General features: G+C 40.6%; 36 protein-coding genes. 18 read left to right on the forward strand and 18 right to left on the reverse strand.

From position 1 onward, the window contains the following. A partial coding sequence (locus PR808_RS04065) for a hypothetical protein (protein WP_272538760.1) occupies positions 1–208 on the forward strand: 208 nt, incomplete at its 5' end. Between the two features lie 20 nt (positions 209–228). Here PR808_RS04065 and ihfB read toward each other — a convergent pair. The 7 genes from ihfB to seqA form a co-directional block, all read right to left on the reverse strand. Continuing rightward, entirely contained in the window at positions 229–516 is a 288-nt protein-coding gene (ihfB, locus tag PR808_RS04070; protein WP_006813582.1) for an integration host factor subunit beta, read from the reverse strand. A gap of 56 nt (positions 517–572) precedes the next feature. After that, positions 573–2,246, reverse strand: coding sequence for a 30S ribosomal protein S1 (gene rpsA / locus PR808_RS04075; protein WP_004909559.1), 1,674 nt, complete (start codon positions 2,244–2,246; stop codon positions 573–575). 174 nt (positions 2,247–2,420) lie between these two features. Further along, positions 2,421–3,104, reverse strand: coding sequence for a (d)CMP kinase (gene cmk, locus PR808_RS04080; RefSeq protein WP_047756742.1), 684 nt, complete (start codon positions 3,102–3,104; stop codon positions 2,421–2,423). A 191-nt stretch (positions 3,105–3,295) separates the two neighbouring features. Continuing rightward, positions 3,296–4,570: a 3-phosphoshikimate 1-carboxyvinyltransferase gene (gene aroA / locus PR808_RS04085; RefSeq protein WP_206086640.1), complete on the reverse strand. Its 1,275-nt coding sequence runs from the start codon at positions 4,568–4,570 to the stop codon at positions 3,296–3,298. A gap of 120 nt (positions 4,571–4,690) precedes the next feature. Continuing rightward, a complete protein-coding gene (serC, locus tag PR808_RS04090; protein ID WP_206086639.1) occupies positions 4,691–5,782 on the reverse strand; it encodes a 3-phosphoserine/phosphohydroxythreonine transaminase in 1,092 nt (363 codons plus the stop codon). Between the two features lie 268 nt (positions 5,783–6,050). After that, positions 6,051–7,685 carry a phosphoglucomutase (alpha-D-glucose-1,6-bisphosphate-dependent) gene (gene pgm / locus PR808_RS04095; protein WP_206086638.1) on the reverse strand — a complete coding sequence of 545 codons (1,635 nt, stop codon included), beginning with the start codon at positions 7,683–7,685 and terminating at the stop codon, positions 6,051–6,053. 55 nt (positions 7,686–7,740) lie between these two features. Further along, positions 7,741–8,286, reverse strand: coding sequence for a replication initiation negative regulator SeqA (gene seqA, locus PR808_RS04100; protein ID WP_206086637.1), 546 nt, complete (start codon positions 8,284–8,286; stop codon positions 7,741–7,743). Between the two features lie 321 nt (positions 8,287–8,607). Between seqA and ybfF the strand changes: the two genes are divergently transcribed. The 8 genes from ybfF to PR808_RS04140 all read left to right on the forward strand — a co-directional run bounded on the left by ybfF (position 8,608) and on the right by PR808_RS04140 (position 18,202). Continuing rightward, positions 8,608–9,384 (forward strand): esterase, encoded by a 777-nt coding sequence (ybfF, locus tag PR808_RS04105; protein WP_272538761.1) that lies wholly within the window; start codon positions 8,608–8,610, stop codon positions 9,382–9,384. Positions 9,385–9,598: 214 nt separating this feature from the next. Next, positions 9,599–11,686: a peptidase domain-containing ABC transporter gene (locus tag PR808_RS04110; RefSeq protein ID WP_272538762.1), complete on the forward strand. Its 2,088-nt coding sequence runs from the start codon at positions 9,599–9,601 to the stop codon at positions 11,684–11,686. Between the two features lie 14 nt (positions 11,687–11,700). Next, on the forward strand, positions 11,701–13,029 hold the full coding sequence (locus tag PR808_RS04115; RefSeq protein WP_206086634.1) for an HlyD family type I secretion periplasmic adaptor subunit: 1,329 nt from the start codon (positions 11,701–11,703) through the stop codon (positions 13,027–13,029). A gap of 3 nt (positions 13,030–13,032) precedes the next feature. Continuing rightward, positions 13,033–15,132 carry a type I secretion system permease/ATPase gene (locus PR808_RS04120; protein WP_272538763.1) on the forward strand — a complete coding sequence of 700 codons (2,100 nt, stop codon included), beginning with the start codon at positions 13,033–13,035 and terminating at the stop codon, positions 15,130–15,132. Between the two features lie 169 nt (positions 15,133–15,301). Then, on the forward strand, positions 15,302–15,595 hold the full coding sequence (ybfE, locus tag PR808_RS04125; protein ID WP_206085467.1) for a LexA regulated protein: 294 nt from the start codon (positions 15,302–15,304) through the stop codon (positions 15,593–15,595). A 154-nt stretch (positions 15,596–15,749) separates the two neighbouring features. Next, entirely contained in the window at positions 15,750–16,277 is a 528-nt protein-coding gene (gene fldA / locus PR808_RS04130) for a flavodoxin FldA (protein WP_206085466.1), read from the forward strand. 266 nt (positions 16,278–16,543) lie between these two features. Further along, positions 16,544–16,993, forward strand: coding sequence for a ferric iron uptake transcriptional regulator (gene fur, locus PR808_RS04135; RefSeq protein WP_004256285.1), 450 nt, complete (start codon positions 16,544–16,546; stop codon positions 16,991–16,993). Positions 16,994–17,668: 675 nt separating this feature from the next. After that, positions 17,669–18,202: a bactofilin family protein gene (locus PR808_RS04140; protein WP_272538764.1), complete on the forward strand. Its 534-nt coding sequence runs from the start codon at positions 17,669–17,671 to the stop codon at positions 18,200–18,202. Between the two features lie 206 nt (positions 18,203–18,408). On the opposite strand, the gene chiP is transcribed toward PR808_RS04140, so the two are convergent. Beyond that, positions 18,409–19,806, reverse strand: a complete 1,398-nt coding sequence (chiP, locus tag PR808_RS04145; RefSeq protein ID WP_206085464.1) for a chitoporin ChiP — start codon at positions 19,804–19,806, stop codon at positions 18,409–18,411. Between the two features lie 587 nt (positions 19,807–20,393). On the opposite strand from chiP, the gene PR808_RS04150 reads away from it, so the two are divergent. Then, positions 20,394–21,188 carry an SDR family NAD(P)-dependent oxidoreductase gene (locus tag PR808_RS04150; RefSeq protein ID WP_206085463.1) on the forward strand — a complete coding sequence of 265 codons (795 nt, stop codon included), beginning with the start codon at positions 20,394–20,396 and terminating at the stop codon, positions 21,186–21,188. A 96-nt stretch (positions 21,189–21,284) separates the two neighbouring features. Here the strand turns inward: PR808_RS04150 and ansB are convergent, their stop codons facing one another. Next, positions 21,285–22,328: an L-asparaginase 2 gene (ansB, locus tag PR808_RS04155; protein WP_206088380.1), complete on the reverse strand. Its 1,044-nt coding sequence runs from the start codon at positions 22,326–22,328 to the stop codon at positions 21,285–21,287. Positions 22,329–22,646: 318 nt separating this feature from the next. On the opposite strand from ansB, the gene ycaO reads away from it, so the two are divergent. Beyond that, a complete protein-coding gene (gene ycaO, locus PR808_RS04160; protein WP_272538765.1) occupies positions 22,647–24,401 on the forward strand; it encodes a 30S ribosomal protein S12 methylthiotransferase accessory factor YcaO in 1,755 nt (584 codons plus the stop codon). Positions 24,402–24,466: 65 nt separating this feature from the next. Here ycaO and PR808_RS04165 read toward each other — a convergent pair whose 3' ends face one another. Genes PR808_RS04165 through PR808_RS04175 form a run of 3 tightly spaced genes read right to left on the reverse strand, consistent with a single transcriptional unit; the run spans position 24,467 to position 28,343 of the window. Then, on the reverse strand, positions 24,467–26,062 hold the full coding sequence (locus PR808_RS04165; RefSeq protein WP_272538766.1) for a UxaA family hydrolase: 1,596 nt from the start codon (positions 26,060–26,062) through the stop codon (positions 24,467–24,469). A 23-nt stretch (positions 26,063–26,085) separates the two neighbouring features. Continuing rightward, a complete protein-coding gene (locus PR808_RS04170) occupies positions 26,086–27,399 on the reverse strand; it encodes an MFS transporter (protein ID WP_206085459.1) in 1,314 nt (437 codons plus the stop codon). Between the two features lie 50 nt (positions 27,400–27,449). Then, positions 27,450–28,343, reverse strand: a complete 894-nt coding sequence (locus tag PR808_RS04175; RefSeq protein WP_206085481.1) for a dihydrodipicolinate synthase family protein — start codon at positions 28,341–28,343, stop codon at positions 27,450–27,452. Positions 28,344–28,686: 343 nt separating this feature from the next. On the opposite strand from PR808_RS04175, the gene PR808_RS04180 reads away from it, so the two are divergent. From PR808_RS04180 to pflA, 4 genes are all read left to right on the forward strand, one after another. Beyond that, positions 28,687–29,460 (forward strand): IclR family transcriptional regulator, encoded by a 774-nt coding sequence (locus PR808_RS04180; RefSeq protein WP_206085458.1) that lies wholly within the window; start codon positions 28,687–28,689, stop codon positions 29,458–29,460. A gap of 451 nt (positions 29,461–29,911) precedes the next feature. Continuing rightward, a complete protein-coding gene (focA, locus tag PR808_RS04185; RefSeq protein WP_206085457.1) occupies positions 29,912–30,769 on the forward strand; it encodes a formate transporter FocA in 858 nt (285 codons plus the stop codon). 70 nt (positions 30,770–30,839) lie between these two features. Further along, the gene (pflB, locus tag PR808_RS04190; protein WP_206085456.1) at positions 30,840–33,122 is read left to right on the forward strand and encodes a formate C-acetyltransferase; all 2,283 of its coding nucleotides are present in this window, start codon (positions 30,840–30,842) and stop codon (positions 33,120–33,122) included. Between the two features lie 139 nt (positions 33,123–33,261). Beyond that, positions 33,262–34,050 carry a pyruvate formate lyase 1-activating protein gene (gene pflA / locus PR808_RS04195; protein ID WP_206085455.1) on the forward strand — a complete coding sequence of 263 codons (789 nt, stop codon included), beginning with the start codon at positions 33,262–33,264 and terminating at the stop codon, positions 34,048–34,050. Positions 34,051–34,097: 47 nt separating this feature from the next. Here pflA and PR808_RS04200 read toward each other — a convergent pair whose 3' ends face one another. Then, positions 34,098–34,520, reverse strand: a complete 423-nt coding sequence (locus PR808_RS04200; protein ID WP_272538767.1) for a DUF2000 domain-containing protein — start codon at positions 34,518–34,520, stop codon at positions 34,098–34,100. A 150-nt stretch (positions 34,521–34,670) separates the two neighbouring features. Here PR808_RS04200 and PR808_RS04205 point away from each other — a divergent pair, with 150 nt between their 5' ends. The 3 genes from PR808_RS04205 (at position 34,671) to PR808_RS04215 (ending at position 37,331) form a co-directional block, all read left to right on the forward strand. Beyond that, on the forward strand, positions 34,671–35,141 hold the full coding sequence (locus PR808_RS04205) for an Lrp/AsnC family transcriptional regulator (RefSeq protein WP_206085453.1): 471 nt from the start codon (positions 34,671–34,673) through the stop codon (positions 35,139–35,141). A 358-nt stretch (positions 35,142–35,499) separates the two neighbouring features. After that, positions 35,500–36,306 (forward strand): BPSS1780 family membrane protein, encoded by an 807-nt coding sequence (locus tag PR808_RS04210; RefSeq protein ID WP_206085452.1) that lies wholly within the window; start codon positions 35,500–35,502, stop codon positions 36,304–36,306. Positions 36,307–36,443: 137 nt separating this feature from the next. Beyond that, positions 36,444–37,331, forward strand: coding sequence for a LysR substrate-binding domain-containing protein (locus PR808_RS04215; RefSeq protein WP_272538768.1), 888 nt, complete (start codon positions 36,444–36,446; stop codon positions 37,329–37,331). Here PR808_RS04215 and PR808_RS04220 read toward each other — a convergent pair. The 5 genes from PR808_RS04220 to PR808_RS04240 form a co-directional block, all read right to left on the reverse strand. Then, on the reverse strand, positions 37,315–38,052 hold the full coding sequence (locus tag PR808_RS04220; RefSeq protein WP_206085450.1) for a sulfite exporter TauE/SafE family protein: 738 nt from the start codon (positions 38,050–38,052) through the stop codon (positions 37,315–37,317). The two genes, PR808_RS04215 and PR808_RS04220, sit on opposite strands and share 17 nt — an antisense overlap. A 190-nt stretch (positions 38,053–38,242) precedes the next feature. Next, positions 38,243–39,535, reverse strand: a complete 1,293-nt coding sequence (serS, locus tag PR808_RS04225; protein WP_206085449.1) for a serine--tRNA ligase — start codon at positions 39,533–39,535, stop codon at positions 38,243–38,245. Positions 39,536–39,643: 108 nt separating this feature from the next. Further along, a complete protein-coding gene (locus PR808_RS04230) occupies positions 39,644–40,987 on the reverse strand; it encodes a replication-associated recombination protein A (protein WP_272538769.1) in 1,344 nt (447 codons plus the stop codon). A 94-nt stretch (positions 40,988–41,081) separates the two neighbouring features. After that, the gene (gene lolA / locus PR808_RS04235; RefSeq protein WP_206085447.1) at positions 41,082–41,702 is read right to left on the reverse strand and encodes an outer membrane lipoprotein chaperone LolA; all 621 of its coding nucleotides are present in this window, start codon (positions 41,700–41,702) and stop codon (positions 41,082–41,084) included. A 106-nt stretch (positions 41,703–41,808) separates the two neighbouring features. Continuing rightward, positions 41,809–43,347: DNA translocase FtsK (locus tag PR808_RS04240; protein WP_272538770.1), on the reverse strand; the 1,539-nt coding region annotated here is incomplete at its 5' end.

The raw sequence follows: 43,347 nt of genomic DNA on the forward strand, positions 1-43,347 counted from the left end.
TGTTGGTGTTGGTGTTGGTGTTGGTGTTGGTGTTGGTGTTGGTGTTGGTGTTGGTGTTGGTGTTGGTGTTGGTGTTGGTGTTGGTGTTGGTGTTGGTGTTGGTGTTGGTGTTGGTGTTGGTGTTGGTGTTGGTGTTGGTGTTGGTGTTGGTGTTGGTCAGGATATAAAAAAACAGCGCCATGTTAAACACAAGCGCTGTTTGATGTAATAATTAAGATTTACAGTCTATTATTGACCGTAAATATTTACACGATCACGCAACTCTTTACCTGGCTTGAAGTGGGGAACATATTTACCTTCCAGTTCCACTTTGTCACCTGTTTTTGGGTTACGGCCAACTCGTGGTGCACGGTAGTGAAGAGAAAAACTGCCGAAACCACGGACTTCAATACGCTCACCGCTAGCTAACGTATCAGCCATATGCTCAAGAATTTCCTTTACAGCTTCCTCAACGGTTTTTGCTGAAAGATGAGATTGCTGGCTAGCCAGTCTTTCAATTAACTCAGACTTGGTCATAGTACCTCCCTAAACTACCGCTACAAAGGGGCAACATTACCGTTGCCCCCACTTAATTATTCGCCTTTAGCTGCTTTGAAAGCTTCAGCCATAGCGTTGTTGCCGAATGCTGTATCTTCTTGCTTGTTCACAGCTGCAACAGCGTCTTTCTCATCAGCTTCGTCTTTAGCGCGAACAGACAGGTTGATTACACGGTTTTTACGATCAACACCAGTGTATTTAGCTTCAACATCATCACCAACGTTCAGAACCAGAGTTGCATCTTCAACACGGTCACGTGAAGCTTCTGATGCACGCAGGTAACCTTCAACGCCCAGAGTCAGCTCAACAGTTGCACCTTTAGCATCAACCGCGATAACTTTACCAGTTACGATTGCGCCTTTCTTAGTTGCTGCTAAGTAGTTATTGAATGGATCTTCAGCTAACTGTTTAACACCTAAAGAAATACGCTCACGCTCTGCGTCGACTTGCAGAACAACAGCTGCGATTTCGTCACCTTTTTTGTATTCACGAACTGCTTCTTCGCCTGCAACGTTCCAGGAGATGTCAGACAGGTGAACCAGGCCATCGATGCCGCCGTCCAGTCCGATGAAGATACCGAAGTCAGTAATAGACTTGATTTTACCTTCAACGCGGTCGCCTTTGTTGTGAGTTTCTGCAAATTGCTGCCATGGGTTAGATTTGCATTGTTTCAGGCCCAGTGAGATACGACGACGTTCTTCATCGATATCCAGAACCATAACTTCAACAACATCACCAACGTTAACAACTTTAGATGGGTGGATGTTTTTATTAGTCCAATCCATTTCTGAAACGTGAACCAGACCTTCAACGCCTTCTTCGATTTCAACGAAGCAACCGTAGTCAGTTAGGTTAGTAACGCGACCAGTCAGTTTAGTACCTTCTGGGTAACGTTTAGCGATTGCGACCCAAGGATCTTCGCCCAGTTGTTTCAGACCCAGAGAAACACGAGTGCGCTCACGGTCGAATTTCAGAACTTTAACATTGATTTCATCACCAACGTTGACGATTTCGCTTGGGTGTTTAACACGTTTCCAAGCCATGTCAGTGATATGCAGCAGGCCGTCAACACCACCCAGATCAACGAATGCACCATAGTCAGTAAGGTTCTTAACGATACCTTTAACTTCCATGCCTTCTTGCAGGTTTTCCAGCAGTTGATCGCGCTCAGCGCTGCTTTCAGATTCAATTACAGCACGACGAGAAACAACAACGTTGTTGCGTTTCTGATCCAGCTTGATTACTTTGAACTCAAGCTCTTTGCCTTCCAAGTGAGTAGTATCACGAACTGGGCGTACATCTACCAGTGAACCTGGTAAGAACGCACGAATGCCGTTCAGTTCAACAGTGAAACCACCTTTAACTTTACCGTTGATAACACCAGTTACAGTTTCAGCTTCTTCGTAAGCTTTTTCCAGCATCAGCCATGCTTCATGACGTTTCGCTTTCTCACGAGACAGGATAGTTTCACCGAAACCATCTTCTACTGCATCCAGAGCCACATCGATTTCGTCGCCAACTTGGATTTCTAGCTCACCCTGAGCATTTTTGAACTGTTCTACTGGGATAGCAGATTCTGATTTAAGACCTGCGTCAACCAGGACTACGTCTTTGTCGATGGCAACAACAGTACCACGGACGATAGAACCAGGACGAGTTTCAATATTCTGCAGGGATTCTTCAAAGAGTTGAGCAAAAGATTCAGTCATATTAATGATCTTCAAGAGTTTTTAATTAACGTCCACTTAGCTTCCCGCCAAATGGGGTTGTTTCACATACCCGACAACGTTCCATGTCGTAAGGTTAATGCTATGCTAATAAAATAACCAACATAGCGGTAAGTGCGTATATTATCTAATTATAAGCTAAAATAAAGCCTATTATCACGATAATTGTAGAATTTTTTTTGCGTAGGTGCGTGCTTTTTCAATAACTTCCTCAATAGACATACTTGTGGAATCCAGCACTAATGCGTCTTTCGCGGCAACAAGAGGCGCAACGGAACGGTTACGATCACGAAAATCACGCTCCTCTATTTCGCTTAAAAGACGTTCAAAATTAACATCAAAGCCCTTTTCTTGCAACTGCTTCATGCGCCGATGTGCGCGTTCTTCCGCTGAGGCGTCAAGGAAAATTTTCACTGGTGCGTCAGGAAACACAACAGTTCCCATGTCACGACCATCTGCAATTAAACCTGGCATCGTGCGAAATGCGCGCTGACGTCTTAATAATGCTTCTCTAACACGAGGAAATGTCGCGGTTTGTGAGGCTGTATTACCAACAGTTTCTGTTCTGATCTGATTGGAAACGTCTTCCCCTTCTAAGATCACTTTTAATACATTTTCTTCAGGAACAAAACGAACATCTAAATTTGCAGCCAAAGGCACTAATGCATCTTCTGATTGGATATCAACATGATGATGCAGTGCAGCCAATGCCAGTACACGGTAAATTGCACCTGAGTCTAAAAGTTGCCATCCAAAATCATTTGCCAATGCTTGGCAAAGGGTGCCTTTACCTGCTCCGCTAGGTCCATCAACCGTGATTACAGGGGCGATTGCCACCATAAAAAATCTCCTTTCCTGCAAATAGCCTTGGCTACCTACAATTGAATTCAGTGAAGGTATTATACCAATTCATCAATTTTGTGAAATAAGCAGGTTCTGATGATTGCAATAAAATAAGAGAAAGTTGATTTCTATGCGGAATGAAAAAGGTTGATATTTATACTTTGCTATCAACCCTTTTCATCGGGTGATTAACTTAATCGAGCTAACTGTTCAAAATAGTCGGGGAAAGTTTTTGCTGTACAACCTGGATCTAAGATAGTTACTGCTGTATCTGAGAGTGCAACTAAAGAAAAGCACATCGCAATACGATGGTCATTATACGTTTCAATTTCAGCATGCTGTAATTTTTTCGGCGGTATCACTCGAATATAATCGTGCCCTTCTTCTACTTCTGCACCCACTTTACGTAGCTCAGTTGCCATCGCATATAACCGGTCAGTTTCTTTTACACGCCAATTATAAATATTGCGAATAACCGTTTCACCTTCGGCAAATAATGCAACAGTACCAATTGTCATTGCGGCATCAGGGATAGCATTCATGTCCATGTCAATCCCTGTTAATGTTCCACGTTCACATTCAACAAAATCATCCCCCCAGCGAATGGTTGCACCCATTTTTTCAAGCACGTTTGCAAATTTAGTGTCACCTTGCAAACTGTTACGGCCAATACCTGTGACGCGTACAGTGCCGCCTTTAATCGCCGCTGCCGCTAAGAAATAAGAAGCAGAAGATGCATCACCTTCGACCAAATATTCACCTGGTGATTGATATTGCTGCTGGCCTTTAATGATAAAGTTCTGGTATTGATTATTTTCGACTTCAACACCAAAGGTTTTCATCAACGCTAATGTTATATCAATATACGGCTTAGAGACTAATTCTCCAATAATTGAAATGGTCGTGTCTTGCTCAGATCGAGGGGCTGCCATTAATAACGCAGTTAAAAACTGGCTTGATACTGAGCCATCAACCGAAATTTTCCCACCGACAAAACCACCTTTCAGGCGAATTGGGGGGTAATTTTCTTGCTCTAAATATTCAATGACAGCACCACCTTCTCTTAGCGAATCCACTAAGTGACCAATTGGGCGCTCTTTCATACGAGGTTCGCCTGTGAGCACAATGTCATTGTGGCTCAATGACAAAGCAGCGGTTAGTGGGCGCATTGCTGTTCCCGCATTTCCTAAAAATATTTCTAGCACATCAGGGTGAGATAAATTCCCCCCCAAACCTTCCACTCGACAACGTGTTTTATCTTCAGAAAGTTGATAATTCACACCTAGCAAGCTTAATGCATTCAGCATATGGCGAATATCATCACTGTCTAATAAGTTAGTGAGTGTGGTCGTTCCTTTGGCCATGGCAGCTAATAACAGTGCACGATTTGAGACACTTTTTGACCCTGGCAAGTTGATGGTGCCGTTAATTGAAGAGATAGGTTGTAATGTCAGGGATTGCATAAAAAGCAGTTTCTCCAGTGAAGTTGGCAAGTAAATAAAATTTGACCCTATTTTCTTTTTAATCGAATCGTGAGGGCACAAATAACCGACTGAACATCCTATTTCAGTCGGTAAATCTCATTATTGAGCGTGATGGCGTTCGAAATCAGCCATAAAATCAACCAATGCCTGCACACCATCTAATGGCATCGCATTATAGATAGACGCACGCATACCACCAGCCACTTTATGGCCTTTTAGTGAAAGTAGCCCTTGGTCTTTTGCCTCTTCGATAAATTTGGCATCTAACGCAGGGTTTTGCATTTGGAATGGTATGTTCATCCAAGAACGGTTTTCTACCGCAACGCGGTTGATATAAAACTGGCTATCATCAATCGCATTATAGAGTAACTGTGATTTTTCATAATTGCGTTTTGCCATTTCTTGCAAACCGCCTTGCGCTTTCAGCCATTTGAAAACCATACCCGCTAAATACCACGCAAATGTTGGTGGGGTATTAAACATCGAATCGTGCTTTGCTAATACTGTGTAATCAAATACTGACGGCGTTTGCGGTGATGCTTTACCTAATAAATCTTCACGAATAATGACAATAGTTAGCCCCGCAGGCCCAATATTTTTTTGAGCGCCTGCGTAAATCACGCCATATCGACTAACGTCGATAGGTTTAGAAAGGATGGAAGATGAGTAATCCGCAACGATAATTTTATCTTCGGGGAAATCAGGTTCTTCATGGATTGCTAAGCCACCAATCGTTTCATTAGGACAATAATGTACATAGGCCGCATCATCACTTAAAGGCCACTCGCTCATAGGTTTTAAGCTTGCAACGCCATCTTTTTCTTCTGTAATGTTGATGACGTTCGGCTTGCAGTATTTTTCAGCTTCTTTCGCTGCTGATTCTGACCAATAACCACTAACAATATAATCTGCAGTTGTTTTGCCCCCTAATAAATTCATTGGCAAAGTAGCAAAATGAGCGCGGGCTCCACCATGACAGAATAGTACTTTATAGTTATCTGGAATATTTAATAAGTCACGTAAGTTTTGTTCTGCTTCGGACGCCACTTCAATAAAGTCTTTTCCACGATGGCTGACTTCCATTACCGAAACACCTAAGCCTTTCCAATTACAAAATTCTTGTTCAGCACGACGCATCACTTCGACAGGTAGCATTGCTGGACCTGCACTGAAATTATAAACCTGACTCATTGACCTCACCCTATCTTCAATTATCGTTAGCAAAATTCACACAGATGCTTAAAGTTGTACCATTGTGAGCCTTTAGCTGCAACGGTTATTGTCGCGCGATAATGAAAAGTTATAGGGGAATTTGGGGCAGAATAAAGAAAAGAATTTTGTTAATCTCGTCACACTCTCAACAACCCTAATTTTATGAAGAGATTAACGATAAAAAACAGATAATATCCCGAACTGCTACCGAAAGTAACAATGCGGGATATTCAAACGAAGGGATTGATTAACTGATCACTTTACTCACAATTTCGATTGCTTCCTTTTCAATGAGGCGAAGGTGCTCTTCACCACGGAAACTTTCACAATAAATTTTGTAAGCTTCTTCTGTTCCTGAAGGCCTTGCGGCAAACCAGCCATAATCCGTCATAATTTTTAACCCACCAATGGATGCGCCATTACCTGGAGCCGTCGTTAAGCGCTGGGTAATTTTATCCCCTGCTAACATATCAGCTGCAACCATTTCTGGAGATAATTTACTCAGCTTAGCTTTTTCTTCGTGTGTGGCTTTGGCCTGAATGCGATTATAAATTGGGGCTCCGAATTTCTTGGCCAATTTATTATAACGCTGCTGCGGGTTTTCGCCTGTAACCGCTGTGATTTCAGCTGCTAACAAGCACAGGATAATACCGTCTTTATCTGTTGACCAAGGCGTACCATCGAATTTAAGGAATGATGCACCCGCGCTTTCTTCACCACCGAAACCCAGTTTCCCACTAAATAAGCCATCAACAAACCATTTAAACCCGACAGGCACTTCAACCAGTTCACGACCAATGTCGTTAACAACGCGGTCAATCATCGCACTGGAAACCAGTGTTTTGCCAACAGCGACCTCTTTCCCCCATTGCGGGCGATGTTGAAATAAATAGTCAATCGCAACGGCAAGATAATGATTAGGGTTCATTAGACCATCTGGTGTCACAATGCCGTGTCTGTCATAATCGGGATCATTAGCAAATGCTAAATCAAACTTCTCTTTCATCCCTAATAAGCCCGCCATTGCCCAACTAGATGAGCAATCCATACGGATAACACCATCATGGTCAAGAGGCATAAAACGAAAGGTTTGATCTAATTGGTCATTAACAATCTCGATATCTAGTTGATAATATTCTGCAATTTTTTTCCAATATTCAATGCCTGAGCCGCCTAATGGGTCAACACCTATTTTCAGCCCTGATTTCGCAATTGCCGCCATATCAACAACTTCACCAAGCGCAACCACATAAGGCATGATCAAATCTTGTGCTGTAACGTATTCACTTGCCATTGCAACATCAAAATTTAAACGTTTAACACCAACGAGGTTATCTACCAATAATTGATTGGCATGTTTTTCAATGACTGATGTTAAATCAGTATCAGCTGGGCCACCATTAGCTGGATTGTATTTGATCCCACCATCTTCTGGTGGATTGTGAGATGGCGTGATGACAATGCCATCCGCTATATCAGTATGAGACTGGTTATAACTTAAAATTGCATGAGAGACCGCAGGTGTTGGCGTAAAGCCGTTATTCTCCTGAACAATCACATGAACTTGATTCGCTGCTAATACCTCAACCACTGTAATGAACGCCGCTTCAGACAATGCATGTGTATCTTTACCAACATAACAAGGCCCCGTAACACCTTGTTGTTTACGTAAATCTGCAATAGCCTGCGCAATTGCTAATATGTGATTTTCATTGAAATTCTTGCGTAACGAACTACCGCGATGGCCAGAAGTACCAAATTTAACAGCGTGTGAAGCATTTCCTGGCTGAGGCTGCTGCGTATAATATTGAGCGGTTAATTGAGCGACATTGATCAAGTCACTTTGAAACGGAAGCTGCCCTGCACGTTCATGTATTGTCACTTGTTTTCTCCCAAAGCACTGATGCTTGGTTATCAACATCAGTGAAATTCAGTTATTAAATTGTATTACTCACTTTTTCAATCACATTGGCTGGAAATTGCATTTCCTGCATGATGGCATCAACCATACTGCGTTTGCGATTCGTGTTTGTATTCGTTATCACCCAGTAAGGCGTACCTGGGATATGACGAGGTTTAGATTGTTTACCTGCAGCAAGCAATGTTTGCTCATCACCCGCAAAATAAACACGAGTACGACCATGCATGAGCTCAGTTGCGCTGGCAAAACGTTTTGCATCTAAACTGTACAGTGTTGATAAAATCAACATAAAGCGGTCGATAGCTTTGCTTTTTTCAGCATAAGCATCAGACAATAATAATTCTCGAACGACTCTAACTGGATTTTGTGCCACCACAGGTGTACTCGCTGCGGGTTCGACCTTAACCACCGGTTGTGCCTGACTAATCTCTTTAACTGGTACTGGCTGCCCGGATTTGAAATTTAACATACGGCGCAAGATATCCGATGCACTTTCACCGATATGCTGTGTATGGCTCGCAATATAGCGGTAAAGCTCTTCATCAACTTCTATCGTTTTCATTTTTTCCCAGTACTTATTTAACTAAAATTTGCGGTGTGATTATAAGACAGTTTTAAAAAAAACAAAACAATTAAAATTTCAATAACTTAAAGTAAACATTCTGCTAAGTTTGATGATATTTCAGTGTGTTATCGTTCTATCGCTTTAGGTCTTTTTAATCCGTAGTCATATTCAATTTTCTGAATTTAACTTCTTACGCCTGCTATTCTATTGACCTAGCCAATGACCTTAATATTTAAGATGCTTATTCGAATATTTGGATTTTCTTTATAGCCATGACATGATAAGTGTCTCACTTCCCTAATTTTTGATAAGAAAAATATGACTCTGTTACTCAACCATACTATTCATAAACCCGAAAATCCACTGAGCAATAGCCCTGTCGTTCTTATTCATGGATTGTTTGGCGACCTCAATAATTTGGGTGTACTTGGTCGCGACCTTCAACACTATTTCGATACTGTTCAAATTGATGTTCGCAACCATGGCGATTCTTTTCGTGCTGAGCAGATGTCTTACCAACAAATGGCACAAGATGTTATTACTCTTATCAAATCATTAGGTTATGAAAGTGCGATTTTAATCGGTCACTCTATGGGTGGTAAAATTGCTATGGCAGCAACTGAAATTGCCCCTGATTTTATTGAAAAAATTGTCGCCATTGATATTGCTCCAGTTGCATACAAAGTGCGCCGTCACGATAAAATTTTTGCAGCACTAGATGCAGTGACCACTGAGCAAGCAAAAAATCGCCAAGATGCCGCTGCTATTATGCGAGACGAAATAAACGAGGAAGGTGTTATCCAGTTTTTACTTAAATCCTTTAAACAAGGGGAATGGAAGTTTAATATTCCTGCACTTAAAGCGAATTATGAAAAAATTATTGGGTGGGAAACCGTGCCAACATGGGATAAACCAGTCTTATTGATCCCCGGCGGTAATTCACCTTATGTACAGGCAGAGTATAAAGATGAGATTGCAAAGCAATTCCCAAACGCAAAGGCATGGGTTGTTGCAGATACAGGGCATTGGGTGCACGCAGAAAAACCCGACCATGTATTAAGAGCTATCCACCGTTTTTTATCTATTCCTCATTAATTCCTTTCTTTATAAAGATATTGAAAAGTAGCACTATATTTCAATATCTTTATCTTAGTCATTCACCATAATAATTTAACTTTGAATAAAAGAATAAGACAAACTTCAATACACAGGTAATATTAAAGCCTGTATTATCTTATTAAATTAAATACAAAATATGGCCATAGTTTAGCTTTGTTTTATATATTCAAAGGAATGATCAATTCAAATAATGAAAAGTATTCATGAACAATCAACTCTATACTTTATTAATATCATTGCCAAATTATCAGGGCAAACCAACACCAATAAACTTGAGGAATTAATACATAAAACCATCAGCTACAGTGAAAAAGTTAAACTAATCAAAAAAAATCATTATATTAACTGCAAAAAAAAACATCAAAAATCAAAAAATATTTCCAAGCTCACTTGCCCTGTTATTTTATATGATAAACAGGGTGAAGCATTTTTATTAGCTAATAAAAATAATGAACAAGTTCTTATTCAGAAGTTTGGTAACTCCCCACCTGAAATCTGTGATATCACACAACTACAACAACATTGGAGTGGAGACTGGCTGCATGTCAGTCTGAAACAAGGCCAATTTGATATAACATGGTTTCAAGTTGAGTTTATGAAATATAAAGCTATCATTCTTTGGGTTTTATTTTTCTCATTTATTCTCCAAATTTTAGCGTTAGTCTCACCTATTGTAATGCAAGTTATTATGGATAAAGTTTTAATTCATAATAGCTTAATGACTTTAGATGTTTTAATTTTTGGTTTAATCGTTGCGGCATTTATCGAGGTAATATTAAAGGGGCTGCGTGAATATATTTACCATCATACTGTAAATCGTATTGATATGACCCTTGGTCTTAAACTTGTCAATCATTTATTACGGCTCCCGATTCCCTTTTTCAAAAATCGACAAATCGGTGCTATTGTTACTCGAGTCAAAGAATTAGAAACAATACGAGAATTTTTAACCAGTAGTTTTTTCACATTGTGCGTAGATGTCTTATTTTTATTTGTCTTTATTTATGTGATGAACTTAATCTCTACAACACTCACATTAATATTTTTATGTTCTATCCCTCTTTATCTGGTATTAGCTTGGTGGTTAACCCCTAAAATTGAATCCGCTGCCCAGCAACAATTTACCAATATTGCCATTAATACCTCTTTCCTAACAGAAAGCATTAATGGTATTGAAACAGCAAAAAGCTTATCAGTTGAACCTAATTTTATCCGCCGTTGGGATCACCAAACCTCTGATATGAGCCAAACTAACTTTGTTTCTGGCCAAATTAGTTCTCGTTCTGAACATTTAGTCATGGTCATTGAGAAGGTCACGAGTGCCATTGTGTTATGGGTTGGCGCTTCTGAAGTATTAGCCTTGCAAATGACAATCGGTCAGTTTATCGCTTTTCATATGATGGTGAGTCACGCCAATCAGCCGCTGGTCAAACTGGTTAAATTATGGGGAGACTATATCCGTACCAATGTTGCCATAGAAAAGTTATCACAAATCATAAACTTACCTATCGAACAAAATAATAAAGAAAACACCCCATCCATCAAAGGAAATATTGTTCTTAAAGATATCTCATTTCGTTACCAACCCAACATGCCTTATATCCTTAAAAACTTTAATTTAAATATTAAAGCAGGGGAAACCATCGGGATTGTCGGTACATCAGGCTCAGGGAAAAGTACCCTTGCTCGCCTACTATTGCGGCTTTATACACCGGAAAGCGGCGCCGTATATGTTGATAATATGCCTTTATCCACTATCAATTTAAATTCACTCAGACAACAAATCGGCATTGTATTACAAGAAAATTATCTATTTAGCCAATCAGTTTTTCATAACATTGCTCAGACAGCCCCTAACGCGTCAATGGATGAGGTAATTTATGCCGCCAAAATGGCTGGCGCTCATGATTTTATTCTTAAATTACCAATGGGCTATGACACGGTGCTCGCAGAAGGTGGAACTTCGCTTTCTGGAGGGCAAAGACAGCGTATCGCAATTGCTCGCACCTTACTGGCAAACCCTAAAGTCATTATTTTTGATGAAGCAACTAGTGCTTTAGATGATGAGTCCCAAGCGGTTATTCAAGAAAATATGCATGTAATAGCCAAGGGGAGAACCGTGATTACCATCGCTCACCGTTTATCAACCATCCGCCACCACCAGCGGATCATTGTGATGCAAGATGGAAAAATTATTGAGCAAGGTAGCCACCAGCAGCTTATCGAGCAAGGTAATTTTTATAAGCACCTATGGACACTACAACAGTCTCTAAAATAAGGCATGGACGCAACATGAAACATCGATTAGAACGAAACCGTTATAACAGTTTTTTACCTTCGCACTTGGCTATTTTAAAAACACCACCTTCATATTTAGCCATGTATGTCGCGATAAGCATTAGCTTTGGTATTTTTATTGCCGTAGCTTGGTCATATTTTGGCAAGTTAGATATTCAAGCCACCGCACAGGGAAAATTGATTGTTTCTGGCCGTACACAATTAATTCAAGCATTTGAATTAAGTCGCCTACAGCATATTCATGTCGAGGATGGTCAGAGTGTCAAACAAGGCGATCCATTATTAACCGTTAATGTACTCGGTGTTGATCAAGATATTCTGAGCCTAAACTATCAACATAGTTTTCACGTGGCAGAGGCTTTAATTCATCAAGCTTTGTTGTCCCAACAACCCATTGCTAAATTACCGCCGTTTAATCAATTAACAGGCACCGAGCAAAAAAGTGCGTTGGCAAGTTATCAAACTCAACAAGCTGAATTTGAGTCACTCATTAATGAAATTAGCAATGAAATGCAGCTTAATGTTGTTAATCAACAAGCTAGAAGAAATGAGTTGAATTCAATTAATGCATTGATAAGTAATATTAAAAAACGCCTTGATGCACACCATTCATTGACTCAAAAACAGTTGATTAGCCAAAAAGAGTTTTTAGAACAAGAGCGGGAGCTCTTAATTGCAAAAAAAGAAAAAATCACTAAGCAATCTGAGCTGTCTACACTACTCGCTCAGCACCATGCATTAGTCGAAAGACAAGACAGAATCAAGGCGCAAAAAAAACAAGAATGGGATGATAAATACAAACAAGCGGTGTTTAAACAAGTTTCACTCCAACAAGAGTTATTGAAAAACCAAGAAAGGAACCAATTAGAAGTTATTCGAGCGCCTGTTGATGGTACCGTTCAACAACTTGCCACTTATACCCTTGGCGCCGTACTTCAACCCGCTCAACAACTCATGGTGATCGTGCCAAATAGCCATGTCCAACTCGCCGAAATAAAAATCTTAAATAAAGATATTGGCTTTATTCACGAAGGTTTGAAAGCCGATGTCAAAATTGACGCCTTCCCTTACACCCGTTATGGCACCATTGAAGGTGAAATTATCTCTGTTTCACGCGATAGCACCCAAGACGAAAACCTTGGGTTAGTTTTTCTCGGCCAAATAGGGCTTAACAAAAAAGAACTATTCGTTGATGGTGAAAACATCGAACTCACGCCTGGGCTTTCCATCGTAGCTGAAATAAAAACGAATAAACGCCGAATTATTGATTACCTACTTAGCCCTATTAATGAATATACCTCTAACGCGATGAGAGAAAAATAATCAATGGAACAAATCAATAACCATGGCTTAGATGCTTTAGTTTGGATGGCAAATTATTACCATAAAAATGTCTCTGCTGACCAACTTAGGCATGCGATTGGAATGCAAAACACCTCCCCAACAGATTGGGAAATGCGGGAATGTGCCCATATGTTAGGGTATGAAACAGAACTGGTTGCTTTGCCGTATTCAAAACTCGAACATATTCCCCTCCCCGCACTTGCTTATATAAAGGGAACTTGGCAAGTGTTACATCGAGAAAAAGAGCTTATCCTAATTGACCCTGTAGGTAATCAGCAGCACGCAATTTTAGACGCAGGGGTTGAGCAGCATACTGAACTCGACATTTTGTTATTCAAAGAGCAATTGGAACCTGAACAAAAAAAAGCATTCGGCTTTAGCTGGTTCATTCCCTCTATCATGCGGCAGACGGCGAAATTACGGAATATTTTTATTCTTTCTGCAGTAATTCAACTCTTTGCATTAGTGAGTCCTTTATTATTTCAAAACTTGATTGATAAGGTTTTAGTGGGGCGAAGCCTCTCTAATCTGCATATCATTGCGTTAGCTATCTTTGCGATTGCCATTGCTGAACCTCTGTACGGCTTTATTCGCAATAAAATTTTCAGCCATACCAGTAGCCAGATTAGCGCTGAACTATCTGGGAAAATTTATCGCCATTTAATGGCACTGCCGCTCAATTATTTTAAACTACGTCCAACGGGGAAAATTATTGCGCGGATCCGTGAACTCGCACATATCAGGCAGTTTTTAACTGGCTCTACGTTAATGCTGTTTATTGATTTTATCTTTGTGATCTTATTTATCGCCGTCTTATTTTCCTATAGCAGTGTGATGTCTTGGATTTTACTGGGTTCAATGGGGGTATTTTTTATTTTATGGATGGCTTTAGGCCCCATGATCCGCCAGCAAACTGAAAAATCCTACCAAGCAGATGAAAATGGGCTGACATTTCTCACCGAAAGTATTACGGGGATTGAAACTATTAAAACCACTGCGACAGAGAAATATTTTAATAACCGTTGGGAAAAAATATTCAGTAAGCAATTACAGCAAAACTTCAAAGTCTCTATGCGCAGTGAAATTGCAACACAATTGATGACCCTAGTGAGTAAAATCACCACCGCAATCCTATTGTGGGTCGGTGTTAAAGAAGTTTTAAACGGAGGAATAACCCCTGGTGAATTAGTGGCATTTAATATGCTAAGTGCACATGTGACTCAGCCTGTTCTTCGATTTGCACAAGTTTGGCAGGATTTTCAACATACTATAGTCTCCCTTCGTCGTGTCGGTGATATTCTTGATAAACCAGTAGAAAATGAACGAAAAGGTATTTCAAGTTCTTCCGCTATTCAGGGGCAAATCGAGTTTCAAAATATTCGATTTCGTTATCAGGCCGATACGCCTGAGGTTCTCAATAATCTCTCGTTGTCGGTTAAAGCAGGCGAGTTTATTGGTATTACTGGCCCTTCAGGCTCAGGGAAAAGTACGTTAACTAAGCTCTTACAGCGGCTTTATGTACCACAACATGGTCAAGTTATTGTAGATGGAATGGATTTAGCTGTCGCAGATACAGTATCACTGCGCCGAAAAATGAGTGTGGTTTTACAAGAAAGTACACTATTTGTTGGAAGTATTGCTGATAACATTCGCTTAAGTGCCCCCCAAGCATCAGATGAAAAAGTGATCCAAGCGGCAAAACTCGCGGGTGCCTATGATTTCATTATGTCTTTACCAGATAACTTCAATTCAGCCTTAGCAGAAAAAGGGTTGAACCTTTCTGGGGGGCAGCGCCAACGAATTGCCTTGGCCCGCGCTTTGCTGACTGAACCAGATATTTTAATTCTTGATGAAGCCACTTCGGCTCTCGATTATGAGTCAGAAGCTGCAATTATGGCAAATATGCATTTAATTGCCCAAGGCAGAACAGTTATTAGCATCGCACATCGGCTAAACACAATTATGCATGCTGATAAAATTTGTGTTATTCAACAAGGGAAAGTTATTGAAATGGATACGCATAAAAACCTCCTTGCATCGAATGGGCTTTATGCGCGTTTATGGCAACAGCAAACACAATAAAATGCCTAAAAAAGCATCACTTAGATAGCAAGTGGTGCTTTTTTCCTAAAAGCGTACTTTTTTTAACCTATCAGGCTCACTCGCTTACTTCCAAGCTATAGCACTGCGTGATGAGCTAGGGTATCATGGCGCGCTGAATTATTGGCACACCCTTTTAGCAATTATAGACATGGCAAAAGAACAAACTGATCGTACAACTCTGGATTTGTTCGCTGAGGAACGAAGGCCTGGGCGACCTAAGACAAGCCCGCTATCACGGGATGAACAACTAAGGATAAACAAACGCAACCAACTAAAACGCGATAAAGTGAAGGGGTTGCGTCGAGTTGAACTTAAACTAAATGAAGAAGCTGTTACTGTGCTCAATCAGTTAGCTGAAGAAAAAAATATAAGCCGCAGTGAATTAATAGAAGAAATCTTGATGTCACAACTTCAGCACGTTGATGAGACAATACTCAAGTAACGCTCTCTTAGTAAATCACACAAATTTGACAGACTTATAAAAGTTTTTTCGCCAGAATAAGGCATAAAATTCTATTTATTTTCGTTCTAAATGAGTTCTAGAAGTTGAGAAATTCCTTCTTTCTCTCTTAGAAAAACAAGAGGTTAATCAGTTTATGGCAGTCATCGGTATTTTCTTCGGAAGTGATACAGGTAACACAGAAAATATTGCCAAAATGATCCAAGAAAGATTAGGCAAAGATGTAGCAGAAGTTCATGATATTGCTAAGTGCAGCAAAGAAGACATTGAGGCTTTTGACATTCTACTTCTTGGTATTCCAACTTGGTATTACGGCGAAGCACAATGTGATTGGGATGACTTTTTCCCAACATTAGAAGAAATTGATTTTGACGGTAAGCTTGTCGCGCTCTTTGGTTGTGGAGATCAAGAAGACTACGCAGAATATTTTTGTGATGCGATGGGCACCATTCGCGATATCATCGAGCCACGAGGTGCGGTGATTGTTGGGCACTGGCCTACTGAAGGTTACCACTTCGAAGTTTCTAAAGGTATGGCGGATGACAACCACTTTATCGGCTTAGCGATTGACGAAGATCGCCAACCTGAATTAACAGATGAACGAGTGGATGCATGGGTCAAACAAATCTCTGAAGAAATGTCATTAGCTGAAATTCTCGGCTAGTCGATTAAAAATATGTGTTGCTGATAGATTGAATCATTTTCCGCTCAAAATGTACCACCTCAGAGCATCATTCAGTCTAAAATAATCGATTAAATATCCTTATTGGATAGACTTATAAGAGATTATCAAAATAATGAGACAATGCATGGTTTCTATTTTTATTTTCCATGCCTATAATTGTAAATCAGTTTAGAAGACAACTGGTTTTATGTTAAAAATGTCTCATTATTGTTAAATTTATGATTTAAGATACAGGACAAACCCGCATGACAGACAACAATAAAGCATTGAAAAATGCTGGACTCAAAGTCACTCTTCCAAGACTTAAGATTTTGGAAGTACTTCAGGAGCCTGAGTGCCACCACGTCAGTGCGGAAGATCTCTATAAAAAGCTGATCGACATGGGCGAAGAGATCGGGCTAGCGACTGTATACCGTGTATTGAACCAATTTGATGATGCAGGTATCGTTACACGCCATAATTTCGAGGGTGGAAAATCTGTATTCGAATTAACTCAGCAACATCACCATGACCACCTAATTTGTTTAGATTGTGGTAAAGTGATTGAGTTTACTGACGAGTCGATTGAAACCCGCCAAAAAAATATCGCTGCTCGCCATGGTATTAAACTGTCTAACCACAGCTTATACTTATATGGCCACTGTGCTGATGGTGATTGCCGCGATAACGCTGACGCACACGAAGCAAAAGAGTAATAAATTAATCGCCATCGTAACTTAATGGTGACCCATTCTTCAAAAGCCTGATGCTATCGTTATCAGGCTTTTTTATTGCATCAATTCACCGATAAATTAACCTTTTCCAGTTAGAATACCCATAATTTATCTTATTCACTTTATATTTATCACTAAAATATGTCATTAAGGTGAAATATTGAAGTGTTCTATAATAAGTTGCAATTCACTTCAAATCCTTTATATTGTTTGTCGGATAAATTCATCTCTCTATTTTAAAATATTTACAATGGTATCATAGTGATGCATAACGTCATTTAAAACATACATTGCATCTGTTTTTTATATCACTGTCATATGATTTATCTAATTAATGTCTAAAATAAGTTCAACATATTACGACCAAAATTTTGGCTTGCTTTTAATTTAATAAGCAAGATTAGTGTAATAAAAAAGTTAAATTACAATTATATGATGTAATTCATATATTTTTAGCTAGACTTATTTGGATTACTCTCGTACTTCGTAAGAGATTAACTGATGAAAAAAACATATCTTTTTATTAACACTAGTTTTTTCTTCTGGTTTCTTACTTTAATAGGATGGTTTTTTCGTCATACTGCCATCACCTTATTTTCATTTGTATTATCAATTCTGTTCTTGATCTTATACTTCAATCAAAAAAAGGTAAGTAAAATGTTCACCAAAAGACAAAACAAACAAGCTCTAGAAGAAACAACTACAATTCGTGAACCTGATATTATTTCTAAGATAGAAGAACAAGTTACGATATCAACCCCAACGCTTAGTGAAGAAAAATCGAATACAATTATCTCAAGGGATGTTATGTTTGAAGGCAACATAACATCTAACGAGCAAGTGCATATTTACGGCAAGGTGGTTGGCAATATTACAGGGAAAGATAATACTGTAAAAGTTATGCTCAACGGCCAAGTGACGGGTAATATTACTTGTAAAGAATTGATTATTAATGGCCAAGTTGAGGGTGAGTGCGTCTCTGAGTCCATTAGTATCGAAAATAATGGCGAAGTCCATGGAACAATTCACTACAGCAGTTTATCGATTAAAAAAGGCGGCATCCTTTCAGGACAAGCTAAAGTCAAAAATAGTGTTTCTCATATGGATAAAGTCACAAAATTAAAAGATAAAATAAAACATAATACGCCTATCACTAATAATGAAGATGATACAGGAATTGCTTCGTTATAATCATTTGTTTTTCTGTACTAGGATAATGACTACATATTAAAAATAAGGTGGATCTATCCCCACCTTATTTTTAAATTTCAAACTTTAAATATAAGTATATTTTCTTATTCTATTTAATAGTTTGATATTGCATATATATGCTATGTGTATTTTTAGTTGGTTACCATTATAGATATTACAATGGTAACCGCTATTTACTTAACTCATTAAAAAACCGTAAATGGCATCATTACCATAAATTTAATATCTTTTTCATCTTGGAAGATATTTCCATAACCACCACCATAACTAGGGATATCGGTATGATTATCATATTTGGTGAAGTGTAACTTAAAGAGAGTGTCTTTTGCTCGGCCTGTTTGAACGGTATATAATATATCAAAATTCCACGCACTTTCTTTTAAACGCACATCTTGGGCATATTGGGAGTTAGTACTTGGTTTTGCGTCCCAACCATAAATATAGGATGTCCCCACTTTCCAACCCGCAAGATCCCAGTTTTTAAGATCATACATCACACCAGCATATAACGCTTTTTCATTGTTGGCGTTCCAGTCTGAACGACCATCCCACCAAATATCCATACGTCCATTCGATGTCGCCCAACCAGGAGTCATACGTTGCAAAAAGTAGCCTTGATTACCTTCTGCTTTAACATAGGTTCCTTCAACTTTAAAATCAAACTCCTCATAGGTATACCCTAATGTCATCGCTTGCAACCATGCTAATCCATCATAAACATCATTAACACCGCCATCAGAAACCTTGTCTTTTGAACCATAGAATTGATATGAGAGACGTAAATCGCGTTCAGCCACAGGCACGGCATATGAAACTTTAGCAAAATACTGATCCATATAATCTTTTGCCTGGCCATAAGCCCCTTCTAACACTAAATTGTTTTTAAAATCATATTTAAACCCAATTGAGTGCAAATAACTGATCCCTGTTTTACCATCCGCTTCACGGAAATCATACATTGAACGGTACCATGGTGCTTTATAACGGTCTGCCCACATATAAGACATGCTCAACTCACCGTTTTGTTCAAAATCAAACACACCACCAACTTCTAAACCACGATAAGTCCCAGGCATATAACTCCAGTGCGAAGCTAATAAGGTCTGACCCGTTGGCTGAATATATCCCCCTCTCCCCCAGAAAGGGCCATATTTTAATTTTGCAGCAGCTTTATAAAATGTCACCCCACTGCGATCGCCTGTCCATTTTTCATCCCAGCGTGATTTAGCGTCACTAAAACCGATTTCATTGGGGGCAGCAGGCCCACTGTTAGATAACTCGATGGCAGTAAAACCCGCTAAATCCAAACCAATAACATCTTGAAAATAGCCCGATGAAAAGTCTAGGCTAGCATTAAATGTAGAGTGCTTCAGATTATCTGCATATTTTTTATATTTATCGCTATTTGGGTCTAAATCCTTACGGGAACGATCCCTTTGCCAGTAATAAAGCCCACCAGTGAGTTTTGAATCTTCGAAAAACTGTTCAGCGTGAGTGATAGGTTGATACGCGATAGGTAACATCGCGATTGCGATTTTTAAGACGAGCAACTTCCTGCCAGTATTGACATGTTTATTAACCATTCTTGTATTCCTCTAATATTTTTTATGTTTTATTATTCGGCCGAAATACGATTTAACTTTCCATTTAAATCCAAATATTCACAACAACTTATGTTGCTTGTGATGTAATTAGCCTATTTTTTGCGACGCGAATTATCAACACTGATACTGGCTTTGTTGCCAAAATATGATCAACGGCACATTAATTTTTATTAATAGTCACCATCACAGATGATGACTCATGATTTAAAAATATATAACAGTTTGATAAATATAATAAATAAATAGATATTAGAGAGAGGGTTAAACTTAAGAACACGTGGATAAATTGCCTTGATATGATGCAAACACGCCAAATTAAGTACTATTGCTTGCGTTCTATCACCACATTGACTTAATTTTGTGAGAAAGGTAAATGAAATAAGGTCTTTTAAATTCGTTTTATTGTTTTAACTTAATCATTTGAATAAATTGATAGTAATTATTCTTTATCATTTTTCGATTTTTCTGCATTAATATTCTCAATAATACGATAGCATTATTGAGAATAATTCCCCTGTTTTCATCTGCTACTATGAAATTTCCATTTCAACAAGAAGCGTACAAAAATGAATATTGATTTAACAGGAAAACGCGCCTTAATTAGTGCATCAACCGCGGGTATCGGCTTTGCGATAGCAAAAGGGCTTGCAAGTAGCGGTGCAGAAGTATTGATTAACGGTCGTAATAAGAAAAGTGTTGATGATGCGGTATCCCGTCTACAAAAAGAGCTTCCTAGCGCTAAAGTATCCCCAGCCGTCGCTGATGTGAGCCACCCTGAGGGGCTCAACCTGCTACTCAGTGAAATCAAAGAGATCGATATTTTAGTCAACAATGCTGGCATTTATGGTGCTGAGGACTTTTACACAACCGACGATGCCACTTGGGATAATTACTGGCAAACCAATGTGATGTCTGCAGTACGTTTATCTCGAGCCCTATTGCCTGCAATGGTTGAAAAAGGCTGGGGGCGAGTTGTCTTTATTTCATCTGAATCTGCACGCAATATTCCTGCGGATATGATCCACTATGGTGTCACAAAAACAGCAATGCTCTCCCTTTCACGAGGACTTGCTAAATATGTTGCTGGTACTGGTGTGACAGTCAATAGTGTTCTCCCTGGCCCGACCCTTTCTGATGGTTTTGCCAATTTGATGGAAGACGAAGCAGCGAGAACAGGTAAGTCAATCGAAGCACTCGCTAACGAATTTGTCGTTGCGCACAGACCAAGTTCAGTTATTCGACGTGTAGCGTCTGTGGAAGAAGTGGCAAATATGGTGGTTTATACATGTTCGAAACAAGCCTCTGCAACCTCTGGAGCGGCATTACGCGTTGATGGCGGAGTCATTGACGATATTATTTAATCATCGGTAAGCTTATTACCTAATGTATTGATTATCGAGTAGCAAGACAATTAACGGGGGGCAAAAACCTGCACCCCGCTACCTTAACTTTCACACTTAATATTTTTCAAATAACATTTGAATTTTTTGTGGGTCTTTAGTTTCAGTCAACGCTAGCTGCAATAATACGCGTGCTTTTTGTGGATTTAACCTTTCAGATGCCACGAAGCCATATAGATTATCATCGACCTCTGCATTACGTGTGGTATAGCCTGTTGGAACACGGCTAGCACGTACTACAACCACATCCTCTTTTGCCGCTTTTGCTAGTGCATCAAATACCGTTTTGTACATGTTGCCGTTACCAACCCCTGCACTAACAATACCTTCGGCCCCTTCTTCTCTTAGAGCTTTAACAGGTGCTGCGGAAGCATTCGCATAGTTATAAACAATACCAACTGCAGGTAATTTATCGAGTTTACTCACATCAAACGCAGCGTTATTTTCCCGTGGCTGAGGCGCTTGGAAATACGTCACTTTGCCATCGTGGATAAACCCTTCGGCACCTGCGTTAACCGCATCAAATGCCTGGACTTCTGTGGTGCTCATCTTCATCACATTTCGGCCTTGAACCACCTTGTCATTCATTGCCATTAGCACGCCACGGTCACCAGCTGACTTATCCGTTGCAAGCACCACCGCGTTATACAAATTTAGCGGCCCATCAGCTCCCAGTGCTGTTGATGGGCGCATTGCACCGACCAACACAATTGGTTTCTTACAATAGGTTGTTAAATCAAGAAAAAAGGCCGTTTCTTCTAGTGTGTCCGTTCCGTGAGTGATCACAAAGCCATCGGTTTTATCGCAGTCTTGGTTGATTTTTTTCGCCAACGTCAACCAAACTTGGTCATTCATATCTTGCGAACCGATATTCACCAATTGTTCGCCGCTTAAATTAGCAATTTTCTTGGTTTCTGGAACTGCATTAATTAACGCATCAATCCCCACTTTACCCGCTTGATAACTAGAAGAAGTTGCTGAATCCCCACCCCCAGCAATGGTTCCCCCCGTTGCTAATACCGTAATATTCGGTAAAGCGACGGCAGATACGGTAAACAGTGAAACCAGTGTTGCGAGCAGCGCTTTATTTCTGTTTTTCATCCTATTTTCCTTTTATTAATAAACTTCAGTTATTATGTGGTTTTATGCTAAATTTATTGTGATCTATACCCCAAATAATTCGAGTTGCAGGTAGGCGACAAGCGAAGATAGACGGGGAGCATAGATAAACTATGTGACTCGGCTAGCTAAGCGTAGTCAACACCGCTGCAAGTTGAAGGATTTCGGGTATATATAATTATTTTAGGAGAAATAATAAATATTAAGATGATTTGTCTATTAATGAATAAAAAGCGTGAGGTTGCGACAAAAATCCGTATCATAGCCCGTTTGACACACTCTATTCACAAGTGACTGACAATGAGCCAAACATTTATTCCCGGCAAAGACGCCGCTCTTGAAGACTCCATTGATGCATTCCAGACCAAATTAAAAAAATTGGGGTTTGATATTGAAGAAGCGTCATGGTTAAACCCTGTACCAAACGTTTGGTCAGTACATATTCGCGATAAAGAGTGCCCTCTTTGCTTTACCAATGGTAAAGGTGCGAGCAAAAAAGCCGCTTTAGCTTCTGCCCTTGGCGAGTATTTCGAGCGTTTATCGACTAACTACTTCTTCGCTGACTTCTACTTAGGTAAATCCATTTCAGAAGGTGATTTTGTTCACTACCCAAATGAAAAATGGTTCCCACTAACAGAAGATGACAGCCTACCAGAAGGGCTTTTAGACAATCGTTTGATTAAATTCTATGACCCTGATGAGGCATTAGCCGCAAGCCAACTCATTGACCTACAATCTGGCAACGAAGAACGCGGTATTTGTGCGCTACCTTTTACACGCCAATCTGATGACAAAACTGTCTATATTCCAATGAATATCGTTGGGAACTTATACGTTTCTAACGGTATGTCTGCGGGTAATACAGCTAACGAAGCGCGTGTTCAAGGGCTTTCAGAAGTGTTTGAACGCTTCGTAAAAAATAAAATTATTGCAGAAAGCATCAGCTTGCCAACTATTCCAACAGAAGTGATGGCTCGTTACCCAAGCGTGGTGGAAGCAATTGATACCCTTGAAAAAGAAGGCTTCCCCATTTTCTGCTACGACGCGTCATTAGGTGGAAAATACCCCGTCATTTGCGTGGTGTTGTTTAACCCACAAAACGGCACTTGCTTCGCCTCATTTGGCGCACACCCTGACTTTGGTGTTGCCCTTGAGCGTACCGTTACTGAATTATTACAAGGCCGCGGCTTAAAAGACTTAGATGTGTTTAACGCACCAACCTTTGATGATGAAGAAGTGGCTGAGCACACCAACCTTGAAACACACTTTATTGATTCAAGTGGCTTAATTAGCTGGGATCTGTTTAAAGACGATGCGGATTATGAATTTGCAGATTGGAGCTTCAAAGGTACGACGCAGGAAGAATTTGCGACGCTTATCCGTATTTTCAATACGTTAGGTGCCGAGGTTTACATCGCAGATTATAACCATTTAGGCGTTTATGCGTGCCGTATTTTAGTGCCAGGTATGTCAGATATTTACCCTGTTGAAGATTTACATATTGCGAATAATGCAATGGGCGCTTATTTACGCAATACGATTATCAACCTGCCTGATAGCCAATGGGAAAAGCAAGACTACCTTGCCCTGATTGAGCAGTTGGATGATGACGGTTTAGACGATTTCACCCGTGTACGTGAATTGCTTGGTTTAGCGGTCGGTAAAGATAATGGTTGGAGCAACCTGCGTATCGGTGAATTAAAATCAATGTTAGCCCTTGCGGGTGGTGACCTTGAACAAGCTTTAGCATGGGTTGAGTGGACACAAGACTTTAACAGTTCAGTGTTCACGCCAGAACGTGCGAACTATTATCGTTGCTTGCAAACGCTATTGTTATTATCGCAAGAAGAAGAAAGAAACCCTGCGCAATACTACAATGCATTTGTCCGTATGTATGGGCAAGAAGCGGTCGATGCAGCCTCTGCTGCAATTGCAGGAGAGTCTTGCTTCTATGGCTTGTGGTCAATCGATGATGAGCTAAAAGCACTGCCAGCTCATCAAGCACTACTTGCGGCTTATGAAAAACTGCAAAAAGCCAAACGCGCTAACGCGTAATTAAGTCACAGGTTGGCGGGGAGCCTTCCCCATCAACCTGTTATCATGTTATTGATGTAGATAAATCATAAATCCAACGAACGCTTCCACAATAAGAAATCAAATTGTTCTAAGCGATCCGCTTTCACCTGATATTCTCCACTCGCCGTTTCGATGACCCGTTCAAATAGCCCTTTACTGATCGTCGGCAATGGAACCCCATCAATGATTGGACCGCAGTCATAGTCGATCATGTCGGACAAACGTTCTGCTATTGCGCTATTAGTCGAAATTTTTAGTACGGGCACGATCGGGTTCCCTGTCGGTGTACCTAACCCTGTTGAGAAAATCACCACATTACAGCCTGCGGCAACAAGCCCAGTTACCGCGTCTACATCATTACCCGGCGTACAAACCAGTGACAATCCGCTCTCTGGCATGGGTTCTGCGTAATCACACACTGCACTTATGGGTGAAGTGCCGCCTTTTTTTGCCGCACCTGTAGATTTAATCGCATCGGTAATTAAGCCATCCGCAATATTTCCAGGGCTTGGGTTATCCGCGATGGTGGTGTTAAAGAAATTCGCCGTTTTTTCATAACGTTCCATCAATTCGAGAAATTTCTTTTTGTCATCGAAAGATACGCAGCGTTTCACCATATCCCCTTCTGCACCACATAATTCGGGAAACTCCGCCAAACCAGATGCGCCACCTAACGTGACTAACCAATCTGAAACAAGCCCCATTGCAGGATTACCTGAAATCCCTGAAAAACCATCAGAAGCGCCACATTTTACGCCCAATTTTAGGTGGGATAATGGCACATCAACCCTCGATTGTGGCTTAACGGCTTTCATGCACTCATAAGTTTGTTTAAGCGCAGTTTGCATCATTTCTTCTTCGCTATCCCACTCTTGTTGACGGAAATACAGTGCAGGCTTATCAAAGTTTGGGTTACGTGCAGCCAGTGATTCTTTAAACATTTTGCGCTGCGCTTTTTCACATCCTAAGCTAAATACCGTAATACCAATCACATTAGGGTGGTCTGCATAAGCTGCTAACACATCACACATGGTTTTACTGTCCGAGGTTGCACCGCCGCAGCCACTGGTGACAGTAATGCACCGAACGCCTTCAATATGCGGGAACAGCTTTGGTTTTGCTGTCGGCGTTTGCGTTCCTGCAGTTAAGTCTAGTGCAAAGCTTTTTAAGCTATTATTGGTGTAGCCTAATGCATCATTTAAAGCATCGGTTAATTTCGTCACATTGCGGTTTTCGCAAAAAACTAACGGGAAAATTAGCCAGTAATTTGCTGTTCCTACACGCCCATCTCCTCGTACATATCCTTGAAAAGTTCGTTTTTTATAAGCGGAAACATCAGGTGCTTTCCATTCGTATAGTGAATCATTTTCTAAGGAAACAGGAGCTGCATAATGGCGAATATTGTTCACCGTAATGGCTTCGCCTTTTGCAATGGGTTGCGTCGCTTTACCTACTGCAGTGCCATACATCGATACCACACCATCAATGGGTAACGCTTCTAAGGCAAATTTGTGTTTAGCCTTCACGTCAGTGACTAAGGTAATTTCTTCATTGCCCCAATGGTAAACTTCCCCAGCGTGCAAGTCTTTTAAGGCAACAATCAGGTTGTCGCTTTCATCAATTCGTAAAATCTTTTGCATGTCACACCTTCCAATTGTTGCCATTAATTCGATGACAAAACTTTATGGCCATTTTTATGAGAGTTCTTTTTAAGGAGCGCAATTAACACAGCACAACCCACAGTTATCACTGACAATGTCATGATCCCCGCTGTATTGCTGTTCATTACTTTATCCACTTCAACGCGGATGATAGGTGCAAGGAATGAACAAAATGCCCCCATAGTGGTACAAAAACCAATCCCCGCTGCTAATGCAGGACCACTGAGTAACTGAGGCGGAAACGTCCAGAAGACAGGTTGAACCGATAAGAAGCCCACCGCGCTTAAACATAGTGCTGCAATAGCAAAAACTGGGCTGGCAAATGCAGATAACGCTAAGCCCACCGCCGCAGCTAACATGCACAAAACAGATATTTCCACACGCTTTGTTGGATGGCGGTCGGCAAAGCGCGGAATATAATAGACACCAAAGGCTGAGCAAGCCCATGGAATAGCTGCCACTAACGATTGTTTGAATCCTAAGCTTTCCCCCATTAATGAAGCCACTTGGGAAGGCAAAAAGAACATCAGGCCATACACGGATATTTGGATGGTGCCGTAAATCAATGCAAGGTGCCACACCTTGGCATTTTTGAGCGCCGAAAGCACAGAGGTAGTTTCTGTTTTTGCATTTTCTTTGGCAAGTTGCTCCGTTAATGCCTTTTTCTCTTCGTCGGTTAAAAAACGCGCTTTTTCAGGGCTATCATCCAGATAAAAGAAGGCAAAAATACCAATAACAACCGCAGGCAAGCCTTCGATAACAAACATCCAGAACCAACCTGGACGGCCTAACCAGCCATGCAACTCTAATAATGCACCAGAAAGTGGAGAACCTAGCGTCAAGGCTAATGGCACCCCTAAAACAAATATACCAATCACTGATCCGCGGACATTATTAGGAAAATAGATTGATGCTAATAATAGAATTCCTGGATAGAAACCTGCTTCCCCTAGCCCTAATAAGAAGCGCAAAATAATAAATTGGGTTTCATTGGTGACAAAGCCTGTCATCGCGGAGAGTACGCCCCAAATGATTGTGGTGATACTCAACCATTTTTGGGCGCCTATTTTATTTAAAATTAAGTTTGCGGGGATACCAAATAATGCATAGGCCGCAAAGAAAATCCCTGCCCCAAACGCAAATGCAGAGTCCGATAACCCGATATCTAACTGCATAGCATCTTTAGCAAAACCAACATTCACCCGATCAATAAATGCAACGAAATACAAAATAAACATCAGGGGTACTAAACGTTTCCACGATTTTTTAATCGCAGAGTTTAAAACAGGATTGTTATAAGCTTGTGTTGTCGCCATGATATTTTTCCCTGTCGGTAAGATGTTCTATTGTGTTGTTATAGGAAAGATCAGAGCGGTGAATCAGCCAGTGCTAATAATTGCTGAAGTTGCTCTGTCTGTACACTGTTCAATCCAATAAATGGTGAGCTACAACGGTCTGAGTTAATCACTCCTTTCAGTTGCAACGCTTTTTTAAACGTTGGAATAAAGGGAGCATTCACCCCGTAAATCGCCATCAGTTGGTCAACACGTTGTTGATGTTTAGCGACGAGCGCTAAATCGCTTTTTGCAAAGGCGTTCATCCATGAAGCAAAAAACTGCGGAATAATATTTGAAAGGCCACCAATACAACCGTTTCCACCTGATAACACGACATGAGCAAAGTTGTTGTCGTAACCTGCATAGACTTCAAAGTGTGGAATACGGGATTTCACAACGTCAATGACTTGCGCTGTATGATTAGTGTCGGGAATGGTATCTTTCAGGCCAATAATATGAGGGTATTTATCTGCTAAGCGTAAACACACTTCAGGTGATACAGAGTATCCCGTACGCTCAGGAAAGTTATAAATAAATATTTTTGCTGAGGTTTTTTCTGCTATTGTGCTGTAAAAGCGAAATACACCCTCGTCATCTAACGGAAAATAATAGGGGCTGATTATCATTACCCCATCGACCCCTTGCTCATTCGCATAATTGGCAAGTTCAATCGATTCATTGACATCTAACCGACTTGCTCCTGCATAGACCTTCATATCCCTTTTGGGGTAATTGCCACAAAGGTCAATCAAGGTTTTCGAACTGTTCATATCGAGTGCAAAAAACTCCCCCGTACTGCCCATCGTGACAAAACCCGAGACTTTTGTGCTAAGCGAATCATAAACTTGTCGATTTTGTTCAATATCAACGCGGCCTTTGTCATCAAAAATAGTGACAACAGGGGTGATATAGCGACTTTCCATACGTGATAGCTCCATTTGGTTATTGTTCATATATACAAACCTTATTCATAAATAAAAACAACATTAAATAACCACGAAAAATGGATTGAGTCAAATTTGAACAAAGTTAAAATAAAAACACCTTAATCAGTTGATTAAAAAGAAATAAATAAGAAGTTATTGATTATATTAAAAACAAGAAGGTCATTTTTTATTGGTAAATTTTGAACAGGATCACGACTTTTGCTGTCAACAGCGCAATGTCATTCGATAGATTTAGAAAAGAAATGGGTTTTTGCTAGTGATTTACATAGCTCAGTTTTAAACCTAGAATAGCGGCACAATTAATCAGGGAGGTGATTTAATGTCTACAGGACACATGCCGACAATTCGTGTTTTAGAGGTGCTTCAAGTATTGGCTGCAGAAAATACGGGGCTATCTTTAACGCAACTTTCTGATAAGACTGGAATTCTGAAAGGGACTATTTACCCCATTCTAAAAACATTGGTTGAGCACCGTTATATTAATTACGATGATAACAGCCAGCTTTACTATCTTGGTATCGCTTGTTCCATTCTTTCTCGCGTTTTCTTCGAAAAATCGTATTGGCTGAAAATGATCCATCGCGAAATGGGGCTTATTGTCGAACAATGTAATGAAGTTTGCCAAATGGGTATCTTAGATGGTGCTGATGTCCTGTATATTGATAAAGTACAATCTGCACAAAAAGTTCAGTTAGTCTCCAGTATTGGCACTCGCTTACCAGCTATCTATTCTGCGCTAGGTAAGGCAATGATTGTTAACTACAGTGACGAACAAATTTCCCAACTTTACCCTGCAGGTTTCACCCCGCTGACACAATACAGTGTTCATACTTTGCCACAATTACGTACGCAACTAAACGCAGTAAAAGAAAATGGATATGCCATTGATAATAAAGAAATTAATGAAGAAACCATTTGTTATGCTGTCGCATTGCGCCAACGAAACAAAATTATTGCTGCTATCAGTGTGTCTATCCCCACCTTCCGCAGTAACGATGAAAAAACAGCCCAAGTCATCGAAACGCTGTTAACCAGCCGCGAACGCATCGAACAAGAACTTAACACGCTAGATAATATTGAATTTTATAAATAATAAAAATTCAATATTGGCATATATAGTCTAAAATGATCTGGAACAACAATTTTTGTATGCCGTATCATTTTGTTGATTGTTAGCAAAATATGACAATTTGGCGGAAATTTAACAGATGGTTTTTGAGGTTTATATCAATAAATTTAGCGCTAAATTTAGACATAAGTTAAATACCTTAGCAAAGGGATCATATTGCACTTAAATAATTAACATTTATATGCATATTTTCACTTTCCATATCGCTAAAAATGCTCTTTATAAAAATTTTTAATAAAATTTAAAAAATATTTATTACTTAAATTTCAATTGGTTAATCTTGATTTTAACATAAAATTAACCATTTAGACGGTATTCTTGCGAGTGTTCATGATCCATATCAAATTTATCACTTATCCCCTTTGTTACTATTATTGCGTGCTATAATTAATCAACTTTGTAAGAGAGTGTTGGTATGAAAGCTGACAACCCTTTTAATTTATTGCCACCTGCTGTAATGGCGCAAGTCGCGGATGATGCTGGCTTTTATAAAGCGAACAAACATCCTGCAATTACTTACTTGTCAGCATTCACTGCCGGTATTTTTATTTCTATTGCTTTTGTTTTCTATATTACTGCAACAACTGGGGCTGCCGATGCACCATACGGCTTTACCAAACTGATTGGTGGGATTTGTTTCTCACTCGGTTTAATGTTAGTCGTTGTTTGTGGTGCCGACCTTTTCACTTCCACTGTCTTAACTATCGTTTCTAAAGCCACAGGTAAAATTACCTGGGGACAAATGTTCCGCAATTGGTTCAATGTATACATTGGCAACTTAATTGGCGCGCTGTTCTTTGTGGCTATCATTTGGTTTGCGGGGCAATACACTGCGGCTAATGGCCAATGGGGATTAAATGTCTTACAAACCAGTAGCCATAAATTGCACCACACCTTTATTGAGGCTGTTGCACTCGGAATTTTAGCAAACTTAATGGTTTGTCTGGCGGTTTGGATGAGTTATGCAGGTCGCAGTTTAACCGATAAACTGGTGGTATTAGTTCTCCCTGTTGCGATGTTCGTCGCCAGTGGGTTTGAGCATAGCATCGCCAACATGTTTATGATCCCATTGGGCATCATGATTAAAGAATTCGCTCCTGCTGAATATTGGACACAAATCAATATGGCACCAGAGCAGTTTTCACACTTAACGATTGGAAATTTTATTACAGATAACTTAATTCCAGTCACTATCGGAAATATTATTGGCGGCGCACTTTTAGTCGGCCTCATTTATTGGTTTATGCATTTACGTGGTGGCCAGAAACATTAATCGCCACTGACACACACGAAAAGATTTATTAAGATCCCTAAAAGATCCACTGTTAAAAGGTAAAAGTATCATGTCCGAATTAAATGAAAAATTCGCTTTAGCATGGCAAGGTTTTAACCAAGGTGACTGGCAGAAAAACGTCAACGTACGTGACTTCATCCAGAAAAACTACACTCCATATGAAGGTGATGAATCTTTCTTAGCAGGCTCTACCCCAGCAACTGACTCGCTGTGGGATAAAGTTATGGAAGGGATCAAAATCGAAAACCGCACGCATGCGCCTGTTGATTTTGATACAGATGTTGCTTCAACCATCACTTCCCATGATGCAGGTTACATTACTAAAGAATTAGAAAAAGTCGTTGGTTTACAAACTGATGCTCCTCTGAAACGTGGTCTTATCCCGTTCGGTGGTATCAAAATGGTTGAAGGCTCATGCAAAGCTTACGACCGTACTTTAGATCCAGAAATCAAAAAAATCTTCACTGAATACCGTAAAACTCACAACCAAGGTGTTTTCGACGTTTACACGCCAGACATCTTAAAATGCCGTAAATCAGGTATCTTAACTGGTCTACCTGATGCATATGGTCGTGGTCGTATCATCGGTGACTACCGTCGTGTTGCGCTGTACGGTATTGATTTCCTGATGAAAGACAAATTTAACCAATTCACCTCTTTGCAAGAAAGATTAGAAAAAGGTGAAGACCTACAGATGACTATCCAACTGCGCGAAGAAATTGCTGAACAGCACCGTGCATTGGGTCAAATGAAAGAAATGGCTGCAAAATACGGTTACGATATTTCTGCACCAGCAACAAACGCGCAAGAAGCAGTACAGTGGACTTACTTCGGTTACTTAGCCGCAGTTAAATCGCAAAATGGTGCTGCAATGTCATTTGGTCGTGTTTCTACCTTCTTAGACGTGTATATCCAACGTGACTTAGAAGCTGGTAAAATCACCGAACAACAAGCGCAAGAATTAATTGACCATTTAGTCATGAAACTGCGTATGGTACGTTTCTTACGTACTCCTGAATACGATGAGCTGTTCTCTGGCGACCCAATCTGGGCAACTGAATCATTAGCAGGTATGGGTCTTGACGGCCGTACTCTAGTAACGAAAAGCACATTCCGTTTCCTGAACACACTGTATACCATGGGCCCATCTCCTGAGCCAAACATGACTATCCTGTGGTCAGAAAAACTGCCAATGAATTTCAAAAAATTCGCAGCAAAAGTGTCTATCGATACCTCATCAGTTCAGTATGAAAATGATGACCTAATGCGTCCAGACTTCGACAACGATGACTATGCAATCGCATGTTGCGTCAGCCCAATGATTGTTGGTAAACAAATGCAGTTCTTTGGTGCGCGTGCAAACTTAGCGAAAACCATGCTGTATACCATCAACGGTGGTGTTGATGAAAAACTGAAAATGCAAGTAGGTCCTAAACATGCACCAATCATGGACGAAGTCCTTGATTTCGATACTGTGATGAACCAAATGGACCACTTCATGGACTGGTTGGCAACTCAGTACGTCACTGCACTGAACTGCATCCACTTCATGCACGACAAATACAGCTATGAAGCTTCGCTGATGGCGTTACATGACCGTGATGTTTATCGCACCATGGCATGTGGTATCGCGGGGCTGTCTGTTGCTGCTGACTCACTGTCCGCTATCAAATATGCGAAAGTTAAACCAATTCGTGACGAAGACGGTATTGCTATCGACTTCGAAATCGAAGGTGAATACCCACAATTTGGTAACAACGATTCACGTGTTGATGACATCGCGTGTGACTTAGTTGAACGTTTCATGAAGAAAATTCAGAAACTGCCAACCTATCGTAATGCGGTACCAACTCAGTCAATCCTGACCATCACCTCTAACGTTGTGTATGGTAAGAAAACAGGTAATACACCAGATGGCCGTCGTGCTGGTGCACCATTTGGACCAGGTGCAAACCCAATGCACGGTCGTGACCAAAAAGGTGCAGTAGCTTCACTGACTTCTGTTGCTAAACTACCATTTGCTTACGCGAAAGATGGTATTTCTTATACTTTCTCTATCGTACCAAATGCGTTAGGTAAAGATGACGATGTGCGTAAAACGAACTTAGCGGGTCTGATGGATGGTTACTTCCACCACGAAGCGTCTATTGAAGGCGGTCAGCACTTGAACGTTAACGTCATGAACCGTGAAATGCTGTTAGACGCAATGGAAAACCCAGAGAAATATCCGCAGCTGACTATCCGTGTATCTGGTTATGCAGTGCGTTTTAACTCACTGACTAAAGAACAACAGCAAGACGTTATTACTCGTACTTTTACAAGTTCAATGTAATAATTAGCTCATTAAAATAAAGTAAATTAAAGACCCCGCTTTATGGGGTCTTTTTATCTATACTGTCAGTTAAAGACTACAAATCACTATTTCATGCATAAAGTCTTAGAAGTATGACGGATATTTTGGAGTACCTGCTATGTCTGCCGAAATTATTACAACAACCGATATCACTAAAACAGAATCGCCAGCAACGTTAGGCCGTATTCATTCATTTGAATCTTGCGGCACTGTTGATGGCCCTGGCATTCGTTTTATTGTCTTTTTCCAAGGCTGCTTAATGCGCTGCTTGTATTGCCACAACCGCGATACTTGGGATACCCACGGCGGCAACATTGTCACCGTCGATGAATTAATGAAAGAGGCGGTCACCTATCGTCACTTTATGAATGCAACGGGCGGCGGTGTCACCGCTTCAGGTGGTGAGGCTATTTTACAAGCAGAGTTTGTCCGTGATTGGTTCCGTGCCTGTAAGAAAGAGAATATCCATACTTGTTTGGACACTAACGGTTTTGTTCGTCGCTATGATCCTGTTATTGATGAACTGATGGATGTCACTGACTTGGTGATGTTAGATTTAAAACAAATCAACGATGATATTCACCAAAAGTTAGTCGGTGTCTCCAATCACCGAACGTTAGAATTCGCACAATATTTAGCTAAACGTAATCAAAAAACGTGGGTGCGTTATGTTGTTGTACCAGGCTGGAGTGATGATGATCATTCAGTACATCTGCTCGGCGAATTTACGAAAAACATGGGTAATATCGAAAAAATCGAATTATTACCTTACCATGAACTTGGTAAACACAAATGGGAAACCATGGGTGAAGAATACAAGCTTGATGGAGTTAAACCACCATCAAAAGAAGTGATGGAACGCGTCAAAAGCATTCTTGAAAGTTATGGGCACAAAGTCATGTACTAAATAAGTTGAGGCTCAACATTGAGCCTCTTCTTTATTTGCCATTATTCCTATTTAAATAAAGGCAAATGGCCAATAAGCTGAGTCACCGCCTTTTTATTTCCCACCAGCCCAATACCCGCTAACTGAATATTTTTATATTCATGCTCTGACAACTTTTGCTGGTACTCACCATAAGTGCGACACGATTGCGCCAATAGACTAAAAGGAATGATATAAATTTCACTTTCTTTTAATGCAGCTTCTTCTATGTCTTTAATATACTGCTCTGGTGATTTTAAAATCGGTAAAGGGGCATAAATCACCCCTGGATAATGAATATTATCTGCACTGTTTAAATCTTTCCCCACCATATTGTTTACTTTATTTCCTAAGCTCACACCAATTACACTGGCGGCATTCATTGCAAGCCCGTTAGATAAATCCTGATTAACCACGATAGCGCAGCGATGCTCAGCTGGATTAAATATCATTTATGTCCCCTACTGTTTTTAATTGTGTTCAATTTCCCGATAATTATGGCATTTAAAGAAAGAAATAGGCTTTCTAACTCAGCTATGGCAAGCTTATTATTCGGTAATTTTTTTCTCTATTTGGTCAATAATAGGTAGGAATATTCATTTATGGCAATTGATAAGACAGAAACAAAAATTCTTTCACTACTGCAAGAGGATGCACGGATCACCAACCATGAACTGGCTGAAAAAGTAGGCATGTCCGCCTCACCCTGCTGGCGGAGAGTTAAAAAACTTGAAGAAGATAATATTATTCAAGGTTATCGCGCTATTCTAAACCGCAAAAAAATTGGCCTTGGTGTTATGGTGTTTGTACGTGTGATTATTGATAGTGACAGCGAGGCAGAAGCGCAAAAATTTGAACAGGAAGTCAGCGAGCTTGAGAACGTTGTCGCCTGTTATAGCATTGGTGGTGATACTGACTTTTTACTACAAGTGGTTTCTCATGATTTAGATTCTTACGCTGATTTTGCCATGTCAGTTATTCGCAGATTGCCAGGCATTAAAGAAATGCAAAGTATGTTTGTATTAAAAGAAATCAAGCCACTCGATGCATACCCTATATCTATTTTTGAATAACTTACCGACGCTTACCTTATTCTTCATAATGGTTATTAGTTATATTTTATTCCACACAATAACCATTTTTCATAAAAAACCATCCTTGTTAAAGTTAAAATAACCCTATATTTAACCAAAAAACACCAAACTAAACAGTCTATAAATTCAATATCAAATGAGTAATGACCTTATTACCCTAAAAAATGTTGTATTAAGAAAAAGTTAATCAAAAATACCTTACCAGAATAGTCTGCTTTATAATGTATTCACTTATCTGCATACTACTGCCGATAAAGTAAAAGAGTGCATATAAACTCACAAACTTTTTATAATAATTATTGCTAATTCACTACGACAAATAGGTTCCTTTTTTATCATGAACAATGAAAACTTCAGTGCAGATAACAACCCTGCACCTAACACTAACGCTCAAACTCAAGTTGATACTTTTGTTTTTCACGCTGAACCTCGCGCTGTTGATGCGGGTGAAGGTGTTAACTGGATCAGCCAATCATGGTCTCTGGTTAAAGAAAAATTGGGTATGTGGATCTTAATCAATATCGTATTGTTTGCATTGATTCTGATTATCTCCATGATCCCATTCTTAAACTTACTGATCACCTTTATTACTCCAATCTTTGTTGGCGGTATTATTGCTATCAGTGAAAATCAGCGTAAAACTGGACAAGCAGAAATCGGTTTACTGTTTGCGGGTTTCCAAAACAAATTCGGTGCACTGTTTGCGGTTGGCGCCATTAACTTTGCAGCAAACTTAGTCGGTATGATCATCGCTTTCATCATTGGCGGTTCTGCGATGTTTGGTTTATTAATGGAAAGCAACCAATACGGATCACCATCTGATGCGGCTATTTTAGCGTCCTCAGGTTCATTCTTCTTTGCTATTATCGTGATGGCTGTCGCTGGTTTAGTGGGTACCGCATTAACTTGGTTTGCCCCTGCTTTGGTTATGAACCACGATTTCACTGTTGGTGCTGCAATTTCAGCTAGCCTACAAGCAGTTAAGAAAAATATCCTGCCAGGCATCCTATTCTTTATCGTTCTGTCTATCTTAATGATTATTTCTGTGATCCCATTAGGCTTAGGTTTATTAGTTTCTATGCCAATTATGTATGTTTGCTATTACAGCAGCTACCGTAGCCTGTTTTTCTCACAAGTTAAATAAGCCAATAAACATGATGATTTAAAGTCATCATTTTTAGAGGGGAAGCACTTGCTTTCCCTCTTTACTATCAGCCTCTAATTCACTTATATTCCTTGAATTAAACGAATAACTTCCCTTTATAAATTGGAGTGCTACCCGTGCATTTTGATATTACCGATTTAAAACTGTGCGTAAATGTCGCCAATGCAGGAAGTATTACTCATGGGGCAAAGTTGACCTATATTACGTTGCAATCCGCCAGTGAACGGATACGCGGCTTAGAAAATGAATTAGGCGTTAATCTATTTACCCGCTCAGCGAAAGGTGTTGCATTATCCGATGCCGGTTATGCATTTATTGAACATGCAAAAATCATCTTACAGCAAATTGAATTGATGCAAGATAAAATGCAGCAATACAGCCGTGGCTTACGCGGGCATATCAATATCCTATGCAATACTTCAGCACAGATGGAATTTTTGCCGTCTCGTCTTCATGCTTATTTACGCCAACAACCAAATATGTCTGTTTCAGTAAAAGACATGCCAAGTGCGAATATTGTAACTTCAATTAAAAATAAAGTTGCAGATGTCGGTATTATTGCTGATTCTGTCGACTTGGCAGGGCTTGATACTCGTCCATGTAGCTCAGATGAATTAGTGGTATTTGTTCATAAAGATAGCTTATGGGCTAACCAAAAGCGTGTTTCATTTGCGGACATTATTGGTGCTGAGTTTATTGGCTTAACAGAAGATAACCCGTTACAAACCCATATTGATGATAATGCTAAACAGCAAGGCCAACGGCTTCATTACCGTGTACATATGCCTACTTTAGACGCTGTAATGCAAGGGGTTAACCAAGGTATTGGTATTGCTATCATTCCGCGACAAGCCGCACTGCGCTATGGCCCCTCCGACACCCAAATATTGCAACTGGCTGAGAATTGGGCGCAGCGAAAATTAGTGATTTGTGCACGCGACTTCAGCCTATTACCTGATTACACCAATGAATTTATTGATTTTCTAATTAACTGGCAACCATGATCACCCATTGTTTTGCCATATAAATCCCCAGCCCAATTAAACCGATAAAAAAACAACGCCGAAATAGCTTTTCACTAATAACCCGCCGAAAATATTGTCCAAGATACATCCCCACAATAGCGGGTATTAAGGCAAAGAAAGATAGCCCCCAATCAATATCATTTTGCTGGTGGTCTATGGATAATTTGATTGCCAGTGCCACTGTTGATGCTGTAAACGCTAGCCCTAGCGCCTGAATAAGTTCATCTTTATTTAATTTCAGTGTTTGCAAATAAGGTACCGCAGGGATAACAAATACCCCCGTTGCTGCCGTGATCACCCCAGTAAAGTAACCAATCGTTGGGGAAAGCCATATTTCATGTTTCTCGAACGATGGCATTTTTTTAGCCATTATTCCCCATCCCCCATAGATAATCAGTACAACACCCAATGCAGGTAATGTCCAAGTGGATGATGATGTTAATGAAGGTAAAAAACTCAACCATGTTCCAAGCAACACCCCAATCACAAACCCACTGAGTCGTTTCGCTAACGCCATAAACTGTGGCCCAATCAATAATTGCCATATATTGGTGACCAAAGAAGGAATAATCAGCAAACTAGCTGCCACTGCGGGCTCCATTACGGTACTTAATAATCCCATTGCAATCGTTGGTAGCCCTAAGCCGATCACGCCTTTTATAACCCCTGCCAATAGAAAAACACCAATGACTATTTCCACCTATTCGACTCCAATAAACTCAATTTACCGTTAGACTAACGACCTTCGCCGAAGAGCGCTATTTGGAAAATACTGAGGCGGGATCAGGTAAAATCTGAGAGGGGTTTTCATTAGAAATCGCGAAACTGAGTCATAAAAAAAACCGCCACTGTTACCAGCCGCGGTTTATTTATAAAAGGCGTAACCGAAATTAACCGATATACTCTAGCCCTTTCATATATGGACGTAATACTTCAGGCACTTCAATACGGCCATCTGCTAATTGGTAGTTTTCTAAAATTGCGACCAATGTACGACCCACTGCTAAACCTGAGCCATTCAATGTATGAACGAGTTGAGTTTTCTTATCGCTCTTACCACGGAAGCGTGCTTGCATACGACGCGCTTGGAAATCCCACATGTTTGAACAAGAAGAGATTTCACGGTAAGTATTTTGCGCTGGCAACCATACTTCTAAATCGTAAGTTTTACGTGAACCAAAACCGATATCACCAGTACATAAAATCACTTTACGGTAAGGTAGGTTCAGTAATTGCAGCACTTTTTCAGCGTGACCTGTTAATTCTTCCAGTGCATCCATCGATTTTTCAGGATGAACAATTTGCACTAACTCAACTTTGTCAAACTGGTGCATACGGATAAGACCACGGGTATCACGGCCATAAGAGCCCGCTTCTGAACGGAAGCATGGTGTGTGAGCAGTCATTTTCAGAGGAAGTTTATCCTCATCTAAAATTTCATCACGAACCAAGTTAGTCACAGGTACTTCAGCAGTTGGGATCAACGCATAAGTGCTGCTATCTGCTTCTTCTTCCAGTGGTTTAGTGTGGAATAAGTCCTCACCAAATTTTGGCAATTGACCTGTACCATACAACGTATCATGGTTAACCAAATACGGAACATACAGTTCTTGATAGCCATGTTGCTCAGTATGTAAATCCAACATAAACTGTGCTAACGCACGGTGCATGCGGGCAATTTGCCCTTTCATCACAACAAAACGCGCACCTGTTAGCTTAACCGCTGCAGGGAAATCTAACCCCCCTGTTAATTCACCAAGGCTAACGTGATCGCGAACGTCAAAATCATACTGGCGAGGCTCGCCCCAACGTGCAACTTCGACGTTATCAGAGTCATCTCTGCCATCTGGTACTTGGTCATCTGGAATATTCGGGATACTTAAAGCAATATCACGGATTTCTTGTTGCAGCTTGTCTAACTCTGCTTTCGCAGCATCCAATTTTTCGCCTAATTGGTTAACTTCCAGACGTAATGGCTCAATATCTTCACCACGAGCTTTAGCCGCACCGATAGTTTTCGATCGCGAGTTACGGTCTGCTTGCAGGGTTTCAGTTTCAACTTGTAAAACTTTGCGGCGTTCTTCTAATTCACGCAGCTTTTCCACATCAAGGGTAAAACCCCTGCGAGCCAGTTTTTCAGCAACCGCGTCTAGCTCCGTACGCAGTAAATTGGGATCGAGCATGCTTATCCTGTGAGTATTGTGAGTAATAGATAATACTTTTGATGATGCATTCTAGCACCATCAATAAAGTAAAGTATTTCGCTATATAACCTTACCGCATTGCCCAGTTTAGCGGTAGCGTTTTGTGGTACTAATTTGATCCTGTTGGGCTAACCAGTCTAATTTTTCAGCAAACTTGCTTTCCAAGCCACGTTTTGTTGGGTAGTAATAACGGCTTGCTTGCATTGGTTCAGGGAAATAATTCTCACCCGCAGCGTAGGCATTTGGCTCATCATGGGCATAACGGTATTCTTGGCCTGCTCCCATCTCTTTTAAGAGCTTTGTTGGTGCATTGCGTAAGTGATTAGGCACATCATAATCAGGCTGCATTTGTGCGTCTTTAATTGCAGCCTTATATGCCGTATAAACCGCATTACTTTTAGGAGCACAGGCTAAATATACAATTGCTTGAGCAATAGCACGTTCACCTTCTGCTGGCCCGACTCGTGTAAAGCAGTCCCAAGCAGAAACTGCCACTTGCATCGCGCGGGGATCTGCATTCCCGACATCTTCGGAAGCAATCGCTAACAAACGACGAGCCACATACAGCGGGTCGCCCCCTGCCGTAATGATCCTTGCATACCAATACAATGCCGCATCTGGTGCTGATCCACGAACTGACTTATGCAATGCAGAGATCAGATCATAAAAACGGTCACCTTTGTTATCAAACCGCGCGGTACGTTCACCACTCACTTCTTTGAGTAACTCTGCCGTTAAAATTCGCTGGCCTTGGCTATCGGCTTCAGCCATATCCGCCATCATTTCAAGTAAATTTAGCGAGCGCCTTGCATCCCCATTAACGAGCTGAGCTATCATCTTGCGTGTACTATCGGGTAACACAATATTTTGCCCACCAAGCCCACGGGACGCATCTGCTAGCGCTTGTAATAACACTTGCTCAATATCGTCCTCTTCTAAGGACTTGAGCAAATAGACTCTTGCACGGGATAATAATGCTGAATTTAATTCAAATGAAGGGTTTTCAGTCGTCGCACCAATAAAGGTGATCGTGCCATCTTCAATATGCGGTAAAAAGGCATCCTGTTGACTTTTATTAAAACGATGAACTTCATCCACAAACAGAATCGTTCTACGCCCAGCACTGCGGTTTTGGCGCGCTTTTTCGATGGACTCACGGATTTCTTTAATACCTGAAGTCACCGCAGATATACGTTCAATATCCGCTTGAGCATAGTGACCGATAATTTCTGCCAGTGTCGTTTTGCCTGTTCCTGGTGGCCCCCATAAAATCATAGAATGCAGATGCCCAGCCTTGATTGCTCGCGGCAATGGTTTTCCTTCCGCCAGCAGATGCCGTTGACCAATGTATTGCTCAAGGGTTTCGGGCCGCATACGCGCCGCTAAAGGTTGAAATTCATTCTGCGAAAAATCGAGAGACAGGTTACCCACAATATCCTCTTTATTGCCGCTTAAAAGCAAATAACTGACTCGCTAACCACCAGCAGAAAATACTAATGGTTAACGATAATAACAAGTTTAAGGCTTATTTAGCACTTGAACGTTGATCGTCTAACGTTACGCCTTTCGGCACTGTAAACTTAAACTTACTGGCATCAACACGGCCATTTTTTTGCTGTTTTAGCTGATAAGCACTGGTTTGCCCATCTTGCTCAACCGCAGAAAATTTCTCAATAGTCCCTTCTGGGGAAACCGTAATTGAGAATTTTTTCAACGTGCCGTTGGTTTGCTTAGGTTTAAGATCAAAAGTATTACCTTGCTGAATGATTGAGTATTGTTTCCAATCTTTCGGGTCATTACGCGTGATCAATAAAAATGGGGTATCCTGCGTTGCATCCGCTAAGTTCGTCACAGTCACTTGCTCAACAAATGGGTTATAAAACCATAAATTCTTGCCATCAGAAACTAACACGCTTTCGTCGGGAGAAGTCATGTTCCAGTTAAATAAGTTAGGGCGCTCTAACCATAAATCGCCGACGCCTTCTTGAACAAGATCGCCCTCAGGGCTAGTGACCTTTTGTGAAAAACTGGCTTGGAAACTATTGACCTTATTCAGTCGTGCCTGAAGGTCTTGACTCGCATCGGCCAGCACTTGGCCGATATGTAAACTGAAGGCTAATGCACCTAACAACATCATTTTTTTCATCGAACAAAGACCTTAGTATGATTACCTTAAGAGGCGTGATGACGTTATACACCCCTCAAATTAAACCCGCAATTAGCACCTTAAATTATTAATTTGCTACCCACTTTTAATGCCCCATTGATGGCGGCGCAAGCACTTCTCGGTTTCCGTTATGCCCCTGTTCACTGACAATGCCTTGGAGCTCCATTTGTTCAACAATTCGCGCGGCACGGTTATAACCAATACGGAATTGACGTTGAACACCTGAAATGGAGACACGTTGTTTGTCAACAACAAATTCAACAGCTTGGTCAAATAGTGGGTCAAGTTCTTCACCACCACCATCATAACCACCACCTTCACTATCATCACTGCACGTTGTGATGCTATCAATATATTGCGGCTTACCACGCGCTTTCCAATCATTTACCACTGCATGGACTTCTTGGTCACGAACAAAAGCACCGTGTACACGCATTGGGATTGATGAGTTAGGTGGTAAATAAAGCATATCACCCATCCCCAATAACGACTCTGCACCACCTTGATCGAGGATGGTACGCGAGTCAATTTTGCTCGATACTGTAAAGGCAATACGTGTTGGAATGTTGGCTTTAATTAACCCAGTAATGATATCAACTGAAGGACGCTGAGTCGCGAGAACCAAGTGGATACCTGCGGCACGGGCTTTTTGAGCCAGCCTTGCGATCAGCTCTTCCACTTTTTTCCCTGCAGTCATCATCAAGTCTGCGAACTCATCCACCATAACGACGATGTAAGGTTCTTTTTTCAGCATTGGATGTTCCGTTTCCATGCTGTCCCCTGGTTTCCAGAATGGATCAGGGATCGGACGCTGCATATCCGCCGCAGCTTTAATTTTTTCGTTGTAACCTGCTAAATTACGAACCCCCAGCGCAGACATCAGTTTATAACGGCGTTCCATCTCATTGACACACCAACGCAGTGCATTCGCAGCGTCTTTCATGTCTGTGACAACCTCTGTCAATAAATGAGGAATACCTTCATAAATAGAAAGTTCCAACATTTTTGGGTCGATCATAATAAAGCGCACATCTTCAGGTTTCGCTTTATACAAGATACTGAGGATCATCGCATTGACCCCAACCGATTTACCTGAACCTGTCGTACCCGCCACTAATAAGTGTGGCATTTTAGCTAAATCCGCGACAACAGGATCACCCTCAATATCTTTACCAAGAACAATCGTCAGTGGCGATGGATTTTTTCTAAAATCATCGCAATCTAATACTTCACTTAAATAAACGGTTTGGCGCTTTTCATTTGGTAGTTCAAGCCCAACATACGGTTTCCCTGGTATCACTTCAACAACTCGTACAGCAACCGTTGACAATGAACGCGCAAGGTCACGGGATAGTGTCGAAATACGCGCAGCTTTAACACCAGGCGCTAAATCAAGCTCAAAGCGGGTGATAACTGGCCCTGGAGAAAAACCGACAACCTCCGCTTTCACTCGGTAATCATTTAACCGTGCTTCAATCAGCCTTGCCGTTTGCTCTAATTTAAACATATCCACTGGCTCTTCTTGCTCTGGTGGACTTGCCAATAAATCAAGAGAAGGCATCGGCGTTGTTGGTTTTGGTAGTGGTTGATCATTACGCACCAAGAACGGGTGGAATAAGCTATC

The organism is Providencia sp. PROV197 (genome assembly GCF_028479625.1).
Lineage (GTDB): Bacteria > Pseudomonadota > Gammaproteobacteria > Enterobacterales > Enterobacteriaceae > Providencia > Providencia vermicola.

Excerpts from the sequence above, each read along its gene's own strand:
- PR808_RS04150 (WP_206085463.1), top strand. The coding sequence starts at position 20,394 with ATGAATATTGATTTAACAGGAAAACGCGCCTTAATTAGTGCATCAACC.
- pflA (WP_206085455.1), top strand. The coding sequence starts at position 33,262 with ATGTCTGCCGAAATTATTACAACAACCGATATCACTAAAACAGAATCG.
- PR808_RS04200 (WP_272538767.1), bottom strand. The coding sequence starts at position 34,520 with ATGATATTTAATCCAGCTGAGCATCGCTGCGCTATCGTGGTTAATCAG.
- ybfF (WP_272538761.1), top strand. The coding sequence starts at position 8,608 with ATGACTCTGTTACTCAACCATACTATTCATAAACCCGAAAATCCACTG.
- aroA (WP_206086640.1), bottom strand. The coding sequence starts at position 4,570 with ATGCAATCCCTGACATTACAACCTATCTCTTCAATTAACGGCACCATC.
- ansB (WP_206088380.1), bottom strand. The coding sequence starts at position 22,328 with ATGAAAAACAGAAATAAAGCGCTGCTCGCAACACTGGTTTCACTGTTT.
- PR808_RS04210 (WP_206085452.1), top strand. The coding sequence starts at position 35,500 with ATGAACAATGAAAACTTCAGTGCAGATAACAACCCTGCACCTAACACT.
- focA (WP_206085457.1), top strand. The coding sequence starts at position 29,912 with ATGAAAGCTGACAACCCTTTTAATTTATTGCCACCTGCTGTAATGGCG.
- PR808_RS04120 (WP_272538763.1), top strand. The coding sequence starts at position 13,033 with ATGGAACAAATCAATAACCATGGCTTAGATGCTTTAGTTTGGATGGCA.
- lolA (WP_206085447.1), bottom strand. The coding sequence starts at position 41,702 with ATGAAAAAAATGATGTTGTTAGGTGCATTAGCCTTCAGTTTACATATC.
- ybfE (WP_206085467.1), top strand. The coding sequence starts at position 15,302 with ATGGCAAAAGAACAAACTGATCGTACAACTCTGGATTTGTTCGCTGAG.
- PR808_RS04140 (WP_272538764.1), top strand. The coding sequence starts at position 17,669 with ATGTTCACCAAAAGACAAAACAAACAAGCTCTAGAAGAAACAACTACA.
- PR808_RS04170 (WP_206085459.1), bottom strand. The coding sequence starts at position 27,399 with ATGGCGACAACACAAGCTTATAACAATCCTGTTTTAAACTCTGCGATT.
- fur (WP_004256285.1), top strand. The coding sequence starts at position 16,544 with ATGACAGACAACAATAAAGCATTGAAAAATGCTGGACTCAAAGTCACT.
- fldA (WP_206085466.1), top strand. The coding sequence starts at position 15,750 with ATGGCAGTCATCGGTATTTTCTTCGGAAGTGATACAGGTAACACAGAA.
- pflB (WP_206085456.1), top strand. The coding sequence starts at position 30,840 with ATGTCCGAATTAAATGAAAAATTCGCTTTAGCATGGCAAGGTTTTAAC.
- PR808_RS04205 (WP_206085453.1), top strand. The coding sequence starts at position 34,671 with ATGGCAATTGATAAGACAGAAACAAAAATTCTTTCACTACTGCAAGAG.
- ihfB (WP_006813582.1), bottom strand. The coding sequence starts at position 516 with ATGACCAAGTCTGAGTTAATTGAAAGACTGGCTAGCCAGCAATCTCAT.
- chiP (WP_206085464.1), bottom strand. The coding sequence starts at position 19,806 with ATGGTTAATAAACATGTCAATACTGGCAGGAAGTTGCTCGTCTTAAAA.
- serS (WP_206085449.1), bottom strand. The coding sequence starts at position 39,535 with ATGCTCGATCCCAATTTACTGCGTACGGAGCTAGACGCGGTTGCTGAA.
- PR808_RS04110 (WP_272538762.1), top strand. The coding sequence starts at position 9,599 with ATGAAAAGTATTCATGAACAATCAACTCTATACTTTATTAATATCATT.
- PR808_RS04180 (WP_206085458.1), top strand. The coding sequence starts at position 28,687 with ATGTCTACAGGACACATGCCGACAATTCGTGTTTTAGAGGTGCTTCAA.
- PR808_RS04165 (WP_272538766.1), bottom strand. The coding sequence starts at position 26,062 with ATGCAAAAGATTTTACGAATTGATGAAAGCGACAACCTGATTGTTGCC.
- PR808_RS04175 (WP_206085481.1), bottom strand. The coding sequence starts at position 28,343 with ATGGAAAGTCGCTATATCACCCCTGTTGTCACTATTTTTGATGACAAA.
- serC (WP_206086639.1), bottom strand. The coding sequence starts at position 5,782 with ATGAGTCAGGTTTATAATTTCAGTGCAGGTCCAGCAATGCTACCTGTC.
- ycaO (WP_272538765.1), top strand. The coding sequence starts at position 22,647 with ATGAGCCAAACATTTATTCCCGGCAAAGACGCCGCTCTTGAAGACTCC.
- seqA (WP_206086637.1), bottom strand. The coding sequence starts at position 8,286 with ATGAAAACGATAGAAGTTGATGAAGAGCTTTACCGCTATATTGCGAGC.
- PR808_RS04115 (WP_206086634.1), top strand. The coding sequence starts at position 11,701 with ATGAAACATCGATTAGAACGAAACCGTTATAACAGTTTTTTACCTTCG.
- rpsA (WP_004909559.1), bottom strand. The coding sequence starts at position 2,246 with ATGACTGAATCTTTTGCTCAACTCTTTGAAGAATCCCTGCAGAATATT.
- cmk (WP_047756742.1), bottom strand. The coding sequence starts at position 3,104 with ATGGTGGCAATCGCCCCTGTAATCACGGTTGATGGACCTAGCGGAGCA.